Raw genomic sequence first — 46685 nt, 5'->3', positions numbered from 1 at the left:
GCTGCCAACTGCTCCACCCCGCGATATTATATTGTGCAAAATTCATTGCTTAACTTATTGAATTAAGTATATCAAAGTAAAGTTATAAAGTCAAAATTGTATTGTCTCATATTTAGTCTTAAGAAGAGATAGCATAGAATATAGTAGTATATGCTACTATATAATCCTTAATGATACTAATTATGTAGTGTATTATAAAATCACATATGATTTCATAAAAGAAATCATTTTAGCAGTTTTCTATATGATTTGTACAGTAATTAAAATAAGCAAAAAAAATAAACCCTATAGTAAGAATAAGATCTATTTATTGGTTGCGGGAGTAGGACTTGAACCTACGACCTTTGGGTTATGAGCCCAACGAGCTGCCAACTGCTCCATCCCGCGATATTATGTTGTGCAAATTACTTTGCCTAACTTGTTACTTAAGTATATATCAATGAAACAATAAAGTCAAAATCAAATTATGTCGTATTTAGCCTTAAGAGTGTAAGAACATAGCATATAGTCTTATATTCAATGATATAAGGCTATATGCTATGAATATTTAAGTACATTTTAATTTAATATTTTAGAAATAGATATATATTTAAATACTAAGAAAATATAAATTAAATCAAAGATAAAGCAAAAGCTACCTAATATTAAGACAAGATTATTTTCAAGTATAATACCAAATAGTATAGTTGGGGTTAAGGTTCCAATACATTTACAGATTGCAATAGTACGGTTTTGACCTAATAAACTATTTCGTTTAAATAACAAAGAAATAAATAAAAGTGACATTATTAAGTTTTGTAAAAAAGCAGAATACCAAGCACCTAAGCTAGTTTCTATAAATGACGAAACTAAAGGTAAGCTTTTAGATGTTGATTCTCCAAATTCAATAAGGAAGCCATATTCTATAATAAATGACATAGCAAATATTAAGATTGACCAAGGAATAAAATACTTTTTAAAGGCTGTTTCTTTAAAATCATTTTTCCCATATTTAAAATAAGTATAAATTATTATAAAGTCAAAAATACACCAAGTTAAATTAACATAATTTTGGATATTAGTTATACAAGTTGAAAATCCTTTAATGGTATAAATAAGCTCCCAAGATATATTTAGAGATAATGCAAATAAAGGCATTGAATAAGTCTTTTCTTTAAATCCAGTTCTAATCATTGAAATATATACAATGGTCCAGCATATTCCACTTATTAAAGATAAAATTAGCCCAAGTATTGTCATAATATACTCCTTTTATATTTTTAATTTAGGATAGTATATTATTGAGTTTTTTTATTTATGAATACAAATAATATTTATACTAAATAGTTAGATGTATTATTACATAATAAAGGGGATAATTATACATAACATGTTTTGGCGATTATAAGATGTGTTAAAAATGTAATTATATTAAATCATCATTAATTTAACGGTGGAGCTTTTGGCCCTGAAGGTGGAATTATTGTAACAGTTATATTAATTATTTCTTTCTTTATTGTAAGAGAATACTATAAAGATAAAAATATAAATAATTTTTTAAATGACAAAATAAATAGTATTATATAAAAAATATCTTTAAATTAGAAATAATAAAAAATTAATAAAGTAAAAACACCTAATAAGAGCAATTAAATTCTATTAGGTGTTTTTGCATTTAGAATATTATAAATTTCACTAGTTTACTTTGATGATAAATGTGAGATAAATGATTTCTTAAAATCTGACATATTTGATTTTTCGTGAGGGGCAAGATTTTTTAAGTATAAGGAGGAAAGTTCCTTAATAAGTTCTATAAACATAGACTTTAGTTCAGCGTCCATGTTTTTTATTGCAGATATTATAATAGGAATATTTTTCTTGCGGTTTTGAGAGAGTTCAATAAAACTTTTAGAGCTAGTTGAATTTAGTATATCAAATAAGGTATTTATAAGTATCTTACGTTTATTATCATCAACTTCGCTTAACCATTTATTTAAAGTATCATTTGTATATTGTGCACTACTAGAGATTTTTTCTAAGTAATTAAAATCACAATTTGATATTTCCCAAGAAAAAGGATTATGTTGTTTTAATCCACCAAATTTATTGCTTTTTATTACATGATAATCTTCATGATTTTCTAATAGCATTCCAATAAGTGATGAATGAGGAAGTGTTTTGTGAATTTTATCTTTTATACTATTAAATTTATCACTTTGTATTATTTCTTTTCTAAAGCCAGGTCCATCATGACTATAAATACTTTTAATACGAGTTGAAATTCTATAATTACAATTCATAGCTGAGTAAACAGCAATATTTCCTCCTTTTGAATGTCCTCCTATATAAAGGTCATGGGGAATTATTTTAGCAATAGTATTAAGATAATTCACCCCTTCTATTTGGGATGGAACAGGACTTGTAAAAGCCATATTAAAATCCTCTTTCCATCCTACGACAGTATAGTCTGTACCACGAAAAGCAATGTAAGCAGCAGTATTATTTAATATAAATGTTATAGCTGAAAATTGTTTTTCAAAAGTAGAATCAGTTTTAGATATATAGTAATTTATTCTTATATCTCTAAATCTTGGACTTGCAGCAAGTGCAAAAAGTAAGGCTTTAGTATTTGTTCCATAAGGAATGGAGTCAAACATCTTAGGGAAACATTCGGTTTTAAGCAAATCTTTAAAAGTAATATGTTTTTTGTTTTCATGGACATGTCCTACTAGACTTCCAAAGTTTATATAGCAAATTTGAGAAAGAACTAACGAATCTACAGGATTAAAAGGTTTTTCAGTTATTGTATGTAACTCATTCTCTACATAATTAATTATATTATCCATAATTATCTCCGTTTAAAATATTAATCATAATTAAATATAATATTTTTTATAATATTGTTTTGTTTCAAAAAAAAATAAAAATACTAAAAAGGATATTTAAAAATTATCTAAAAAGGTATTTTAAATAATAATAAGAACTTTCTTTGGAATATTATAGGAAAAAAGGTTGACCTATGGAATTTATTTAATATAAAATATAAATATATATGCAAATAAGAGAGTTGATATTAGAAATGGTAATAAGAGTAGATGAAGAAATAGTTGCGTTAGACGAATTAAAAAGTGATGGTCAATATGCTAAAATATTAAGTAAAAAAATAAATCTATTAAGTGTAGTTGAAGCAAAGGATGTAATAGATAAATTAATAAATTATTGCAAAGAAAATGATTTACAGCAAGCTTATCCATGGTTTTTAATTGAAAAGGGAAAAGTTTATTATAAGAACATGGATTTTGAAAATGCAATAATATATCATATAAAAGCTTTTAAATTATTTAAAATTCAGGAAGATAAAGATGGTATATTGAACTCTATAGTTTCTCTTATAGCTGATTATGGTAGAGATGGCAAGTATGATTTAGCAATGGAATGGGCATTAAAGGGCATAAATCTTGCTGAAGAGTATAACAATCAAGAAAGCCTAGCGGCCATTAAAGTAAATATGTCAGGGTTATATATGGAATTAGAAGAATTTGATAAAGCAAAAGAAGTTTTAGATGAATTAATAAAAGCAGCTTATTTTGAATATAGAGAACACGAAGTTATTACTTATATAAATAAAGCAGAATGTGAGAGAAATTTAAAAAATTTAGATGAGGCTGTTAAGTCTATAAAAAAGGCATATAAGATTTCTAAAGATTATGCTCCTAAAATACTATTTAATGTTTTAGTAGTTAAGGCAAATATATATGTAGAGAAACAATGGTATAGTGAAGCAGATGATATTTATAAAGAAGCTTTATTAATTGCTAAAAATATAGACTGCTTTATATGGGTTGTAGAAATATTATTTAATTGGATTGCTTTAGATTTAAAGATGAAAAACTTTGATATTGCTATATCTAAGTTGCAGGAAATTGAAAGTATACGAGAAAATAATGGGGCAAGTATAGATGAAGCATTATTTTGTAAGTTTTCTAGTGAAGCTTATAAAGGTTTAGGAATGTATAAGAAAGCATATTTTTATTTGGAAAGATATGTGGAATTTAAGAAAGAGGCTGAAAAAAATAAAAATATTAAGCTAGATATATTAGATGATAAGAAGCAACAATTAATAGAAAAGACGTATAAGGTGTTATATAAACAAGCAGAAGCTTTATATAAAGTTGGACAAAGTATAATATCAAACTTAGAAAAAGAAGATATTTTAAATGTTATAATAAGTGAAGTAAAAAGTTTAATTGAATTCGATTTACTTCAAATAGTTATTTATGATGAAAGTATTTGTAAGTATAAATATGAACTTATTTTAAAGGAAAAAGAGAGAATATCTGTAGATAATAGATATGTTAATGAAAATACTTTTACGTCTTATTGTATAAATAATAAGAAAGAGATATTAATTGGAGATACTATAAAAGAGTATAAAAAATATATAAGTGGAGACATTGAGGCTTTAGAAAATAATAAAATAGATCAAAATTTAGAGTCGGGAAGAATTGCTCAATCCTTAATGTTTGTTCCAATAATTATAGGAGAAAATATAATAGGTGTTATTAGCACTCAACATTGTGAAAAAAGTAAGTATGGAATTAAGGAGTTAACAACTTTAAAAATATTATCTACTTATATAGGAATTGCTTTAGAAAATTCAAGATTATATAAAGAAGTTAAATATTCTGCGACTCATGATGTATTGACAAATATATATAATAGAAGAGAAGTACTTAAAAGATATTATAAATTACATAACAAAGGAAAGCATGAGGGCTTCAATTTATCTGTAATGATGATTGATATAGATAATTTTAAAAATATTAATGATGTATATGGTCATCAATGTGGAGATGAGGCTATAAAAAATGTAGCAGAAGCTATAAATTATTCTATTAGGAAATGTGATATAGTAGGAAGATATGGCGGAGAGGAATTTTTGGTTGTAGTTGTTGATACTGATGATACAAATACAGAGATTATAGCAGAAAGAATTAGACAAAACATAGAAAATTTAAATTTTGTTTTCGAAGATAAAGGACAAGTTGATTTAACTATAAGTATGGGGGTTAAATTAATTGATAATTATGAAATACAAGCAAATAAGATAATTGGTATTGCTGATGAAGCTTTATATAAAGCGAAAAATAGTGGGAAAAATAAGGTTATAATTTCAGAGAAATAAAAAGTAAAGCTTGCACCTTAACTTTATGGAGCAAGCTTTACTTTTTTTAATGTTGCTTATAACCATTACCAGGACCAGTTTTAGCTTTTATTTCATGTAAATTAAGCTTTCTATCGGAAGCATGAAATATTGCATGAATTTTATGGCTCTTATGGGCGTAGGCTCTGGAATCAGAAATATTTTCTTTTATATTATTACTTGAAAGATCTTTAAAACCATTACCAGCACCAGTTTGAGATTTAATTTTATGTAAGTTTATTTTACCTTCAATATTTGTAACTATATCATATATTTTTTTAGATTTATTAGTGTTATTGATAAGTGAGCTTTTAGAAGTAGAAGTATGATATTTAAATCCATTACCAGCACCAGTTTTAGCTTTTATTTCATGTAAGTTAAGGTCAGTATTACTTTCATTAAGTACTTGAGATATCTTTTCACTTTTTGACATAATTACCTCCTAAATTATTTAAAAGTTATGTTAATATTGTTTTATGTTAAATAAAAATAAAAATACATTATTTAAAGGAAATTAATATTGTAAATTATTTTGAATAAAAGAATTTTTTGTATTATAAGTAAATATAAGAAGCTATTAATAAGTTGAAATAAGAAAAGGTTTGCTCCATAATGTATCGTAAAATACAAAGGTATGGAGCTTTATTATAAATAAAATAATATAAATTATACAAAAGCTTCACCAGACTTATTTAAATAATCTAATTCAGATAATGCACTAACTCTAAGTAAATTCATAAATATAGCTACCCAGTATGAAAAATATAATTTTTGGTATGGTGAAAGTACATAAGTATTTTCGGTAGCTTCATTTTCAAAAATTTTTTCTTCTAATCTTTTTGCTGAAACTATAAATAGTAGTATATATCCATATAAAATTAGTTCGCCACCTTGAAGAGTTATAGAGGTAGCAGTTTGGCCAGTGTTATTTATACCTAAGGTATCAAGAATATCTATATTAGATCCGTACACAAATAAGGCATATCCGATTACTAAAAGGGAAGAACCGAGTTTCTCAAGATTTGCAAGTTGTATATCTAAATCATTTAAATAATTTTCTATGTCTTCAGCCATAGTATCTTTATTCTTACATTTCAATTTAATATCCTCCATGTATTAAGTGATAAAACTTTAGTTACTTTAATTTAAGTAAGGTTAAAAAAATATATCTAGAATCTTATATTATAAATAGAATATAGCTTTATAAGTAATAGTAAATTCAATGAATATATAAAGAAAAGTTAGTATATAAATACTATTTTAATATATGATTTTTATGGCTGTTTTGTACGAAAGATAAAGTATAGATAAAAATATATAAATAAAAAGTAGAAAAATAAAATACGAAATATTTAGTATAAATAAAATAATAGGATTAATTTTGAAAGTAGATTAATATAATCTAATATGTAAAGGTATACATTAAATGTTTGGAGGGATAAATATGAAAATAAAAGTTAATTCACTTTCTATTAAAAAAGATTCAAATTTATCTAATGAAAAGAAATTTATAGTGTGGGATTTAAAGTTTAATGTAGAGGCAGAAACCTTAGTTAAGGATAAATATGATTCTGATATTTTAAAATGTATCAAAGGAGCAATTAATGAAAATAATAATGTAATATCATATAATGAATTAAGTGAGGTAGTAGATAGTAATTGTATTATAGGAAATAATTTTTGGAGTGAGGAGAATTTTCTAAAAGCATGTAAATTTGAATATAGAGATTATTTAGATTTTTCAACTTGCAAAATTTTATATGAATAGAGTTTTAATATTTATAATAAAAAATAGTGTTATTGCATAACACTATTTTTTATTTATTTTAAAGTAGTATTTTTATAGTTTAAGTATTATTAGTAAAATGTAAAATTAAATGATGAATAAAAAGTTTAAAGTATACATAAATTTTAAAAATACGATTATGAGGGGATAAGAAAAAAGTATGAGTGGGTTTGAAATTTTTACAGGTATATTCGGAGGATTAGGTTTGTTTTTATACGGAATGAAGCTGATGGGGGATGGCCTAGAAAATGTCGCAGGTGAGAAGTTAAAAGGTATATTAGAAAAAATAACAAATAATAAAATGATGGGTGTTTTTGTAGGAACTATAGTAACAGCTGTGATTCAAAGTTCTAGTGCAACTACAGTTATGGTTGTAAGCTTTGTTAATGCAGGACTTATGTCATTAATACAAGCAACAGGTGTTATATTAGGTTCTAATATAGGAACAACAATAACAGCACAAATGGTAAGTTTTAAGCTAGAAGTTGTAGCACCAATATTTATAGGAATAGGTGCGATATTAATGTTAGTATCTAAAAAGAAAAAGATACGAGATATTGCTGTGATTTCAGTAGGTTTTGGGATATTATTTATGGGGATGAACTTAATGTCATCATCTATGCAGCCTATAGCAGAACTAGAAGTTTTTAAAGAGATAATCATAGTAATGGGGAAATATTCAATACTTGGTGTCTTAGTTGGTGTTGTAATGACAGCTATAGTACAAAGCTCTTCGGCAACAACATCAATATTAGTAGCTTTAGCTTCGGCAGGAACAATTGATATGAAAATTGCTTTTCCTATAGTATTAGGATGTAATATAGGAACTTGTGTTACAGCCATAATAGCATCTTTAACGGCAAATAAAACTGCTAAAAAAGCAGCTCTTTTACATTTATTATTTAAAATATTTGGAACTATAATATTTTTACCACTTTCAGCTTATGTTATAAGAATTGTAGCATATTTAACCCCGTATAATTTAGGTAGGCAAGTTGCCAATGCTCATACAATTTTTAATATAGTGATAACCATAGTTGTATTACCTATATCAAATTATTTTGTTAAGTTTGTAAATAAGGTTTTACCTGATGATGAGAAAAAAGAAATATGTGGAGCAATATATTTAGATAAAAAGCTCTTAGAAACTCCTGTTGTAGCAAGTACTCAAGTAGTCAAGGAGACTGTAAGAATGGCCCAAATTGCAAGAGATAATTTTCAATTAGCAATGAAAGCATTTTTTTATGGAGATGATAATGATATAAAAAATGTATATGAAAATGAAAATATTATTAATATATTAGAAAAGGATATTACTGATTATTTAGTGGAGTTTTCACAACATAATTTACCTAAGGAAAATGCAGAGTTAATTAGTGAAGTGTATCATACCATTAATGATATAGAAAGAATAGGGGATCATTGTGAAAATATTGTAGAACTGGCTATAAATAAATTTAATAATAAAATTGAAATATCTAAAGAAGCATTAAATGAGATTAAAGAAATTTTTGAAGTAACTTTAAGCTCTGTAGATATAGCTATAAGAAGATTTATTAAAGAAGATGAAAATGAAGATGAAGTTGTTGATGAAGTAGAAGAGCGCATAGATATGCTTGAAAGAAAATTTAGAAATAATAATATAATAAGATTAAATTCTAAGAAATGTTATACAGATGCAGGATTAATATTTTTTGATTTATTATCAAATTTAGAAAGAATTGGGGATCATGCAAATAATATAGCTACAGTTAAAGAAAATCATAACCATAAGATTCATGTTTAGTGATTTATAAATTAGAAAAGTAGTAAAGTTATAAGAAAAATTTATGTTTTGTATAAAATTATTTTTATATAAAATGTTTATTATAAATTTTGTTATATAAATAATTAAAAACTCATATAAATTTAATATGTAAATGTTCAGATTAAATTTATAGGGGGAGCTATAATGCAAAAATTAAATTACTGTTTAGATTGTCAAAGAGTATTCACAATAAATGATAAATGTGAGTATTGTAACTCAACTAATATTAAGGAACTAAAGAGAGGTAAATCTGTAAATGTAATTGGTAGCAAAAGTAAAGGTAATTATTTAAGATATAAGGAAGGAAAGGTTAGTTTAATAATTTATACAGAAGATAATAAAAAGTTAATTAAAGAATATGATATATCTAATATAAGGAAAATATTATAATATCAAATTTAGGCCAAAGGTTATTTTACAAAATATGCCTTTGGTCTAAATTTTAGCAGAGATTATTAAAATTAGGTTTAACATAAAAGATTTCATTTAATAAAGACTATAAAATTAAAATTGACAATAAAATTATATAAATTGAATTATATAACAGGAAAAGCTATACATAAACAGGATAAAATGCTATAATTAAAGTAGAAAAATGTCGAATGAATTATAGGTAATTAAATGATAAAAAAACTTTCAAGAAATATAATTGGAGATTTATCCAAATATAATAACTATACTGAAGAACAAGAAGAGCAAATGGAATATACTCTTAGAGTATTTTTATATGAAGTTATAAAAATTATAATTATTGTGCTGATATTAGCTGTGTTTGGACATTTAAAAGAGGCTATATTAATACTTGGAATTATGTCAATTACAAAACCATTTATAGGCGGATATCACGAAGACAGCCAAATTAGATGTTTTTTGGCTACATTCATTTTGGTATTAGCAATTATTTTATTAGCAAATACTAGTGATTTAAGTTTAGTAGGCTGTTTTATAATAAATTTAATGAGTATTTTTTGTGTATATAATAAGGCGCCAGTTATAAATTATAAAATGCCTTTAACTAGAAAAGATCTTATTAAAAGAAATAGATTTATAGGAATTACTAATATAATAATTTTAAGTATAATTTCATTAATTATGTTTAAAGTTAAATGGTTTTCTCAAATAATAGTATGGGCAAATATTATACAAGTTATGTTTATGTTTAATAAATATGGAAAGTAAGCATAGGATTAGGAGGTGAAGGTATGAAACTAAAAAAATACTTAGGATGTTTTATATTAATGTTAACAAGTGTAATGATAAATTCAGGAACAGCATCACTACTTACAATAGGTGTAGAAGAAATACCAGACTCAATGAAAGGGCTAAGATAGTTTTAAAATGATATTTTTAGTAGATTTAATAAACACTGTATTACAATATGTTATGATTATTGGTATAATAAATTTTTGTGTTGATGAAAAAAGTAAAAAGAATAAGTTTGAAATGATGATTTACATAGTAATTTTATGTATAGTTACTGTGATTATATCTTCAATTATGGGAGCTTCGGGTTTAGGCGCTATTGTAAGCCATATAGTTGTTATGCTTTTCGGAGCAATTACATATAAGAAAGATCATTTAGGAGCAACAATAGGATTTAGTATGATATATTTTGCTATATGCATAAATTTATTAATTTGCTCTAATATATTTTTCCCATTTATTCAGCCAAATTTACCAGCAGAGTATGTAGAATTAGGTATGGTAATATTTATGTACATGCCACAATTTATAATGGCATTTTTGGTGCTTAGTAAAAGGGAGTTATGCTATAAAATTTATAAAAGTATTAGGTCAAAAGTATCATCTATAGTAACATTGATTATAATAACTGTAGTAGTGGATTTTATAGCATCTTTTAATAGCATAATTCATGGGAGAGATAATCCTATAATGCAAGAGATAATATTTATATTATTAGGAGTTTTTATAATTGGAATTACTATATATTTTTCTTATATAGAGAAAAAGGCAAAGGAAATAGACTTATTAAATGTAGCCTTAGAAGAAAAAATAAATGAACTTAAAAAGGTTAAACATGATTATGGAGCTCAAATTTCATACCTTTATGGTCTTCATCTTATGGGTAAGCATGAGAGGTTAGGAGAGTTATTAAAAGATATAATAAATGGACATAATACTATTAAACAAGAGATAAAGATAGCAAATAGTGATTGCTCAACTATAGCTATGATTATGAGTAGTATAGAGCATACAGGAATTAATGTAATTATAGATGAACAAGCTAAATTAGAAGATACAAGTTTAACAGAGTTAGAAATACAAAGAGTTATATCTAATATTGCGAGAAATTCTGTTACAGCTATGAATAAAAGAGGAATTATAACTATTAGAACATATTACGGAATTAAAGATGTTATTATTAAGATTACAAATGATGGTCCTAAAATAGATGATAATATTATAGAAAAAATATTTAATGCTGGATTTACAACCAAAAAAGATATAGATAAAGAACATGGTTTAGGACTAGCTATAGTAAAAGAAATTATAGAAAATCATAGAGGAACTATATCTGTACATAGTACCGTAGAAATAACAGAATTTATTATTAAACTACCAAGGGTAATGGATATTATAAAAGTTAATGAGATAAGCTAGAATTAGTTTATCTCATTAACTTTTTTATTTATATTTCTATTAGTAATTAGTTTTATATTAAAAATAGTAAATTAAGTTTTTATTATATGAATTTATTTTTAAGAATAGAAACTTTTTAATTTATTATTTGTATAGGATACATACTATGAATTAAGTGCTTATGTGACTTAATCACACATTTTATATATTTAAGGTATAAAATAGTAAATAATATATATTAAATATTAAAAATATTTAATAGCTTAGAATTTTAGTTATTAGGGGGAAGTATAAAATATGATTAATGAAATTAATAGCAATATAAATAGTAATATAAATAAGCTTTATGAAACATATCCAATACTTGCACAAATAGATGAAAAAAATGAAGGAATTTTAAAAGAAAAAACTATATTTAAAGAACTTATTGCTGATGAATATTTAACTGCAAATGAAGGAGAGTGTATGGGATTCTTATTTGTTATAAGTGGAATGATAAAGATTAGTAAGATAAATGAAAAGGGCGAAGAAACTAATCTTTATAATATAGAAAGGGGTCAGTTATGTCATGAAGCACTAAGCTGTTTTATGAATTGTAAATCTTTAAATATTATAGGAAAAGCAATTCAAAATTCTAAAATATGTGTTATTCCATTTGATATAGTAAATAGATATCTATTACAAGATAAACTATTTTTACAGTATATATATAAGGATTTATATGAAAAATTTAAGCTTATTATAAATGTTAAGGAAGAGGTTAAACATGAATCTTTAGAGAAGAGATTAGTTAAATTACTTATTGAAAAAAATAGTAGAAATATTTATATAACACATAATGATTTAGCATTCGAGCTTGATTCTGCAAGAGAAGTGGTAAGTAGAAGGTTGAAGGAATTAGAAAGACAAGGATATTTAAAATTAAGTAGAGGAAAAATAACAATAGAAAAAGATTTAAATGATATTTTAAGGTGATATAATCACAAACTATTTTTAAAATGCAGAATAAACTATAGTAGTAAGGTAATTACACAAAGAAGTTTAAGAGAAAATTTTTAAAAATTATACGAAAGATAAAATTAAAGTTTTGGAGGAAAAATTTTATGTTTGGATTTTTTAATAGAAATAGTGGAAAAGTAGTTAATGTAAATGATATTGATAATTTAATTGGGAATATAGAGCTTATAGATATAAGAGAAGCTTATGAGTATAAAGAAGGTTCAATAAAGACAGCAAAAAATATACCGATGCAAACACTTTTAAGTAACCCTGATAAGTACTTAAAAAAAGATAAGGAATATTATATAATTTGCCAATCAGGGGGAAGAAGTTCTATGGCTTGTAATGATCTTAGAAAAAAAGGGTTTGATGTAATTAATGTTGATGGTGGAGTTGGTTCTTATTTGGGAAAGCATAGAGATTAAGTAAAGTATAAATAGGGATAAAAGAGTTAAGATACATTACCCAATCAATGAGTTTAGTGATAGTAATAAAAGATGTACTTAATAAATTAAGTAGTTAGAGAATTTAGGATAAGGGATAGGTGAAGTAATATGAAAAAAAGAATTTTAATTGTTGGTGGAGTTGCTGGGGGTGCATCAGCTGCTGCAAGACTTAGAAGAAATAGTGAAGATGATGAAATTATAATGTTTGAAAAAGGTCCTCATGTATCATTTTCAAACTGTGCTCTTCCATATCATTTAAGTGGAACAATTCAAAGTGCAAATAGATTAGTTTTAATGAGTCCAGAAAAGTTTAAAGCTCAATATAATATAGAAGCAAGAGTTAGTAGTGAAGTTTTGTATATAGATAGAGAAAATAAAGAAATTGAAATTAAAGATTTATTAAGTGGTGAAATTTATAAAGAAAAGTATGATAAGCTTATTCTTTCACCAGGGGCAAAACCAATAGTTCCTAAGATTAAAGGAATAGAAAATATTAATGTATTTACTATAAGAAATGTTGTAGATATAGATAGATTAAATAAATTTATTAAAGATTTAAATGTAAAAGATGTAGTTGTAATTGGCGGAGGTTACATTGGAGTTGAAGCAGCAGAAAATTTAATTAAAGGTGGATATAATACATCTTTAATAGAAGCTACACCACAAATATTAAAACCTTTTGATTATGATATGGTTCAAATACTTCATAAAGAAATGGTAGACCATGGGGTTAATTTAATTGTAGAGGATAAAGTTGCTAAATTTGAAAAAGATACAGTTGTTTTAGCTTCAGGAAAGGAAATAGAGGCTAATGCTGTAGTAATGGCTATAGGGGTAGCACCAGAAGTAGAGCTTGCAAAGAATGCAGGAATTAAGCTTGGTGAAACAGGAGCTATAGCTGTAGATGCAAACTATAAAACAAATGATAAGGATATTTATGCAGTAGGAGATGCTATAGAAGTATATAATGCATTAACTCATAGCTATACTAAATTATCACTTGCAGGTCCAGCACAAAAGGCAGCAAGAAGTGTAGCAGATAATATAAATGGAAAGGTTACTGCAAATAAAGGATATATAGGTTCAAGTGCAATTAAAGTATTTGACTATAATGCAGCATCAACAGGATTAAATGAGTCTTTAATAAATACTTTAGGGATGAAAATAAATTATGATATAGTTAGAATATCAACAAATGATAAGGTAGGAATAATGCCAGATTCAGCACCTATGCACTTTAAGCTTATATTTGAAGTTCCAACAGGAAGGGTTTTAGGGGCACAAGCTATAGGAAAAGGAGATGCTGTTAAGAGAGTGGATGTAATTGCAACAGCTATTAAGTTTAAAGCTACAGTGGAGGATTTAAAAGACTTAGAATTATGTTATGCGCCACCATTTGGAACAGCAAAAGATGTTGTAAATTATTCTGGATATGTTGCATCTAATCTTTTAAGTGGTTCATTTAAACAAGTTAATGTTGATAAAGTAAGGGATTTAGTTGAAGAAGAGGCTTATATAGTAGATGTTAGGGGAAGAATGGAGTTTGAAAACGGTCATATTAAAGGAGCGATAAATATTCCTCTAAGCGAACTAAGAGAAAGGGTAAATGAAATTCCTAAAGATAAGCCAGTTTATTTACATTGCAGAACTGGTCAAAGAAGCTATAATGCAGCTTTAGCTCTTCAAAATTTAGGATATGATAATGTAATAAATATAACAGGAAGCTTTTTAGGTTTATCTTTCTATGAGGCATATAATGATAAATTAAAGACTAGAGAACCTATAGTAACTAATTATAATTTTAAATAATTTATAGTAATATTAACTCCTAATATAAATACAAATATTGTATTTATATTAGGAGTTTTTTTATATTTACTTAGAATTTTTAGAAATAGTAATAATTAAAACAAGACATAATACATTAGTGGATGTATAATTATAGTAAATAAAGTAAAAAAAGCAAAAGAAGTACATGGAAGGAGAGATAAAATGAAAAAAAAACTACTTATTATAGTATTGTTAGTTACAACGATTATTTTACTTATAGCTGTTGGAGTATATGCTAAAAGTATTAGCAATCTTAAGCTTGAAATTGAAGGTGTAGATATTAGCAAAGATGAATATATTCGTGCCATGAATAGTAAAAAATATGATATTACGCAGTATTTTATAAAAGAATATGGTGCAAAGATAACTAAGAATTTTTGGGAAGAGGAATTTAATGGCGAATATCCATATAAGATGCTTGCTGATAGTACTATAGATGAATTAGTAAGAATTCATAGTATTTATGAAATAGCGAAAGAAAATGGGTATGTTTATTCTGCAAAATATGAGGACTTTATAAACCGTTTAGAAAATGAAAATAGGACAAGAGCAGAGAATATAAAAAATGGTAAGCCCATATATGGACTATCTAAATATTCAGAGGATTTATTTTTAGAATATGAAACAGACCAACTTCAAAAAACTTATTGTAATGATTTAAGTAATGAACGTATGGAAATTACAAATAATGAAGGAAAAGAATATTATGATAAAAATAAAGATAGATTATTTATAAAAAATGATGATTTTGAGCTAGCTTATGTAAAGGTATACTATGGATATTTAGAGTTAGATGATGAAGAAGTCAAAAATATAAAAAAACATATGATAGAGATAAGTAAAAAGATTGATGATAATAATTCATTAACAAGCTTAGTTGAAAATGATGAAGTATTAAAAGAGTATTTTACAAATGAAACAATTTTATCAGAAGAGTTATCGGCAAAGGCGAAGATTATAGAAGACATAATAGAAATTTCTATGGAACTTTATAGTGGAGATGTAACACAAGTCTTAGATCAAAATGGGTGTCTATATTTGATACAGTGTATCAATAGAATAGATTATGATTATATTCCATATGAGGAGGTGGTGGATAATGTGAAAAAGGCATTGCGTGAAGAACATTATGACGATATTGTTGCAAAGCGTGCTGAAGGTTTAAAGGTTATTAAGGATGATAATAACGTATATAATTTCACAAAAAATAATATAAAATAGGGGGATAGTTATGCGAAAAACAATGTTACGGTCACTTAGTTTAGTACTTACTGTAGGTATATGTACTTCTTTATTTACAGTAAAAGCATATGCCGCAGATGATAATAAACGTACTATAGGTAGAGATTATTATATAAGTAGCATTAGAGGAGATAATAAGAATGATGCAACTACTGAAAATAAACCATGGGAAACATTAGACAAGCTTGAAAGAATAGAATTACAGCCAGGAGATAGGGTATTGTTAGAATCAGGTTCTGTATTTAATGGATTTATTCATCTAAAAGATGTCAGTGGTACAAAGGAAAATCCAATTGAAATTACTAAACTATGGTGGTGATATAAAGCCAATCATTAATGGTAATGGGGAAGGGATTTGGTATCAAGATTATATACAGTCAATGGCTAATTCTGGTCATAGAAGTAAGGGATATGTTTCTTCTACAATATTACTTTATGATACTGATTTTATAAATATAAATAATTTGGAGATTACTAATAAATCAGATGATTTTAATTACTTAAATTCAAATGATAAAGTGTCAGAAAGAATGGATCGTACAGGTGTTGCTGGTATTGCAAAAAATGGTGGAACTATGGAAGGTATTCATTTAGAGGATTTATATATCCATGATGTAGATGGAAATATTCAAGATAAACACATGAATAATGGTGGGATCCAAATGAATGTTTTAAAGCCAGATAATGAGACTGAGACTGGAATAGCAAGATATGAAGATATACTAATAAAAGGATGTCATGTTAAGGATGTATCTAGAGGGGGAATTATTTTTGGATACACCTATAATCATAGTAAGTTTACTGGAGCTGAAATTAGTGATGAGATAATTGAAAAGTATGGACACAGTAAAATTACAATAGAAGAAAATTATGTACAAAATCCAGGAAATGATGCGATTTGTGTTATGTACTCAAATAAACCATTAATACAAAAGAATGTTTCTGATAAAGCAGGAGTAGATATGTTAGAGTATAGCTATTGGCAAAACTTCTGTGCAACAATTTGGCCATGGAAATGTAAAGATGCCATTTTTCAAAACAATGAGGCTTTTGATACAATAGGACAAAATAATGGAGATGGACAAGCGTGGGATATTGATTGGTCCGATGGAACAATTTATCAATATAATTATAGTCACAATAATGGTGGTGGAGCTATGCTTATATGTTTAAATGAAGCATATAATGGAACGTTCCGATATAATATAAGCCAAAATGACTTAAAAAGTTTAATTACATTTCAAGGAAATCCATTAGTTAAGATATATAACAATATATTTTATATTGGTGGAGATTTAGAAACTAGAATTCATAATCTGCAAAGCGAAAAGACTACAGGAGAAGGATATTTAGCAAATAATATTTTCTATAATGTTAGTATAGCTAATCCTAATGATGAATGGGAGCCATCAAATAATAAAGAGTTTACACATAATATATATTATGGATATAATACAGTGCCTAGTACAGATAAATTTGCTATAACTGAAGATCCTATGTTTATAAATCCGGGATCAGCTCCAATAACTACAATTGGGAGTGTAAACGATTTGAATGTGTTTGATGGATATAAGCTTGAAGATAGCTCACCAGCAATAAACTCTGGAATATATATTAATGGAAATACAGATAGGGATTTCTTTGGAAATATAATTGGCCTTATACCTGATATAGGGGTATATGAAACAGATATTGGTAATGAAGAAGCTGTAAATGAAATTTATTCAGATATTTATAATATTAGTGAAGATACAATTAGTGGTGTACAGAATAAAACAACGGTAAAAGATTTTTTAAATAACTTTAGATATTCCAATGGAGTTAAGCTATCTGTAAATAACGAGAATATAACTGTTGATGAGAGTGATTTTATAAGCAATAGATATAAATTAAAAGTAGAGTTTATAAATGGGACTATTAAAGAGTATAAAATTAAAATTGAAAAGGTAATTGTAGAATATAGTCCAGAGGGAATGGTAGTCACAGCAGGTAGCGTAGAAATGCAGAATGTTCAAAGACCAGCATCAAATGTTTTAGATAATAACACTTCTACAGTATGGCATAGTTTATGGGCAGGAGATACATTAGAAAATCTTTGGATAACAATTGATATGAATAAAGTACAACCTATATCAATGTTAAAATATGTTCCTAGACAATCTGGAGGAAGTAATGGAATTATTACAAAGTATGAAATTTATGTGAAAGAAAATGAAAGTGACCAATGGGTTAAGGTTAATACAGAGGGAGATACGTGGAAAAATAATGGTGAAACTAAATATGCATATTTTGAAACTTTAAATGCACGTTTTGTAAAACTTCAAGTTGTTGAAAGTGTGTCAGATTCGGAAAAGAAGTTTGGGTCAGCAGCTGAAATAAGACTAGGATTAGAGAAAGAGAATTAGGAGGTGATAAGTATGAAAAAGAAAATTCTATCTATAGTGTTAACAGGTGCAATGGTATTTCAAGTATTTACTTCAACATTAATAGTTAAGGCAGAAACTATAAAGAATGAAATAGGTACAACTTATTATGTAAGTACATTAAATGGAAGTGATAATAATGATGGATTATCGGAAAATAAGGCATTTTATAGCTTACAAAAGATTAATGAAATAGAGTTAGAAGAAGGTGATAAAGTTCTATTAGAAGCTGGTTCAGTTTTTACAAATGACTTTTTACACATTAAAGGTAGTGGTTCTGAAGAGGCTTCAATTGAAATTGATAAATATGGAGAAGGAAATAATCCGAGAATTGATACAAATGGGCAAGGTATATGGTATCAAGATTATGGAAAGCAATTAGGAAATGTTTCTCATAAGTATAAGGGCTATGTGTCATCATCAATATTATTGTATGATGTAGAGTACATTAATATTAAAAATTTAGAAATAACTAATAATGCTCCAGAAATAGAAGCAGATTATAATTCTTCACAAGTTATGAATCGTACAGGGGTTGCTGTAGTAGCAAAGGATAAGGGAACAATTGATCATATTTATTTAGATAGTTTGAATGTTCATGATGTTGTTGGAAATGTATATGATAAGCATATGAATAATGGAGGAATTTATTTTACTGTATTTTTACCAACTAATGAAGAGGAGACAGGAATACCAAGGTATAATGATGTGAAAATTGAAAATTGCATAGTAAATAATGTTAATCGATGGGGAATTGCAGTTGGATATACAGCGTATTTTAATAAGTTTTTAGGTGGAGAAATTTCAGATGAGACAATAGCAAAATATGGTTCAACTGGAGTTGAAATAAGAAATAATTATGTAAAAGATGCTGGTGGAGATGCTATTACAACAATGTATTGTGATAGACCAATTATTGAGTATAATGTATCAGATGGTGCAGCAAGGCAGATAAATGATGTAGATTATAGTGAAACAGGATTTGGTAAGGTTGCAGCAGCAATTTGGCCATGGAAATGTAAAGATGCAGTATTTCAATTTAATGAAGCTTTTGATACTTGTATAAATGGAGATGGTCAAGCTTGGGATGCAGATTCAGGTGATGGAACAATATATCAGTATAATTACAGTCATAATAATGGTGGTGGAGCTGTGATGATTTGCCTTGGAGAGGCTGTTAATTCAATTTTCCGATATAATATTAGTCAAAATGATTTAACAGGTATATTAAATTTACCAAGTCATCCAAATGCACATTTTTATAATAATACATTCTATATTAAGGAGGGTGTACCATTTATCCGTTCAGGTATGACTGGAGGAGTTGCAGTAATAGAAAATAATATTATTTATAATGCTGGAGCTGAAAAGTCAGAAGATTGGACAAAGGGCGGAACTAAAGCAACTTATAGTAATAATTTATACTATAACTATACTAATGTACCAGATACTGATACCTGTGCAATAGTAGGAGATCCACAGTTTATAGATGGTGGAAATGGTCCTATAGCATATACAGGAAGTGAACCAAGTAGTGGAGAAAATATTATCAATGATTTAGTTGCTTTTGAGGGATATAAACTGCAAGATAATTCTCCAGCAATAAATGCAGGTAAAACAATTGAAAATAATGGTGGACGCGATTTCTTTGGTAATAAAATAAATGGAGATACTGATATTGGAGCTTATGAATCAGATATCATTGCAGCTAGCAATAATAATGACATTAAAGGAACTATATATATGCTTGATGAGGTCAATAAGGTTTTATATGTTCCAAGTTTAGAAAATAATCCAATGACTGTAGCTGAAATTAAAGAAGGAGTGGAAATCCATAGTGATGCTACTATTAGAGTGTTTAATGATGAAGCTGAAATAGAAAGTGGAAATATAGAAAGTGGGATGACTTTTAAAATTATAGCTGAAAATGGTGAAGAAAATATATATTCAATTGATGTTAAAAATAATTATCAATGGGCACTAGACTATACAGGTAAACAAGGTAATGTTTGGTTTGCTCAAAAGAAAGCTTTAGGAAAATATTATAATCTTACAAACTATAATACTCAATATCCACAATGGGATGGAAATAATTATGGGGGAGTAGGTATTGCAGCTGCAAATCATTCAGTAGTGCCAACGGAGCATACACATGGCTTATTAATTGATACTTTAGGTACAGCACAACGTGAAGAGGGATATTCTATGGTTTATAGAGTTCCTAAGTCTGGAACAATAACTTTATCAGTTAAAGATGATGAGCCATATTTACGTCAAGCAGGAAATGTAGGTGGAAAAGTTAAGTTAAGCTTTACTATTAATGGAGAAGAAATTAACTCATATGAATTATCAGAAAGTCTAGTTAAAGTAAATGTTGAAGCTATGGAACTTGTTGTGAATAAGGGAGACTTTATTCGCATAGAAGCACAAAATATAGAAAATCCATCAAAACCATCTATTTATATTACACCAAGTATTCAATATAAAGATATTGAAGAACCTGAAATTTCAGATGAAGAAAAGGTAGATTTAAATAAAAATGGTAGAGTTGATATAGGTGACTTAGCTATTGTATCAAAATACTATGGAAAAAATAAACCAGAGTATGATTTAAATGGAGATGGCTTAGTTAATGAATATGAAATCAAGTTTATAACTAATATTATATTAGAAATTAAGTAATTAAAAACTTCTAGGATAAATACAAATATTTGTATATTTCTTAGAAGTTTTTCTTTTTAGAGAAGTAGAATAAATAAAATATAATAACTATGATTATGAAATAATATTTAAAAGAGCTGTTGCTTGTTGATGGGAAAGAAAATATTAAATTTATTATAGGTATTTTAAAGTGAATAATTTGCAAAAATATAAATACTCGTTAACAAAATCCATATATGATTATAAGATAATAATAGATATATTTTTAGGAGGAGTATTGTGAGAAATATATTAAATAATGATTACAGAAGGATAAAAAGAAATGTTATACTTGCTATACCTAGTTTATTTATATTAAGTATTCCAATTCACTTGGTATATAACTTAACAGGTAAAATACAAATTGTTGGAGCATTCGCTCCAGTAAATGAAAGTGTAGCAGAGCATTTTAAATTGGCAATTCTTCCTTTAGTTTTATGGTGGGTTATAAGCTATTATATACTAAGAAAAAAAGTTGATATAGATTTTAAAAAGTGGATATTTTCAGCGTCAATTGCAACCTTAATGATACCTATTGTTATTGCAACCTTTTATTATACTTATACAGGAGCATTAGGAATATCACTATTAATAATAGATATATTTTCATTATTTTTAGCACTGTTAGTAGCACAATGTCTAGGATTTCACATATATAAACATATTAGAATCACAAATGAAAAATTTTATATAGGATTACTTATTATCATAATACTAATATCATGTACTATAATATTTACATTTTATCCCCCACATATTCCAATATTCAAAGATACAAAAACATTGCTATATGGCATTCAAATTTAATATTATTAATTAAATTTAATTTTTAGTATTATCTATTTATTGTATTTTCAAAAAATAGTTTTATATAAAAAAGTTTATGATATTTTCCTAAGAAACATTGGTGAATTTGTGGCTAAATTATAATAGTTCATAAAGATAATATCATAAACTTCTTCTATTGACGTTGATTGTAATTTAACTAAATAAAGATTTAATTTCTGTTAGATGGCGTATAGCTAGGTCGTAGCCGTGATCATATCCTGCTTTTAGTTTATTCACATCTTTTTCGAAACCTTTCGATTGATTTATCTGCATCAGGTCTTAGAATTAGTGCTTTACCTTGCTTTTCTAATTCTTCACAAAATTTAACTGTTTCGTTATAAGTATCATGTCTTGTTAAAAAAGGTTCTTTTAATTTAGGATATTTATTGCATAATAATTTTGAAGCATAAACATTTTTTTTACTAAATTCTTTTTTATAGCCTTTTGGTCTAGTTAATATTATTAAGTGTTTTTCATTTCCATCAAGTATTGCTTTTCTTATTGGAATAGGATCGCATATTCCACCATCATAGTATTCTTCACCATTAATTTTTATAACAGGAAAAAATACAGGAATAGCGCAAGTTGCTCTAAGCATAGTAGCTTTATCATCTAAGTTTTTTCCATCAAGGTATTCTGTTTTGCCTGTTTTAGCATTTGTTACTCCAACTAAAATCTTACCATCATATTTTTTATATGTATCCATATCAAAAGGAACAAGCTTATTTGGAATTTCATCAAAAACAAAATCTAATCCAAAGATACTTTTACATTTAAGAAAATTGCTATATCCAAAATATTTTTTATTATTTCTATATTTGGTTACTACTTCTAAATTTCTTCCTCTTTGTTTGGAAATATAAGATACACCATTTGTAATTCCAGCAGATACGCCAATGCAATAAGGAAAAATAATATTATTATCTAATAGTGCATCTAATATTCCGGCTGTAAAAATTGGTCTAAATGTTCCACCTTCTAAAATTAAACTAGGCATAAAGTTATCCCTCCTAAAAATCATTATTAAGATATTATAAATGAAAAGTTAAATTAATACAAATTATGGAATGAAATTTCTTTGGTGTATTTATAAATATATAATTTGTTAATATTTAATATGTATTAAATTTGGTCTATAATAGAAATGAAATATTTATAAGAAGGTGAAATTATGTTTTTTATAGGAATATTTGGTGTAGATAATAAAGAGAAAGAAATTAAAATATTAAATAATATAGTTTGTAAAAATTGTAATATTTCAAATGGTGGAAAATTAATAAAAACCTTTACTTATTTTCATTTTTTCTTTATTCCTATTTTTAAATGGAATGAAAAATATTATGTAATATGTAGTGGATGTAATTCTATTTTTAGCATTTCCAATGAAAAAGGAAAAGCAATTGAAAAAGGTGAAAATATAGAAATTACTTACTGGGATTTAAATGAGGTTAATGATAATTATAGCAATTATTATGCTATACAAAGATGTCCTAAATGCAATAGAGAAGTAGATAGAACTTTTGAATATTGTCCATATTGTGGTGAAAAAATTAAATAGTTAAAATTTCAGATATTCAGAAGAAAGTAGATAGATTTAAATTATAAGTTAACTGAAAGTTTAATATGTTAGTATGTAGCAAAGTTATGAAACGGCAAAAGAAGTAAAAAGTATAAAATTATTGGAAAGATTACTAAAATAAATTTTATTATAAAAAGATGCTTTTTGCTTTTTTTATATTATAATAATAATTAGAATGAAAAATTAAGATAATAAAGTAATGGGAAAAGGAATATTTTATTATGAAGAAGAAATTAATTAGTAACAGTATATTAGGAGTTATAGTATTAGTTGTAGCAATTTGTATTATATCGGTTAAAAAAGTTACAATAGATATAAATGGAAATAGCAAAGTTGTATATACATATGAGAAAAATTATCAATATCTATTACAAAAGGAAAATATAAATTTATCATCTGAAGATGAGGTATCAGTTGATTTAAATGAAGAGATAAAGAGAAATTCGACAATAGTTATAAATCAAGTAAAAAATATTACTATTATTTTAAATGGAAATATTCAAGAATATAAAACAAAAAGCAATACTGTTGGACAAGTGTTAAAGGAATTAAATATTTCTATATCCAATAATGATAAAATTAATAAAAATATTGAAGATTATATAGTAAATAATGATGAAATAGTTATAAATCAATTAACTACAAAAACAGAGGAAGTCTTAAAAGATATAGATTTTAATGAAAAAACAGTAACTGACTATAAAACTCCAGTTGGTGAAACTAGAGTTATTAAAGAAGGAGAAAATGGACAAAAAAAAGAGTACTATACAGTTGTGTATGAAGGAAATAAGGAAATTAGTAGAACTTTAATTAAAGAAGAGATAGTAAAAGAGCCTAGTGAAAAAATAATTGGAGTTGGAAATTTTGATGCAAATAGTCTAACTGTTTGTGTAAATAAAAAAAGTCAATTATCACAAGATTTTGTTCCTTCAGATTTAGTTTTACCAAATGTAAGAATGGCAGTAAGTTCTGATAGATTATATATGAGGAAAGAGGCAGCTAATGCTTTAGAAAGCTTATTTAATGCAGCAGATGCTGATGGTATATATCTTTATGCTGTTTCAGGGTATAGATCATATTCATATCAATCAAGCATATATAATCCATACTCAGGATATTCAGCGCCACCAGGAGCTAGTGAACATCAATTAGGATTAGCTATGGATGTAACAGCAGCTCAATATGGAGGCAATTTAGTTACTGAATTTGGTTATACAGATGAAGGAAAATGGCTTGCAGAAAATGCTCACAAATACGGATTTGTTGTTAGATATTTAGAAGGAAAAGAAGATATAACAGGATATTATTATGAACCATGGCATATTAGATATTTAGGAGTAGAGCTTGCAACAGAGTTAAAAGAAAAAGGCCTAACCTTAGAAGAATTCTACGGGGAATATTAAGGTAAAGCGAAAAAAGAATGAGATAACTATAAGAAATTATAATAATTTCTGAAATGTTATCTCATTCTTTTTTTTATTAATTTTTATCAACAGGTTCTTGTTTTTTTACTACGAAGAAAGCTATTATTAGACCTATTAATGTTAGTGTTGCAGTTGAAGCAAAGGAAATATTCATTCCGTGAACTTGTGCTTTTAATGGATCTTTAATGCCAGAGGAAAGACTTACTTTGCTCATTAGTGTTACAATTATTGAAGTTCCTATGGAACCAGCAACTTGCCTTAAAGTATTATTAGCTGCATTACCATGAGCATAAAGTCTTTTATCTAAACTGTTTAAACCAGATGTTGTTAGTGGCATCGTAAGCATAGAAATTCCTAGCATCCTTATTGCGTATACAATAATTACATAAGTAATAGTTGTAGTTGTTGTTAAGAATGAAAGCCCAAATGTACCTAATGTAAGTATTGTTAATCCTGTTAGAGCAAGATATCTAGCACCAAATCTATCAAAAATCTTACCTGTTATAGGGTTCATAATTCCCATTACTATGGCTCCAGGCATAAGTATTAATCCTGTATTAAAAGCAGAAGAACCCCTAACATTTTCAAGATACATAGGTAGTATTAATTCTGATGAAATAAGTGCTGCATAGGAAATCATTACTATTATAGTTGAAAATGTAAAGGTGCTACTTTTAAATACACTTAAGTTAAGCATAGGCTCCTTCATACTTAATTGTCTCCAAACAAATATTATAAGAAAGATTATACCTATAATAAGTGCGAGATATACATTAGGATTACTCCAAGGATAATTTCCTGCATTACTAAAGCCAAAAAGTAATGCACCGAAGCCTATTGTAGAGCCAATAAAGGAGATGATATCAAAGGATACATCTTTATTCTCAGTTACATTTTTTAACAAAAAGAAAGCAAGAATTAAATCTACAATTGCAAAGGGAGCTGTTACATAAAATAGATGTCTCCATGGATATCTATTTATTATCCAGCCGGATAAGGTAGGACCTATAGCAGGAGCAAATGCAAGAACAATACCTACTATACCCATAGCAAAGCCTCTTTTTTCTATTGGGAAAATTATTAAAAATACAGTTTGCATTAATGGTACTATTATTCCACTGGCTAAACCTTGGATAAGTCTAGCAGATAACAACATTGGAAAATTAGTTGCAAAAGCGCCTATAAAGGTTCCTATGGTAAAAAGCCCCATAGCTATAAAAAATAAAGTTCTATTTTTAAATTTATCTATAAGAAAAGCTGTAAAAGGAATTACTATACCAGTAGCAAGCATATATCCTGTACTAAGCCACTGGACGGTAGATACACTTATATCTAAATCCTTCATTATATCTGATAAAGCAACATTCATAAAGGTACTATTTAAAAAGCAAACAAAAGAACCTAAAAGAAAAACTCCGGCAATAATAACTACATTATAATTTTTATTGCTATTTTTTACTTCGCTCATAAAATCACCTCATTTTTAAATTTGGAGTTTCGCATACATAGTTATATTTCCAAAAGTAAAATAAACTTATACTACTATATAGAGACATATATATGTAGTATAAAACTAATTTGCAAGTAATGTAAAAAGGTGTTATTATATTTGTAATGGTATTAATGTATATAGTGAGTAATATTTATTTGTATAGAAATGAGATGATAAATTATGAAAAAAACAATTATTTTTATAATGTTAGTAGCAATGAACTTTTTTATAAGTTGTGGAAATAGTACTAATAGTGAAATTACAACACAAAAGGAAAATGAAATAGTAAGTAATAATGAAGAAAATAGTGATAAAGAAAATGATGAAGGAAAAGAAGAACAAATTATTAAAATAGAAGATAATGAAGAAGATGAAGTAGTTATAAGCAAGTCACAAGCTTATTTGGATAGATATTTTCAGTTAGAAAAAGAATTAGAAGATTCTTTAGCGGGTAAGTATAGTGGAACAACTATTGATATGAAGGAAGCAGTAAGTATTGAATATGATAGTTGGGATGAGTTATTAAATGAAATATATGGGGTATTACAAGAACAATTATCAGAAGAAGAAATGAAAGCTGTTAGAGAAGAACAAATTCAATGGTTAACTATAAGGGATTCAAAAGCAGGGGAAAGTGCAAATGAGGTAGAAGGGGGTACAATGGAACCTTTAGTATATGAATCTAGTCTTGCACAAAGCACAAAAGAGAGATGTTATGAATTAATAAATAATTATATGAAGTAAAAGTTATTATTAGAAAAACTATATATGAATATAAATAATTAAAATTAATGTATTACTATTGGTTAGTTTTATTAAGTAAATTTGATAAAAATTGAGGTGAAAATATGGAGCTTAGCCCTAAAGGGATAAACATTCAAAATATAGAGCCTTGCTATAAGTTAATAAATGAATTAGATTTAGATATAGTTCAATATAACTTTGATGTAATTATAGAAAAATGTTATAGGAAGCTTTGAAGTAATAATAGAAAGAAATACGGAATATGTTAATCCAAGATTTAGTTTAATGTGTGATAATTACAAAAATAAATTAATGAGTATTATGGCAGAGATACTTTTATATCAAGGAGTTACTAAAATAGATATTGATACAAAATCAGAAAGATTTTTTAAATATGTTATAACAAGAGGTTTTTATTCTAAATATATATAATAACTATTTTGTTATTAGTTAAAAAAGTATAAAATATAATAAAACTGGATATTCATTGACTTTACGAATAAAAATTAGTCAATGAATATCCAGTTTTTACTTTAAATTATATTACCATCTTTGTTGTCTATTACCACCAGGATTACCACCAGGGCCACCCATACCTCCACCTGAGCCTACAGAGCTTACAGTATTAGATGTTGTAAAAGTACCAGCATCACTTCCACCGCTATAGCTTCCATCGTTATAAAGTCCATCTGCAGAACTTCCAGTTGAACTACCACCAACAGAAACAGTATAAGTAGCATTACTTTCTAATTTAGGAGATGATATTACAACTGATTGATAAGTTTTTGATGGTGCAAAAGTAATTATATCTTCACCATTTGTATTTTTAATATTAATTAAAGTATTTGCTGATTGTGATGTAAATATATTAACTGAATTTTGAGTTGATGATGAACTTGGAGATTGAGCCATTTGTGAGCTACCAGCAGCTATAAATAATCCACCAGTTATATCAAATGAAACATCATAGTCTAAAGCTCCATTTCCACCATTTTCAGGACCATTAACAATAACAGTACCATCATTCATAACAATTGAACCATTTGAGTCAACACCATCACCAGCAGCATCAACATAAAGATAACCACCATTAATAGTTATTGAGCCATTAGAAGATGAATTAAATTGATTTTCACCAGGTCTACCATTAGTAGAAGAACCATCATTTCCACCAGCGGCATTTAAACCATCATCACTTGCAACTAAATAAATAGTACCATTATTTATTGTTATAGTTTGACTTTCAATACCTTCATAAGATTTAGTAATATTTATATCTCCACCATTGATTTCAAGTGTAGTATCAGAATGGATACCATCATCTCCAGATGCAATTTCAAGTGTACCACCATTTATAGTTAAGGAGTTATTTGAGTGAATAGAGTCATCAGAAGAATCTATATTAATTAAGCCGCCATCAATTACTATATCATTTACTGCTTTTATTGCTTTTGCACTAGAGGTTTCTTCTGTAGAAGAAGAACTTCCACCCCAAGAACCCCAAGGGGTATCATTATTAGATTTACTACTACTATTTACACTTCCACCACCAGTTACTATATTAATAGTACCATCGATTATGTTTACTATATTTTCAGCTTGAATACCATCTGTTCCTGCAGTTATATTTAAGTTTCCACTTTCTATAATTATATTACCTTTTTCTGTATCTTCAGCATTAGTTGATTTTAATCCATCGCCTTCAGAATTAATTGTTATATCTCCACCTTTAATAGTAATAGAGTCTTTTCCCATAAGCCCATCATCTTTAGAAGCTATAGAAATAGTACCACCAGTTATTTTTAAATCATCTTTACTAGTTATACCATTATTATAATTTGCAGTTACAGTTAAGCTTCCATTTCCTTTAATAGTTAAGTCATCCTTACTAAATATTGCTGCATTTGGCTCATCTGTAGTAGCATCTTCAAATATATAAGTTTCACCATCAGTAATAAAGTTATCAGTATTATCTTCTAATACTATTATTGTATTTTTTGCATTTTTAACATAAATAGGAGCACTATTAGAACAGGTAAGATTTACTCCATTAAAAACTAAATAAACATTCTCTTCAGAGGCACTATCTACTATAATTTGACCATCAGATAATGTTCCACTTATAACATAAGTACCTGCATTAGCAATAGTAACTTTATCTCCATCTACAGATACATTAGATCCATTAATAGTAATATTATCACTAAGATTAATATCGGCAGTAATCTCAGCGCTTAATTCTGTATTTTCTTTATTATTTTCAGTAACAGTATTTTGAATGTCATTACTTATATTTGTATCTTTATTAGCACAACCTGTAACATTTAAACATAATGCACAAACAGTTAATGCTAAAATAAGTTTCTTTTTCATAACAAACCTCCAATTAAATATTTTATCTCTTTATCTATAAAAGTAATAATACTATACGAACCTTAAATTAATCTTAAGTGAACCTCAAAATTTCAATTTTGCTAGTTGAAGTTACGCCTAGGTGTACTTATTGGATGTTAAGAGAAAATGCTTCATTAATAAATAGACTTGAATTTGATTATTGGAAATTACATTTAAGTTAATGCAATTAAGAAAATTAGTATATGAAGTACATGTGAATTTTGTGATTTATAGTTACAAAGTTAAATTCTTGTAAAATTTTTTAAGATTTTTTTAAGGTTTGAATTTTATAATTAAGTCAAAGATTAGAGTAAGTTAGGGAGGTAAATATATGGCAATAAAATCATTTAAAAGATATGAAAAAAAATATCTATTAAATAAAACACAATATGATGACCTTGTAGAACGTTTAAGCGAATATATGGATTCAGATGAACATTGCAAGGATGGGAAGAATTATAGTATTTACAATATGTATTATGATACAGCTGACAATCAAGTAATTAGACATTCAATATCTAAACCTTATTATAAAGAAAAATTAAGACTTAGAAGTTATAAGGTACCAAGAAGTTTAAATGATAAAGTTTTTTTAGAACTGAAAAAGAAGATAAATGGAATAGTAAATAAAAGAAGAGTTGTTCTTACATTAGGTGAAGCTTATAATTTTTTAAATTCAAGGATTAGACCCAATAAGACAGATTATATAAGTAATCAAGTGTTAAATGAAATAGAATATTATCTAGATAATAATGAAGTTTATCCTACAGTTTATATAGGATATAGTAGAAAGGCATTTTTTTGTAGAACAGATAAAAATTTTAGATTGACATTTGATTCTAAGATAACTACAAGAAGGAGTGGATTATCGCTAGAGCTTGGTAATTTTGGAGAACAACTTTTAGAAGAAGAACAGTATTTAATGGAAGTAAAAATATTAGGTGCTATTCCGTTATGGTTTGTAGAAATCTTATCAGATTTAAAAATATATAGTGCTAAGTTTTCTAAGTATGGAAACGAGTATATGAGGTATTGTTTAAATAAAAATCAAAATAAAAATATAGAAGCAAGGGGAGAAAAAATATGTTAGAAACGATAATTTCGTCAACAACAGGAGAATCATTTACTTTGGTGAATGCATTATTAGTAATAGGATCATCTATACTTTTAGGCTTTGTAATAAGCTTAGCTTATATGTATACACACAAAAGGGAAGGATATACACCAAGTTTTACAATAACACTTATAATGTTACCTGTAATAATTTCAATAATAATACTTTTAGTTGGAAATAATGTAGCAAGAGCCTTTAGTTTAGCTGGAGCATTTTCAATAATTAGATTTAGAAGTGCGCCTGGAGATCCAAAGGATATATCATATATATTTTTTACTTTAGCAGTAGGTCTTGCAAGTGGTATGGGATATATAGGATATGCTGTTATATTTACAGTTATTTTATGTTTAGTTATGATTATAATAGAAAAATCTAACTTTGCAATGCCAAAAACTAGATCATTAAGACTAAAGATATTAATACCAGAAGATTTAAATTATGAAGGTTTATTTGATGAAATATTAGATAGACATGTACATTCATGGAAAATAGAAACAGTAAAAACAAAAGATTTTGGAGCTTTATTTGAATTAACTTATAGATTAAATGTTAACGAAGAATTAAAGCAAAAGGATCTTATTGATGAATTAAGATGTAAAAATGGTAACTTAAGCATTTCGCTTACATCAGTTGGTATAGAAGAAAAGGTGTATTAAAAGAATATTAAATAAATTATTACCTTTATTTAAAAGAATTTAAATATTATATTAATTTAATTAATCTGAATTTTATATTTATTAGGTAGTTATTAATGAAATGCCTCTGTCTAGTTAGACAGAGGCATTTCATAATTATACTACTTTAATTTTTTTATAGTTTATGAACATTTATAGCCATTGGACCTTTTTCACCATCAGCAATAGAAAATGATACATTTTCACCTTCATGTAAGTCACTATGAGGTCCATTATCTTTTACTTGGGATTGATGAACAAAAATATCATTTCCATTGTTTGCAGAAATGAATCCATAACCTTTTTCAGTATTAAACCATTTTATAGTTCCAGTATAATTTGACATAATATCTCTCCTTAACATATAAACTTATAAAGAATATCTAAGATAAGTATTTAGTTAGCAGTAAAGTTATTTGTAGTAATTCTTACTAGATATTCATAGTTTTAGTATGTGAAGTCGGACAAGATTTATACGTTGTTAATTTTATCCTTATCCCATATAAATAATTGTTCAGAATTATTTAATGCTGAAAATAGCTTATCCTTTAAATTAGGGAAAGTACCATTTAAGTTTTTAATTAATTCCTTCATATCTTGCCTTTTAGTATGTCCATCAGCAGGACAAGGGTTTTTTATTATAGGGTAGTTATTATCTTTTACATTTCTTTTAATCATATATTCATCTATGTAAACCATTGGTCTAATTATAGTTAAGTCAAATTTCTCCATATATGATTTAGGTGAGAAGCAATTTACTCTACCTTCATAAAAAATAGTCATAGCAAAGGTTTCAACAGCGTCATCTTTATGATGTCCAAGAGCAACTTTAGTACAACCAAGCTCTTTAGCAGCTCCATTTAACGCACCACGTCTTAATTTTGCACAAAGAGAGCATGGATTTTTTTCCTTTCTTATGTCAAATACAATTTTCGCAATATCAGTTTGAATTTCATAAAAAGGTACATCAAGTTCCTTACATAACTTATGTAGTGGACTGTTATCTACACCACCTGGATTTAAGGTAATTGCAATAAGCTCAAATTTTACTGGTGAAAATTTTTGATAATTTTTTAATATATGAAGTAGTGTTACACTATCTTTTCCACCAGAAAGGCCCACAGCAATTTTATCATTTTCTTCTATCATATTAAAATCATTAATGGCTTGTCTAGTTTTGCTAAGTAATTTTTGCATCATAGGTTTTTTACCTCCGAAATTTAATCTTTAGATATTTTATCAAACTTTATATTTTTACACAAAGGATAACATTAAAATATATGCAAAATCTTAACAATAATTTACATATAATTTAATGCTATTTCAAATATTAAGAATATATGATAGCTAAAGTATAAGAAATTTATAATATTTATATTATCTATAAGTATCGCTAGCTAGCTCTTGTAGTAAAGGTAAGTTTAATATTTTTATAGTATTTTTATTTTTTTCAATAATATTATCAGAACACAGCTTTTTTATTACTCTAGTTAAATGTCTATAACTAGAACCTAAAAGTTGAGATAGATTGTTTATATTTTCAATTTCTATAGTAGTTTCTGATAAATTAGATGGTAGAGAGGAAAGTAAATATATAGCAAATCTATTTTCTAAAGGATATAGAATATTTATTGAACTATACACAGAATTTTTTCTCAATTTTTCTTCAAGGGATGAAATTATAAATCTTAAAAAAATAGGATCATTATAACCATAAATATGTATTTTGTTTATTGGAAGTCCAAGGCAAATAGACTTTTCTAAAGTTATTACGTTACAGTCGGCAATTGGATTATCTAAAAGCTCTAAATCTCCAATAGTGGATAGTGGATTGTTGAAGCATATTAATAGTGACTTACCATTTGATAAAAGTGTAGTAACTTTTGCTTTACCAAAAACCAAAAAATACATATAGTTTAATTCTTCGTTTAGAGTACAGATATATTCATTTTTATCAAAAGTATAGATTTCTAAGCTTTCCAGTAAATTTTTATTTAAATATTTATTTAATTGGTATTTAGTTATATAGGAATTAAGAAGAGCTTGATTATTTAATTTTTTCATAAGGACTCCTTAAAAAAGATATTTTTAGTTAAAAATATTATACTATTAAATTTTAAATAGGACAAATGTCCTATTTGTAAGTGTAAGAATTTGATAATATGTTTCTAGAAATTTTATTGGAGGAATTTAAATGTATAATATTTTGGCATTATTAATTGGAGCACTTATTTCTATTATGATTTCATTTAATGGAGCATTAGAAACACGTGTAGGAAGTGCGTATTCTGTAGTTATTATTCATGCAGTGGGACTTATTGCAATACTCATAGTTGCAGCAATTAAAAAAGAGAAATTTGTAATAAAAGAAAGTTTACCTTTTTATTTATATCTTGGCGGTATATTTGGAGTTGCCCTTACATTAGTTAATGTAATTACAATAGGAAGTATTGGAGTTGCATTAACTACAGCATTAGCAGTGTTTGGACAACTTGTCTTTTCATCATTAGTAGATCATTTTGGATTATTTGGTTTAACTAAATATAAATTTAATCCTAAAAAGCTTATAGGGTTTATGATAGTTTTTATTGGATTAGTTATTATGACTATAGCTTAAGGAGGAGATTTTAATATGTTAATGATTTTATTAGCTGTTTTAGGTGGAGTGTTAACTACTTTATCAATGGTAGTAAGTTCAACACTTGGAAAGAAAATAGGTTTAATACAAAGTACAATAATTCATTATATAGGCGGGCTTATAGGTGGAGGGTTTATTTTAATAGGACTTGGAAGTAAAATAGCACCATCTATAGCGGAAATGAGTAATATGCCTTTTTACATATTTTTAGGTGGAGTTATTGGAGTAATGGTAGTATATACTTCGAATGTAGTAATACCTAAAATACCGGTAGTATATAGTACACTTTTAATGTTTTCAGGACAAATGCTTTGCGCAATTATCATTGATGCAATTGTAATGAAGGATTTTTCAATACTAAAGCTTATAGGAGCAATTATTGTAGTTTTAGGAATACTTTATAATTCAAGAGTTGATGCAAAGGAAAATAAAATAGAAAATCAAAGTTTAAAAGAAGTAGAAAATATTAATTAGATATAAATCCATAATGTGTAGTAATAAGTATTATTGCATATTATGGATTTAACTTTTTTAGCTATTGAAAAGTTTTATCAAATATATTTAAATTTTCATATTCTTTAAGTGAAGATAGGATATTAATATATATATAAGAAATAAATTATGAGGGTAGGGTGTAAGAATAGATTAAAAAGAAGTTTATATTGATATATCAAAATAGAAGATTCAATATAAATAAAGATAACATATAAATTTGAGTTAACAAAAATTATATGTTATCTTTATTATTTTATTTATTGCTAATTTGATAATTCAGAATGAGTATTTCTAAATTTATAAACATTATTAATTATAGATATAGCAACTACGTTTATTACTAATTGACTTCCACCGTAGCTTATAAAAGGCATACTTATGCCTAATATAGGTGATAGTGAAAAGTTTGCTAAAATATTTAATATAAATTGAATTGTAAATAATGAACATAGACCACTTACTAATAATTTTCCATAAGTATTTTTAGTATTAATAGAAATAAAGCACATTCTTATAATAAAAGATAATACTAATGCTATAATTATTATCCCTACGATCCATCCAAAACAATAAATTATAGAAGTAAGTACAAATTCCATATTAGAGTCAGGAATAAAATTACTATTAATATTAATGCTATTACCAAATAATGTAGCAGAATTCCTTATAGTATTTAATTGATTATAAATCCATCCAGAACCTTTAGAATCTTTTAATGGGTTTAAAATGCAAAGAATCTATCTTTTCTATAATAAGGACCACTAAAAATGGCTAATGAAAATATAGTAGCAAAAAAACTAAAGGTCATAACTAAATGCTTTGTTTTAAGTCCTGAAATATGCATTACTGTAAATGATGCAATTAAATATATTAATGTTGTAGAAATTGAACTTGTAGCTAAAAATAGCATTGATGGTATAAATACTAAAGTAAAGCCTTTTATTAATGATTTTCTATTATTCCAATTATAACTATCAAAGATTCCTGCAAGAGAAACTATTAATAAAATAGGGGTAATGGTTAAAGTATCAATAGAAAGAGAGCCTATAAATAACCATCGTCTCATACCATTTACATATGGAGAAAGAAAAAGTGTTAGCACAATTAAAATAATATTAAATATATACAGAGAAAGTGAATAGTTTTTTAATTTTCTATAATCAAGCTTTAAGCTTAATAGTGCTAAAACAATGGACACACCTAAAAATACTAATAATTTACCAAAATAATTTGGAGAATAGTCTTCAGTTAATGTAAAAGAATTAAATTGAAGAAATCCTGTAGTTAAAAAACCAAAGAATATTAAAGCACTAGTCATTGTTAAGAGTATCCAATCAGAGTTGCATTTATGAGCTTTATTTAGGTCACGACCAATAACCTCAGCACTTCCCATTTGGAGCAAGGCTTTATCTATTGCAGCGTCTAATGATATACCGCTTTGTATAGAGTCATAAATAATATCTTCAATATGACTCAATAATTCTTCTTTAATTTCAGCATGGACTTTTTTATTTTTTATTAAGCTACAAACTTCATTTATATATTCATTAACTTTAGTATTTTTTACACTAGACATAATTTAGCCTCCCATAAAACACTATTTACTGTGTTGCTAAATAATTTCCATTCAGATTCTTTTTCAAGTAATATACCTTTTCCACATTCAGTAATTTTATAGTATTTTCTTTTTCTAGCACCTGTAGAATTATCCCAATACGCTTCAATGTAATTTGCATTTTCTAAATTATGAAGTATTGGGTAAAGAGTACCTTCCTTAAATGAAAAGATGCCGTTTGAACGGAGTTCTATTTCTTTAATCATTTCATAACCATACATATCTTTACGATTAAGTAAGCTTAATATTAATACTGTAGTACTTCCTTTTAAAAGTTCTTTGTTGATTTTCATAAATTCACCACCATACATTGTAGTTAGATACATAGTATATCTATGTATAATTATATTTGTATATTATGGAAAAGTAAAGCGATGAAAAGATAAAATACAGCAATATACTATTGAAAAATAAAAATAAAGGGTATATTATAATAAGTGAAAATAAATGATAATAAATGAGAATAAATAATAATTGATATGAAAAATAAATCTATGTAGGGAAGAGGATATCTACTTATGTTTATGGAAGAAAGACTAAATGAAATATTAGAAATAATTAAAAGGGATAAGAAGGTTTTAGTTAAAGAGCTAAGTGAAAGATTTAATGTTTCTGAAAGTATGATTCGTAAGGATTTACAAAGGTTAGAGAGTGAAGGCAAGATAAAGAGAACATATGGTGGAGCAATATTAGAAAGAGAGAAGTCTTTTAATGATAATACTATATCAAGAGTTTTCGTTGATTTAGAATCCAAAGAATATCTTGGAAAGTTAGTTTTAGATATTATTGAGGAAAATGATATAATATTTTTAGATATATCTACCACAAATCACACAATTGCAACTATCTTAAAAAGTACAACGAAAAATATTACAGTGATAACAAATATGAATAGAATAGCTATGGAATTTGATCATAATTCTAATATTGATGTAATTTTAATAGGCGGAGAATATAATAAGAAATTAGGTGGAACTATAGGGGCTGGAGCTATAGATCAAATAGGAAAAGTTAGGATAGATAAGGCTTTTATTGGTGTAGGTGGAGTTAATGTAGAAGAGAATTTTATAAGTAACTTTAATTATGATGAATCATTTACTAAAAATAAAATTTTAAAGAATAGCAAGAAAAATTATATAGTAATGAATGATGAAAAATTTTATAAGGATGGTAGTTTTAAGTTTGGAACTTTAGATGATATAAATTATATTATAACAGAAAAGGAACCAGAAGATAGTATTAAAAAAATGTTAGTACAACATGAGGTAAAGATAATATTTTAATTTAATAATAAAAAATATATAGGTAGTTTAATTAAGTAGTAGGAGATGAAGTTATGATTAAATTAATAGCAACGGATATGGATGGAACATTATTAAATAGTAAAAATGAAATACAAGAAGGATTCTATGAAATTTTTAATGAATTAAAAGAAAAGGAAATTATATTTGCAGCTGCTAGTGGAAGACAATATTATAACCTTTTAGAAAGATTTAAAGGCTTAGATAGGTATATGATGTTTATAGCTGAAAACGGAACTTTTGTAGTTTATAAAGGTGAGGAGTTAGTTGTAAATCCGTTAGATATTAATTTAGCTAGAGAAATAATAAAAGTAGTAAGAAATATTGATAATGCTTATGCAATTCTTTGTGGAAAAAACTCTGCATATATTGAAAGTAATGATGAAAGAATAATTGAGCAAACTGAAAAGTATTATGCTAGATATGAAATAGTTGACGATTTAACAAAGGTAGAAGATGAAGTTTTAAAGGTAGCTATTTGTGATTTTGATGGTGCAGAGCATAATAGTAATAGATATTTTGATGATTTTAGAGATAAAACTCAAGTTGCAGTATCAGGTCAGCTTTGGTTAGATATAATGGCTAAAGGGATAAACAAAGGTGTTGCAATAAAAGAAATTCAAGAACAATTAGGAATAAGCTTTGAAGAAACTATGGAATTTGGAGATTACTTAAATGATTTAGAAATGATGGGAAGTGCATATCATAGTTATGCTATGGAAAATGCTCATGATGATTTAAAAAAAGCTGCAAGATTTATAACTAAAAGTAATGATGAAAGTGGCGTTGTACATGCTATAAAAACATTCCTAAACAACTAAATTATAAAAAATTATAACCTTCAGGTAAAGTTAAAACCCTACCTGAAGGTTATAATTTAGCTTATTTACAGTAAAGGTCTGAAGGTTTAACATTTTCTTGAACGTTAACTAATGCTTCTCCAAATCTTTGATAATGAACAACTTCTCTTTCACGTAAGAAGCCTAATATTTTTTTTACTTCAGCATCATCAGTTAAATTTATTAGCCATTCATAAGTTGTCCTAGCTTTTTGCTCAGCAGCCATATCTTCGTGTAAGTCCGCAATTACATCACCTTTTGCTTGAATATAGGTTGCTGTCCAAGGATTACCTGTGGCATCAGTATAAAAGAGAGCTTTTCCATGATCGGCATAATGACCTGCTAAACCTGCAGCTTTAATTTCATCAATTGATGCATTTTCCATTAGTTGATAAACCATAGTTCCTAACATCTCAACATGAGCCATTTCTTCCGTACCTATATCAGTTAATAGTCCCTTAGACTTATTAGTAGGCATTGTGTATCTTTGATTTAAATATCTTAGAGCAGCCCCTAGCTCCCCGTCTGGTCCACCGTATTGAGTAATTAAAAGTTTAGCCATATTTAAATCATTACATTTTAAATTAATTGGATATTCTAATGTTTTTACATAATACCACATAAACTAATCCTCCTTATTATTTTCCCAAGGCCAAGGAGTATCAATCCAAGCTTCAGGATTTTGAATATACGCTGTACCAAAGTTAGTTAAAGGACCATATTCTTGTTCATAATCCCAAATTAACTTTCTTAGTTTTGAAGAAATTAGTTTATAGTCATCTGTTGCATTTTTGCAATTAGGAAAATTATCTAAATACAAATTTAACTCCAAAGAATAAAATTGTAATTTTCTTATTGCTTCTAAACACTCATGTTGATTCATATTTTAGCCTCCTTTGAATACTTAATATCACAATAAGGATTATAAAGATCCTTAAATATGGTTCCAGCATCAAAGGCTGAATTTACATCAAATAAGTTTTGGTAAGGTTGTAAAACTATATTTGCTTTAGCATAAATATTAGGAGAAAAAACTTTAAAAGATTCATAACAGTTTTTCTTATGGTTAGCACAAGCAACATTACAATTTACATCAGAAGTATCGTTTATACAATCGCTGCAGTCAATACAGTCATTGTTTCTTTCATAGTACATAATAGTATATCCCTTCGTAAAATTATCTCAATAATACTTTATGTAGAAATACAAAAAAATGTGTAGAAATAAAAATAAAAATAAAAATAAAATAAGCTATAGTACACTCCGAATATACTATAGCTTATTTCATTTATTTTTAAGAGAGATATATAATTATGGTTGCATATATTTACTAATAATTAAACAAATGAGGAAAAGGAATGTGGCTAAAATTTGGTAAAAGTAGTAGCTGTAAAATATGCAACCATAAATGGAGATAGCTAAAATAAATATTAAATTTATAGAATCAAATAGCTACATTTTCGATTATATCCATATTGTAAGATAATATACAAAAAATAAAAATAAAATTAAATTATTTTACTTTCTTTATGCCCACAACAATCACACTTGAAATAAATTTTTCCATGAACTTTGTTATCATAACCATATTCATATTCTTTCATTTCTTCTCCACAAATGGGACAAGTGAATTTTAATATTTCTTTTTTGTTATACATTTTAATTCTCCTTTGCAACAAACTATAAGTATAAAATTATTGTAATAAATAATTTTATACTTATACTTGTAATAGCAATTTTAAATTATATTAATATTTAAATTATATAAGTTTAAGGTTTATTATGAAGTGAAATTTTAAAAAATGCAAGAAATATTAAAAATATTTCATAATAATATATATTTTTAATATAAAAGCTTTATTAATAAGTGAAAAATAAAATTAATTACATAAAGAGTTGCAAAAGGTGTAAAAATATAAATTGATTATTTTTATATTTAGTGTACAATATTAATTTATAAGAGGAAAAATTATACCAAAGAAAACTAAAATAGAAAGAGTTGAAAAAGATGGAATTAAAATTTAATATTTTTGAAACAATGGCTTTGGTAACAGCAGTATATTATTTAGGGAAATATTTAAGAACGAAGATTAAATTTTTATCAAAGTATTGTATACCAGCCCCGGTAGTTGGAGGACTAGTGTTTGCTATAATAACATTAATATTAAAGTTAACTAATATAGCAACTATAAGTATGGATACTACACTTCAAAATTTATTTATGACTGCGTTTTTTGCAAGTGTGGCATTTACAGCTAGTCTTAAAATATTAAAAAATGGTGGAATTAAGGTTGCTATATTTTTAGGGCTTGCCATACTTTTAATTATATCTCAAGATATAGTTGGGGCTACTTTAGCAAAGTTATTTAATTTAAATCCTTTATTAGGATTATGTACTGGCTCTGTTTCAATGATAGGAGGTCATGGAACAGCAGGCTCTTTTGGACCATTATTAGAAGAGCTTGGAGTTAAGGGGGCAACTACTGTTTCCTTTGCATCAGCAACTTTTGGATTAGTAATGGGAAGCTTCATTGGAGGTTTTGTAGCTAAGAGTTTAATAGATAACAATAACTTAAAAACACCAAAAGAATCTCATGATAAGGAAATTCCTTTAAGTGATTTCCATGAAGACAATCAAGCACTTCTTTGTCAAAAAAGACTTATGAAAGGTTCAGCATTTCTTTTTATTTCAATGGGAATTGGGTCAGTTATTTCAGGCTTCATTCAAGATAGTGGATTAACATTCCCTTCATATATAGGGGCAATGATAGCTGCTGCTGTTATAAGAAATTTCTGTGATATAAGAAAGATAGAAATTGAAGAAAAAGAGATAGAGGTAATAGGAAATATTAGTTTAGGATATTTTTTATGTATAGCATTAATGGGATTAAAGCTTTGGGAATTGTTTGATTTAGCACTTCCACTTGTAGTAATGCTTGTAGCACAATCATTACTTATGGCTATGTTTGCATATTTTATTACATTTAAAGTAATGGGTAAAGATTATGATGCAGCAGTATTTGCATCTGCAAATTGTGGTTTTGGAATGGGAGCAACACCTAATGCTGTAGCTAACATGGATGCATTAAGTACAAAATATGGTTTTGCACCAACACCTTATTTTGTTGTTCCAATTGTAGGAGCACTTTTTGTTGATTTTGTAAATTCAGCAGTAATAACTTTGTTTGTAAATATACTTAGTTAAGAATATATATATAGTGAATAGATTATATTAAAATAGAAATATAAATAGTTAAAGTGTTATAAAATTTAATTATTTATACATAGTTTTGATATAATCTATTTTTTTATAAATATAAAATTTTTAGTTTTACTTGTGAAGTTTTTTATTTGTGTATTTTAAATATCAATATATTGGTATAATAAGAGAATAAATAAAGTTTAATTAGAAGGTGATTAAAATGTACAAAAAGCAAATTGAAGAATATTTTAACTTGCATAAAGATAAAATGTTAGAGGATATCTGCAAAATACTAAGAATAAAAAGTGATAGGCAAGAGGCTAAAGAAGGTATGCCTTTTGGAGAAGGTGTAGTAAAGGCTTTAGAAGAGTCATTAAAGATGGCTGAAAATATGGGATTTAAAACTAAAAATTATGATAATTATGTAGGAACTATTGATTTTAATGATAAAGAAAAGGCTTTAGATATATTAGCCCACTTAGATGTAGTTCCAGCAGGTAATGAATGGACAGTTACTAATCCTTATGAGCCATTAATAAAAGATGGTAAGTTATATGGAAGAGGATCTGCTGATGATAAGGGCCCTGCAATAGTGGCTTTATATGCATTGAAAGCAGTTAAGGATTTAAATATACCTTTAAATAAAAATGTTAGATTAATATTAGGAACTGATGAAGAATGTGGAAGTTCTGATATTGAATATTATTATAATATTGAAAAAGAAGCACCTATGACATTTTCGCCAGATGCGGATTTCCCAGTGATAAATGTTGAAAAGGGAGGATTAAAAGGAAACTTTAATTCAAACTTTAAAGAAGATGAAACGCTTCCTAGGGTTACTTCTATAAATTCAGGAGTTAAAGTTAATGTTATTCCAGATAAAGCAAATGCAGTAGTTGAAGGATTAAGCAAAGATATAATATTAGAATACTGTGATAAAGCTACAAATAAAACTAAAGTAAACTTCACTGTTACTGAAGAAAATAATAAGTGTATAATAAATGCTAATGGAGTAGGTGGTCATGCCGCTTATCCAGAAAGTGCAAATAATGCATTAACTGCAATATTAGAATTGTTATCATCTATGCCATTTGCCAAAAGTCAGGGGTTTAACAAGATATGTGCTATAAGTAAACTATTACCTCATGGTGATTATAAAGGAAAAGGTATTGGTGTTAAGATGAGTGATGAAATATCAGGTGAATTAACTTTATCATTCACTATTTTTGAATATAATACTACAAGCTTAAAGGGAACTTTTGATTGTAGAGCACCACTTTGTGCAAATGATGAAAATTTAAGAGATGTTATAGATAAGAATTTAAGTGATAATGATATTACACTAGAACCTTGTCATGTATTTGAAGGGCATCATGTAGATGAAAATTCAGAATTTGTTCAAACTTTATTAAAATGCTATGAGATGTATAGTGGTAAAAAAGGTGAATGTATTGCAATAGGAGGAGGTACTTATGTGCATCACTTAAAAAATGGAGTTGCATTTGGATGTACAATGCCTGGAACTGATAACAATATGCATGGAAATGATGAATTTGCAGTTATAGATGAGCTTATACTTAGTGCTAAAATATTTACACAAGCAATTATTGAACTTTGTAGCTAGGATAAGCTCTAAATTTAACTTTTGATTACTATTTAGATTATCTAAATTAAAGCTTAATCATCACTTAGTTGGAGGTAAACTGTAGATGAATTTTACTGAGGTAAAAATAGAAATATATGTTCCTATAGAATTTGTAGAAGTTTTAAGAAATGGATTAAATGAAATAGGAGCATGTAAGATAGGAGATTATGATAATTGTGCTTCAATAACAGAAGTATTAGGATATTGGAGATCGCTAGATGGTGCCAATCCGTATAATGGAACTATAGGAGAAATTTCAGAAGGAAAAGAATGCAAAATGGAAGTGCGTTGTAAAATTGAATATGTAAAAAATGCAATAAAGGTTATAAAAAAAGTTCATCCTTATGAAGAGCCTGTTTATAATATAGTACCGTTATTAAATAATATATTTGAATAAAAGTAAATTTGTTATATTATTGAATTAAAGCAATATTTTCTATATAAAGGAGACAAAAGAATGAAAGCTTATGAAAGATTAATAAAATATGCAAAGATATATACAACTTCTGATCCAGCATCAGAAACAGTTCCTTCAAGTAAAAGACAATTTGATTTAGCTAATATATTAGTAGAAGAAATGAAAGAAATAGGAATTGCAGATGCTAGAGTTGATGATACTTGTTATGTTTATGGAAGTATTCCAGCAACTCCAGGATATGAAAGTAAGCCTAGTATAGGACTTATAGCTCATGTTGATACTGCTCCAGCAGCACCAGGAGAAAATGTAAATCCTCAAGTTGTTGAAAATTATAATGGGGAAGATTTAACTCTTTTAAATGGAACTGTTTTATCAGTAGAAAAATTTCCACACTTAAAGAATTTAAAGGGAAGAACTTTAATTACTACAGATGGAAATACTCTTTTAGGTGCTGATGATAAGGCTGGTATTGCTGAAATAATGACAGCTTGTGAAAGAATAATAAATGAAAATATTCCTCATGGAAAGATATGTATAGGCTTTACTCCAGATGAGGAAATTGGTAGAGGTGCTCATAAGTTTGATGTTAAAAATTTTGGGGCTGACTTTGCTTATACTATTGATGGGGGAATAGAAGGAGAAATTTCTTATGAAAACTTTAATGCATCAGCAGCAAAGATTGAAATTCATGGAGTTTCTGTTCATCCAGGTTCAGCTAAAAATACAATGATTAATGCAACTTATGTAGGTATGGAATTTGATTCTATGCTACCAAAAGGAGAAAGACCAGAGCATACTGAAGGGTATGAAGGTTTTTATTATTTAGATAGCTTTAACGGAAATACAGATCATGCAACATTAACATATATTTTAAGAGATCATGATGCTTGTAAGTTAGAATCTAAAAAAGCTACTATGGAATTAATAGCAAAATTATTAAATGAAAAATATGGCGAAGGTAGAGTTAAATTAACAATTACAGATCAATATAAGAATATGGTTGAACATGTTAAGCCTTGTATGCATTTAATTGATAATGCTATAGATGCTATGAAATCATTAAATGTAACTCCAGTAATTGAGCCAATTAGAGGTGGAACTGATGGAGCAACACTTAGCTATATGGGATTACCTTGTCCTAACTTAGGAACTGGTGGATATGCATTCCATGGTGAATATGAGCATATTACAGTAGAGGGTATGGATATTGCTACAAATATAATAATTGAGATTTTAAAAAGATATGCTAAATAATTTTATGTAATTAGTATTAGCTTAAAAGCAGAGTAGATAAAATACTCTGCTTATTTTTATGTTAAAATTTAAAATGAGGTGAAGTTTTTATGAGGAGAATAATTGTTATAGGAGGTGGTGGAGCTGGAAAATCAACTTTTTCACGTGAACTTTCTAGGAAATTAGATATACCATTATATCATTTAGATAAAATTTTTTAGAACAAAGGATGGGTGGGAACGCCAAAAGAAAAATTTGATGAAAAAATTAAATAGATGTACTGATAAAAATGTGATAATTCTTAATAATAAAAAAGAAGTTAAAGATTTTATAGAAAGGTAAGTTTTAAGTAAATTATATTTAAAATATTAATAATATATGGATAAAATAGTTTAAATTATGATATTATCAAAAAGGTAATATTATAATTTGAATTATTATACAATAGATAAAAATATAAGGACTATTTATATATTTTAAGTAAATAGCATTAGCGAGGTGAAACATGATTAACTTTGATTATAAGGGGCTAACTGGAGATATAGTTACAAGAGATGATTTTGAATATGAGGAATGTAGGAAAGCGTGGAATAGAGCTATTGAAAAATACCCATTAGTAATAGTGTATTGTTATACTGAGGTAGATATAAAAAATGCTATAAATTTTGCAAAGGTTAATAAATTAAATGTAAGAATAAGAAGTGGTGCACATCATTATGAGGGATATTCTACAGGAAATGATATTATTGTTATTGATATTAGTAGAATGAATGGAATTTACATAGATGAGGAAAAAGGAATCGTAGCTATTGAAGCTGGAGTTCGTAATAGGGAGTTATATGAGCTTACAGGACAAATGGGATATCCTTTTCCTGGAGGCGGATGTCCAACGGTTGGTGTAGTGGGATTTACACTAGGTGGAGGCTGGGGATATTCAGCTAGAATGTTAGGACTTGGTTGTGATAATTTAATTGAAGCAGAAGTTATAAATTTTAAAGGCGAGACATTACTTTGTAATAAAAGCTGTAATGAAGATTTATTTTGGTCTTTACGAGGCGGTGGTGGAGGAAACTTTGGTATAGTTACTTCTATGACATTTAAATTGCCACAAAAAATAGAAATGGCAACATTAGTAGAAATTGATTTTCAAAATATAGACATTGAGGAAAATATAAAACTAATAGAAGTTTGGCAAGAAAAATATAAAACTTTAGATAAAAGAGCAAATTTTAAGCTTGCTATGTATAATTCAAGTGAAAGAGGAATTGGAGTAAAGATAGTAGGGTTGTTTTATGGAAATAAAGAAGAAGCAAATGAAGTTTTAAAACCTATTAAAGATATAGTTAGTTGTGGAAGTTATAATTTAAGATATATGACAGTCCTTGAAGCTAACAGAATAATTCAAGATAGTCATCCAGATTATGAAAGATATAAAAGTTCAGGAAGATTCGTATATAGAGATTATAGTAGAGAAGAGATTATGAATCTTTTAAAAATAATAGAAAATAGAGCCGAAGGGGCAACTTATACTGCTATTACTTTTTATGGGTTAGGTGGAGCTATCAAGAATGTGGGTAAAGAGGATACCGCATTTTATCATAGGGATGCAAGGTTTATCTTAGGTTTCCAATCAGTTTGGGAAGAAGCTAAATATGCACCTACAAATAGAGACTGGATTGTAAAAAACTTAAAGTATATAAAATCTATAACAAAAGGAGCTTTTGTTAATTTTCCTTGTGCCGAGCTTGATGATTATGAAGAAGAGTATTATGGAAAAAACTCTAAATTATTAAAGCTTGTAAAAGAAAAATATGATAAAAGTGATTTTTTCAACTTTGAACAAGATATTAGAATTGAAAATAAATTACAATATAATTTTGTTGTGAGATAATAATGTAATATAGCTGTATAAAGATAACTATAAAAAATTTAAATAATTTGAATAATAAGGTTTCTTATAAATTAGAGAGAAGAGTATATATATTTGTATAATAAACAAATATATATCAGACTGCTGACAAAGTGTCAGTAGTC

The 46685-nt window shown here is 26.8% G+C and carries 44 protein-coding genes, 2 tRNA genes and 2 pseudogenes (1 of these 48 running past the window's edge); 30 read left to right on the top strand and 18 right to left on the bottom strand.

Annotation, left to right across the window (positions count from 1 at the left end):
* The 4 genes from HMPREF0216_RS13735 to HMPREF0216_RS13720 all read right to left on the bottom strand — a co-directional run.
* A tRNA-Met gene (locus tag HMPREF0216_RS13735) sits at positions 1 to 23 on the bottom strand; it reaches 80 nt to the left of the window's first position.
* A gap of 288 nt (positions 24 to 311) precedes the next feature.
* Positions 312 to 387, bottom strand: a tRNA-Met gene (locus HMPREF0216_RS13730).
* Positions 388 to 558: 171 nt separating this feature from the next.
* On the bottom strand, positions 559 to 1239 hold the full coding sequence (locus HMPREF0216_RS13725; protein ID WP_005215418.1) for a transmembrane-type terpene cyclase: 681 nt from the start codon (positions 1237 to 1239) through the stop codon (positions 559 to 561).
* 440 nt (positions 1240 to 1679) lie between these two features.
* Positions 1680 to 2825, bottom strand: coding sequence for a DUF2974 domain-containing protein (locus tag HMPREF0216_RS13720; protein WP_005215416.1), 1146 nt, complete (start codon positions 2823 to 2825; stop codon positions 1680 to 1682).
* Positions 2826 to 3046: 221 nt separating this feature from the next.
* Here HMPREF0216_RS13720 and HMPREF0216_RS13715 point away from each other — a divergent pair, with 221 nt between their 5' ends.
* On the top strand, positions 3047 to 5164 hold the full coding sequence (locus HMPREF0216_RS13715) for a sensor domain-containing diguanylate cyclase (RefSeq protein ID WP_169317586.1): 2118 nt from the start codon (positions 3047 to 3049) through the stop codon (positions 5162 to 5164).
* Between the two features lie 46 nt (positions 5165 to 5210).
* Here HMPREF0216_RS13715 and HMPREF0216_RS13710 read toward each other — a convergent pair whose 3' ends face one another.
* Together HMPREF0216_RS13710 and HMPREF0216_RS13705 are read right to left on the bottom strand one after the other, a co-directional pair.
* Complete coding sequence (locus tag HMPREF0216_RS13710; RefSeq protein ID WP_005215411.1) at positions 5211 to 5615, bottom strand: hypothetical protein; 405 nt, start codon at positions 5613 to 5615, stop codon at positions 5211 to 5213.
* Positions 5616 to 5848: 233 nt separating this feature from the next.
* A complete protein-coding gene (locus HMPREF0216_RS13705; RefSeq protein ID WP_040420020.1) occupies positions 5849 to 6280 on the bottom strand; it encodes a hypothetical protein in 432 nt (143 codons plus the stop codon).
* Positions 6281 to 6626: 346 nt separating this feature from the next.
* Here HMPREF0216_RS13705 and HMPREF0216_RS13700 point away from each other — a divergent pair, with 346 nt between their 5' ends.
* From HMPREF0216_RS13700 to HMPREF0216_RS13645, 14 genes are all read left to right on the top strand, one after another.
* Positions 6627 to 6950 carry a hypothetical protein gene (locus HMPREF0216_RS13700; protein WP_040420018.1) on the top strand — a complete coding sequence of 108 codons (324 nt, stop codon included), beginning with the start codon at positions 6627 to 6629 and terminating at the stop codon, positions 6948 to 6950.
* A 178-nt stretch (positions 6951 to 7128) separates the two neighbouring features.
* Positions 7129 to 8754 carry a Na/Pi cotransporter family protein gene (locus HMPREF0216_RS13695; RefSeq protein ID WP_005215406.1) on the top strand — a complete coding sequence of 542 codons (1626 nt, stop codon included), beginning with the start codon at positions 7129 to 7131 and terminating at the stop codon, positions 8752 to 8754.
* A 165-nt stretch (positions 8755 to 8919) separates the two neighbouring features.
* Positions 8920 to 9165: a hypothetical protein gene (locus HMPREF0216_RS13690; RefSeq protein ID WP_005215404.1), complete on the top strand. Its 246-nt coding sequence runs from the start codon at positions 8920 to 8922 to the stop codon at positions 9163 to 9165.
* Positions 9166 to 9396: 231 nt separating this feature from the next.
* Complete coding sequence (locus HMPREF0216_RS13685) at positions 9397 to 9954, top strand: accessory gene regulator B family protein (RefSeq protein WP_005215402.1); 558 nt, start codon at positions 9397 to 9399, stop codon at positions 9952 to 9954.
* A gap of 23 nt (positions 9955 to 9977) precedes the next feature.
* On the top strand, positions 9978 to 10106 hold the full coding sequence (locus HMPREF0216_RS17970; protein WP_005215401.1) for a hypothetical protein: 129 nt from the start codon (positions 9978 to 9980) through the stop codon (positions 10104 to 10106).
* Between the two features lie 7 nt (positions 10107 to 10113).
* Positions 10114 to 11397, top strand: coding sequence for an ATP-binding protein (locus HMPREF0216_RS13680; RefSeq protein WP_005215399.1), 1284 nt, complete (start codon positions 10114 to 10116; stop codon positions 11395 to 11397).
* 276 nt (positions 11398 to 11673) lie between these two features.
* On the top strand, positions 11674 to 12351 hold the full coding sequence (locus HMPREF0216_RS13675) for a Crp/Fnr family transcriptional regulator (protein WP_005215398.1): 678 nt from the start codon (positions 11674 to 11676) through the stop codon (positions 12349 to 12351).
* A gap of 128 nt (positions 12352 to 12479) precedes the next feature.
* Positions 12480 to 12800, top strand: coding sequence for a rhodanese-like domain-containing protein (locus tag HMPREF0216_RS13670; protein WP_005215395.1), 321 nt, complete (start codon positions 12480 to 12482; stop codon positions 12798 to 12800).
* Positions 12801 to 12929: 129 nt separating this feature from the next.
* Complete coding sequence (locus HMPREF0216_RS13665; RefSeq protein WP_005215393.1) at positions 12930 to 14630, top strand: FAD-dependent oxidoreductase; 1701 nt, start codon at positions 12930 to 12932, stop codon at positions 14628 to 14630.
* Positions 14631 to 14813: 183 nt separating this feature from the next.
* On the top strand, positions 14814 to 15872 hold the full coding sequence (locus HMPREF0216_RS13660) for a hypothetical protein (protein ID WP_005215392.1): 1059 nt from the start codon (positions 14814 to 14816) through the stop codon (positions 15870 to 15872).
* Between the two features lie 10 nt (positions 15873 to 15882).
* Positions 15883 to 16212 (top strand): hypothetical protein, encoded by a 330-nt coding sequence (locus HMPREF0216_RS16540; protein ID WP_005215390.1) that lies wholly within the window; start codon positions 15883 to 15885, stop codon positions 16210 to 16212.
* Positions 16187 to 18298, top strand: a complete 2112-nt coding sequence (locus tag HMPREF0216_RS16535; RefSeq protein WP_005215388.1) for a discoidin domain-containing protein — start codon at positions 16187 to 16189, stop codon at positions 18296 to 18298. Before HMPREF0216_RS16540 ends, HMPREF0216_RS16535 begins: the two co-directional genes overlap by 26 nt.
* A 12-nt stretch (positions 18299 to 18310) precedes the next feature.
* Positions 18311 to 20998 carry a dockerin type I domain-containing protein gene (locus HMPREF0216_RS17800; RefSeq protein WP_005215386.1) on the top strand — a complete coding sequence of 896 codons (2688 nt, stop codon included), beginning with the start codon at positions 18311 to 18313 and terminating at the stop codon, positions 20996 to 20998.
* A gap of 258 nt (positions 20999 to 21256) precedes the next feature.
* On the top strand, positions 21257 to 21823 hold the full coding sequence (locus HMPREF0216_RS13645; protein WP_005215385.1) for a DUF6512 family protein: 567 nt from the start codon (positions 21257 to 21259) through the stop codon (positions 21821 to 21823).
* A gap of 174 nt (positions 21824 to 21997) precedes the next feature.
* On the opposite strand, the pseudogene HMPREF0216_RS13640 reads toward HMPREF0216_RS13645, so the two are convergent.
* Positions 21998 to 22841, bottom strand: a pseudogene (locus HMPREF0216_RS13640) (patatin-like phospholipase family protein).
* A 174-nt stretch (positions 22842 to 23015) separates the two neighbouring features.
* Between HMPREF0216_RS13640 and HMPREF0216_RS13635 the strand changes: the two are divergent.
* Together HMPREF0216_RS13635 and HMPREF0216_RS16525 are read left to right on the top strand one after the other, a co-directional pair.
* The gene (locus HMPREF0216_RS13635) at positions 23016 to 23402 is read left to right on the top strand and encodes a zinc ribbon domain-containing protein (RefSeq protein ID WP_005215380.1); all 387 of its coding nucleotides are present in this window, start codon (positions 23016 to 23018) and stop codon (positions 23400 to 23402) included.
* 242 nt (positions 23403 to 23644) lie between these two features.
* Positions 23645 to 24826 (top strand): D-alanyl-D-alanine carboxypeptidase family protein, encoded by a 1182-nt coding sequence (locus HMPREF0216_RS16525; protein ID WP_005215379.1) that lies wholly within the window; start codon positions 23645 to 23647, stop codon positions 24824 to 24826.
* Between the two features lie 76 nt (positions 24827 to 24902).
* Here HMPREF0216_RS16525 and HMPREF0216_RS13625 read toward each other — a convergent pair whose 3' ends face one another.
* Positions 24903 to 26315 (bottom strand): MDR family MFS transporter, encoded by a 1413-nt coding sequence (locus HMPREF0216_RS13625; RefSeq protein WP_005215376.1) that lies wholly within the window; start codon positions 26313 to 26315, stop codon positions 24903 to 24905.
* A 204-nt stretch (positions 26316 to 26519) separates the two neighbouring features.
* Here HMPREF0216_RS13625 and HMPREF0216_RS16520 point away from each other — a divergent pair, with 204 nt between their 5' ends.
* On the top strand, positions 26520 to 27083 hold the full coding sequence (locus HMPREF0216_RS16520) for a lysozyme inhibitor LprI family protein (RefSeq protein WP_005215375.1): 564 nt from the start codon (positions 26520 to 26522) through the stop codon (positions 27081 to 27083).
* A 104-nt stretch (positions 27084 to 27187) separates the two neighbouring features.
* Positions 27188 to 27319: a hypothetical protein gene (locus HMPREF0216_RS17965; RefSeq protein WP_005215372.1), complete on the top strand. Its 132-nt coding sequence runs from the start codon at positions 27188 to 27190 to the stop codon at positions 27317 to 27319.
* 307 nt (positions 27320 to 27626) lie between these two features.
* Here HMPREF0216_RS17965 and HMPREF0216_RS13615 read toward each other — a convergent pair whose 3' ends face one another.
* Positions 27627 to 29456, bottom strand: coding sequence for a carbohydrate-binding domain-containing protein (locus HMPREF0216_RS13615; protein WP_005215369.1), 1830 nt, complete (start codon positions 29454 to 29456; stop codon positions 27627 to 27629).
* A gap of 352 nt (positions 29457 to 29808) precedes the next feature.
* On the opposite strand from HMPREF0216_RS13615, the gene HMPREF0216_RS13610 reads away from it, so the two are divergent.
* Together HMPREF0216_RS13610 and HMPREF0216_RS13605 are read left to right on the top strand one after the other, a co-directional pair.
* Positions 29809 to 30567 (top strand): polyphosphate polymerase domain-containing protein, encoded by a 759-nt coding sequence (locus tag HMPREF0216_RS13610; RefSeq protein ID WP_005215368.1) that lies wholly within the window; start codon positions 29809 to 29811, stop codon positions 30565 to 30567.
* A complete protein-coding gene (locus HMPREF0216_RS13605) occupies positions 30561 to 31247 on the top strand; it encodes a DUF4956 domain-containing protein (protein WP_005215365.1) in 687 nt (228 codons plus the stop codon). The genes HMPREF0216_RS13610 and HMPREF0216_RS13605 overlap by 7 nt, the downstream gene beginning before the upstream one ends.
* A gap of 154 nt (positions 31248 to 31401) precedes the next feature.
* Here the strand turns inward: HMPREF0216_RS13605 and HMPREF0216_RS13600 are convergent, their stop codons facing one another.
* From HMPREF0216_RS13600 to HMPREF0216_RS13590, 3 genes are all read right to left on the bottom strand, one after another.
* A complete protein-coding gene (locus tag HMPREF0216_RS13600; protein WP_040420016.1) occupies positions 31402 to 31611 on the bottom strand; it encodes a cold-shock protein in 210 nt (69 codons plus the stop codon).
* Between the two features lie 125 nt (positions 31612 to 31736).
* Entirely contained in the window at positions 31737 to 32462 is a 726-nt protein-coding gene (locus tag HMPREF0216_RS13595; protein ID WP_005215361.1) for a tRNA 2-thiocytidine biosynthesis TtcA family protein, read from the bottom strand.
* 180 nt (positions 32463 to 32642) lie between these two features.
* Positions 32643 to 33329: a cyclic nucleotide-binding domain-containing protein gene (locus HMPREF0216_RS13590; protein ID WP_005215359.1), complete on the bottom strand. Its 687-nt coding sequence runs from the start codon at positions 33327 to 33329 to the stop codon at positions 32643 to 32645.
* 130 nt (positions 33330 to 33459) lie between these two features.
* Between HMPREF0216_RS13590 and HMPREF0216_RS13585 the strand changes: the two genes are divergently transcribed.
* Together HMPREF0216_RS13585 and HMPREF0216_RS13580 are read left to right on the top strand one after the other, a co-directional pair.
* A complete protein-coding gene (locus tag HMPREF0216_RS13585; protein ID WP_005215355.1) occupies positions 33460 to 33882 on the top strand; it encodes a DMT family transporter in 423 nt (140 codons plus the stop codon).
* A 15-nt stretch (positions 33883 to 33897) separates the two neighbouring features.
* Positions 33898 to 34377 carry a DMT family transporter gene (locus tag HMPREF0216_RS13580; protein ID WP_005215353.1) on the top strand — a complete coding sequence of 160 codons (480 nt, stop codon included), beginning with the start codon at positions 33898 to 33900 and terminating at the stop codon, positions 34375 to 34377.
* 284 nt (positions 34378 to 34661) lie between these two features.
* Here the strand turns inward: HMPREF0216_RS13580 and HMPREF0216_RS13575 are convergent.
* Both HMPREF0216_RS13575 and HMPREF0216_RS13570 read right to left on the bottom strand, forming a co-directional pair.
* Positions 34662 to 35974, bottom strand: a pseudogene (locus HMPREF0216_RS13575) (FtsW/RodA/SpoVE family cell cycle protein).
* Positions 35962 to 36306 carry a PadR family transcriptional regulator gene (locus tag HMPREF0216_RS13570; RefSeq protein WP_040420014.1) on the bottom strand — a complete coding sequence of 115 codons (345 nt, stop codon included), beginning with the start codon at positions 36304 to 36306 and terminating at the stop codon, positions 35962 to 35964. Before HMPREF0216_RS13570 ends, HMPREF0216_RS13575 begins: the two are co-directional and overlap by 13 nt.
* A 225-nt stretch (positions 36307 to 36531) precedes the next feature.
* Between HMPREF0216_RS13570 and HMPREF0216_RS13565 the strand changes: the two genes are divergently transcribed.
* Entirely contained in the window at positions 36532 to 37296 is a 765-nt protein-coding gene (locus tag HMPREF0216_RS13565; protein WP_005215344.1) for a DeoR/GlpR family DNA-binding transcription regulator, read from the top strand.
* Positions 37297 to 37349: 53 nt separating this feature from the next.
* Positions 37350 to 38135: an HAD family hydrolase gene (locus HMPREF0216_RS13560; protein WP_005215343.1), complete on the top strand. Its 786-nt coding sequence runs from the start codon at positions 37350 to 37352 to the stop codon at positions 38133 to 38135.
* Positions 38136 to 38196: 61 nt separating this feature from the next.
* Here HMPREF0216_RS13560 and HMPREF0216_RS13555 read toward each other — a convergent pair whose 3' ends face one another.
* From HMPREF0216_RS13555 to HMPREF0216_RS17400, 4 genes are all read right to left on the bottom strand, one after another.
* The gene (locus HMPREF0216_RS13555) at positions 38197 to 38775 is read right to left on the bottom strand and encodes a manganese catalase family protein (protein ID WP_005215342.1); all 579 of its coding nucleotides are present in this window, start codon (positions 38773 to 38775) and stop codon (positions 38197 to 38199) included.
* Positions 38776 to 38778: 3 nt separating this feature from the next.
* Positions 38779 to 39036: a spore coat protein CotJB gene (locus tag HMPREF0216_RS13550; protein ID WP_005215340.1), complete on the bottom strand. Its 258-nt coding sequence runs from the start codon at positions 39034 to 39036 to the stop codon at positions 38779 to 38781.
* The gene (locus HMPREF0216_RS13545) at positions 39033 to 39308 is read right to left on the bottom strand and encodes a spore coat associated protein CotJA (protein WP_005215337.1); all 276 of its coding nucleotides are present in this window, start codon (positions 39306 to 39308) and stop codon (positions 39033 to 39035) included. The genes HMPREF0216_RS13550 and HMPREF0216_RS13545 overlap by 4 nt, the downstream gene beginning before the upstream one ends.
* A gap of 353 nt (positions 39309 to 39661) precedes the next feature.
* Positions 39662 to 39811, bottom strand: coding sequence for a hypothetical protein (locus HMPREF0216_RS17400; RefSeq protein WP_005215336.1), 150 nt, complete (start codon positions 39809 to 39811; stop codon positions 39662 to 39664).
* 350 nt (positions 39812 to 40161) lie between these two features.
* Here HMPREF0216_RS17400 and gltS point away from each other — a divergent pair, with 350 nt between their 5' ends.
* From gltS to HMPREF0216_RS13520, 5 genes are all read left to right on the top strand, one after another.
* On the top strand, positions 40162 to 41358 hold the full coding sequence (gene gltS / locus HMPREF0216_RS13540) for a sodium/glutamate symporter (protein WP_005215334.1): 1197 nt from the start codon (positions 40162 to 40164) through the stop codon (positions 41356 to 41358).
* A gap of 217 nt (positions 41359 to 41575) precedes the next feature.
* The gene (gene pepV, locus HMPREF0216_RS13535; protein ID WP_005215332.1) at positions 41576 to 42979 is read left to right on the top strand and encodes a dipeptidase PepV; all 1404 of its coding nucleotides are present in this window, start codon (positions 41576 to 41578) and stop codon (positions 42977 to 42979) included.
* Positions 42980 to 43064: 85 nt separating this feature from the next.
* Positions 43065 to 43397, top strand: a complete 333-nt coding sequence (locus HMPREF0216_RS13530) for a YqfO family protein (protein WP_005215330.1) — start codon at positions 43065 to 43067, stop codon at positions 43395 to 43397.
* A 60-nt stretch (positions 43398 to 43457) separates the two neighbouring features.
* Positions 43458 to 44672, top strand: a complete 1215-nt coding sequence (pepT, locus tag HMPREF0216_RS13525) for a peptidase T (protein WP_005215327.1) — start codon at positions 43458 to 43460, stop codon at positions 44670 to 44672.
* Between the two features lie 484 nt (positions 44673 to 45156).
* Positions 45157 to 46542 carry an FAD-dependent oxidoreductase gene (locus tag HMPREF0216_RS13520; protein WP_005215326.1) on the top strand — a complete coding sequence of 462 codons (1386 nt, stop codon included), beginning with the start codon at positions 45157 to 45159 and terminating at the stop codon, positions 46540 to 46542.
* Positions 46543 to 46685: the final 143 nt, after the last annotated feature.

It is taken from the genome of Clostridium celatum DSM 1785 (assembly GCF_000320405.1).
GTDB lineage: Bacteria > Bacillota > Clostridia > Clostridiales > Clostridiaceae > Clostridium > Clostridium celatum.
Note: the sequence above shows the minus strand (reverse complement) of the source record. Positions and strands in the feature narration are given on the sequence as shown.

What these genes read in the sequence shown, in the direction of transcription:
- HMPREF0216_RS13725 (WP_005215418.1), bottom strand. Translation starts at nt 1,239, where the DNA reads ATGACAATACTTGGGCTAATTTTATCTTTAATAAGTGGAATATGCTGG.
- HMPREF0216_RS13720 (WP_005215416.1), bottom strand. Translation starts at nt 2,825, where the DNA reads ATGGATAATATAATTAATTATGTAGAGAATGAGTTACATACAATAACT.
- HMPREF0216_RS13710 (WP_005215411.1), bottom strand. Translation starts at nt 5,615, where the DNA reads ATGTCAAAAAGTGAAAAGATATCTCAAGTACTTAATGAAAGTAATACT.
- HMPREF0216_RS13700 (WP_040420018.1), top strand. Translation starts at nt 6,627, where the DNA reads ATGAAAATAAAAGTTAATTCACTTTCTATTAAAAAAGATTCAAATTTA.
- HMPREF0216_RS13695 (WP_005215406.1), top strand. Translation starts at nt 7,129, where the DNA reads ATGAGTGGGTTTGAAATTTTTACAGGTATATTCGGAGGATTAGGTTTG.
- HMPREF0216_RS13690 (WP_005215404.1), top strand. Translation starts at nt 8,920, where the DNA reads ATGCAAAAATTAAATTACTGTTTAGATTGTCAAAGAGTATTCACAATA.
- HMPREF0216_RS13685 (WP_005215402.1), top strand. Translation starts at nt 9,397, where the DNA reads ATGATAAAAAAACTTTCAAGAAATATAATTGGAGATTTATCCAAATAT.
- HMPREF0216_RS17970 (WP_005215401.1), top strand. Translation starts at nt 9,978, where the DNA reads ATGAAACTAAAAAAATACTTAGGATGTTTTATATTAATGTTAACAAGT.
- HMPREF0216_RS13680 (WP_005215399.1), top strand. Translation starts at nt 10,114, where the DNA reads ATGATATTTTTAGTAGATTTAATAAACACTGTATTACAATATGTTATG.
- HMPREF0216_RS13675 (WP_005215398.1), top strand. Translation starts at nt 11,674, where the DNA reads ATGATTAATGAAATTAATAGCAATATAAATAGTAATATAAATAAGCTT.
- HMPREF0216_RS13670 (WP_005215395.1), top strand. Translation starts at nt 12,480, where the DNA reads ATGTTTGGATTTTTTAATAGAAATAGTGGAAAAGTAGTTAATGTAAAT.
- HMPREF0216_RS13665 (WP_005215393.1), top strand. Translation starts at nt 12,930, where the DNA reads ATGAAAAAAAGAATTTTAATTGTTGGTGGAGTTGCTGGGGGTGCATCA.
- HMPREF0216_RS13660 (WP_005215392.1), top strand. Translation starts at nt 14,814, where the DNA reads ATGAAAAAAAAACTACTTATTATAGTATTGTTAGTTACAACGATTATT.
- HMPREF0216_RS16540 (WP_005215390.1), top strand. Translation starts at nt 15,883, where the DNA reads ATGCGAAAAACAATGTTACGGTCACTTAGTTTAGTACTTACTGTAGGT.
- HMPREF0216_RS17800 (WP_005215386.1), top strand. Translation starts at nt 18,311, where the DNA reads ATGAAAAAGAAAATTCTATCTATAGTGTTAACAGGTGCAATGGTATTT.
- HMPREF0216_RS13635 (WP_005215380.1), top strand. Translation starts at nt 23,016, where the DNA reads ATGTTTTTTATAGGAATATTTGGTGTAGATAATAAAGAGAAAGAAATT.
- HMPREF0216_RS16525 (WP_005215379.1), top strand. Translation starts at nt 23,645, where the DNA reads ATGAAGAAGAAATTAATTAGTAACAGTATATTAGGAGTTATAGTATTA.
- HMPREF0216_RS13625 (WP_005215376.1), bottom strand. Translation starts at nt 26,315, where the DNA reads ATGAGCGAAGTAAAAAATAGCAATAAAAATTATAATGTAGTTATTATT.
- HMPREF0216_RS16520 (WP_005215375.1), top strand. Translation starts at nt 26,520, where the DNA reads ATGAAAAAAACAATTATTTTTATAATGTTAGTAGCAATGAACTTTTTT.
- HMPREF0216_RS17965 (WP_005215372.1), top strand. Translation starts at nt 27,188, where the DNA reads ATGGAGCTTAGCCCTAAAGGGATAAACATTCAAAATATAGAGCCTTGC.
- HMPREF0216_RS13615 (WP_005215369.1), bottom strand. Translation starts at nt 29,456, where the DNA reads ATGAAAAAGAAACTTATTTTAGCATTAACTGTTTGTGCATTATGTTTA.
- HMPREF0216_RS13610 (WP_005215368.1), top strand. Translation starts at nt 29,809, where the DNA reads ATGGCAATAAAATCATTTAAAAGATATGAAAAAAAATATCTATTAAAT.
- HMPREF0216_RS13605 (WP_005215365.1), top strand. Translation starts at nt 30,561, where the DNA reads ATGTTAGAAACGATAATTTCGTCAACAACAGGAGAATCATTTACTTTG.
- HMPREF0216_RS13600 (WP_040420016.1), bottom strand. Translation starts at nt 31,611, where the DNA reads ATGTCAAATTATACTGGAACTATAAAATGGTTTAATACTGAAAAAGGT.
- HMPREF0216_RS13595 (WP_005215361.1), bottom strand. Translation starts at nt 32,462, where the DNA reads ATGCAAAAATTACTTAGCAAAACTAGACAAGCCATTAATGATTTTAAT.
- HMPREF0216_RS13590 (WP_005215359.1), bottom strand. Translation starts at nt 33,329, where the DNA reads ATGAAAAAATTAAATAATCAAGCTCTTCTTAATTCCTATATAACTAAA.
- HMPREF0216_RS13585 (WP_005215355.1), top strand. Translation starts at nt 33,460, where the DNA reads ATGTATAATATTTTGGCATTATTAATTGGAGCACTTATTTCTATTATG.
- HMPREF0216_RS13580 (WP_005215353.1), top strand. Translation starts at nt 33,898, where the DNA reads ATGTTAATGATTTTATTAGCTGTTTTAGGTGGAGTGTTAACTACTTTA.
- HMPREF0216_RS13570 (WP_040420014.1), bottom strand. Translation starts at nt 36,306, where the DNA reads ATGAAAATCAACAAAGAACTTTTAAAAGGAAGTACTACAGTATTAATA.
- HMPREF0216_RS13565 (WP_005215344.1), top strand. Translation starts at nt 36,532, where the DNA reads ATGTTTATGGAAGAAAGACTAAATGAAATATTAGAAATAATTAAAAGG.
- HMPREF0216_RS13560 (WP_005215343.1), top strand. Translation starts at nt 37,350, where the DNA reads ATGATTAAATTAATAGCAACGGATATGGATGGAACATTATTAAATAGT.
- HMPREF0216_RS13555 (WP_005215342.1), bottom strand. Translation starts at nt 38,775, where the DNA reads ATGTGGTATTATGTAAAAACATTAGAATATCCAATTAATTTAAAATGT.
- HMPREF0216_RS13550 (WP_005215340.1), bottom strand. Translation starts at nt 39,036, where the DNA reads ATGAATCAACATGAGTGTTTAGAAGCAATAAGAAAATTACAATTTTAT.
- HMPREF0216_RS13545 (WP_005215337.1), bottom strand. Translation starts at nt 39,308, where the DNA reads ATGTACTATGAAAGAAACAATGACTGTATTGACTGCAGCGATTGTATA.
- HMPREF0216_RS17400 (WP_005215336.1), bottom strand. Translation starts at nt 39,811, where the DNA reads ATGTATAACAAAAAAGAAATATTAAAATTCACTTGTCCCATTTGTGGA.
- gltS (WP_005215334.1), top strand. Translation starts at nt 40,162, where the DNA reads ATGGAATTAAAATTTAATATTTTTGAAACAATGGCTTTGGTAACAGCA.
- pepV (WP_005215332.1), top strand. Translation starts at nt 41,576, where the DNA reads ATGTACAAAAAGCAAATTGAAGAATATTTTAACTTGCATAAAGATAAA.
- HMPREF0216_RS13530 (WP_005215330.1), top strand. Translation starts at nt 43,065, where the DNA reads ATGAATTTTACTGAGGTAAAAATAGAAATATATGTTCCTATAGAATTT.
- pepT (WP_005215327.1), top strand. Translation starts at nt 43,458, where the DNA reads ATGAAAGCTTATGAAAGATTAATAAAATATGCAAAGATATATACAACT.
- HMPREF0216_RS13520 (WP_005215326.1), top strand. Translation starts at nt 45,157, where the DNA reads ATGATTAACTTTGATTATAAGGGGCTAACTGGAGATATAGTTACAAGA.